The following is a 57,671-nucleotide window of genomic DNA, read 5'->3' on the forward strand; positions in this document are numbered from 1 at the left end:
TTTACCGGTACGTGCTGCCCATGGTAATGTAGAAGCATTGCTGCTGAAGTATCCTCCAAAAGGACAACCTCGCTGACAAAGTACACGATGCTGACATTGCGTACGACCCTGCTCAAGATGTATTGGTTGCGGATCAGTAATGTGCGCACAACGCGCAATGATCACGTGGCGATTGCCATAGTGTTTTGCTAATTGTTCCTTGAAATGTTTTTCAACACAGGTAAGTTCTATAGGAGGAAGGAATTCTCCATCCGGTAATTCTGCCAGGCCATCTCTGTTACCAGATATACCCGCGAACTTCTCTACGTGGCTATACCAGGATGCCAGATCTTTATAGCGTATCGGCCAGTCAACAGCAAAGCCATCGCGCTTCGGTCCTTCAAAATCAAATTCGCTCCAGCGTTGTGTTTGTCTTGCCCAGAGTAAAGATTTACCACCCACCTGGTATCCGCGGATCCAGTCGAACGGTTTATCCTGTACATACGGATGCTCTTTATCCTTCACAAAGAAATGCATGGCATCTTCACGGAACGCATAGCATTTACTTACCACCGGGTTCTCTTGTTGTATCTCAAACGGAATTTGTCCGCGGTGTTTAAACTCCCACGGCATCATGTTGGTGGTCGGGTAGTCAACGTTATGTTTTACATCACGGCCGCGTTCCAGCACGAGTGTCTTCAATCCTCGTTCGGTAAGTTCTTTTGCAGACCAGCCACCACTTATACCAGAGCCGATCACGATCGCATCGTAACTGCGTTCTTTCTTGCTGTCAATATTCAGATTCGCCATGAGTGTTATGCAGGTTTTGTTTCAGCTACCGGTATACATCCTTTAAAGTTGGGACCCGGAATTAACTGATAAGGTTTTATGTCGGTTAAGAAATGTTGTGAGGCTGTATAGCCCTGCACGGTATATTGCCGCGTACGGGAGTAGAATGTTTTGACCTCTTCAGGAAGATTGTCTTTATCTTTTTCGATTGCAGTAAGAATCTGCAGGCGTTCTTCCGGAGAAGCTTTGAGGAAAGATTTACCTCCTATTTTTTTTGCTGTGTCGTTGAAGGAGCGCAGACCCTTCATGTATTTATCCTGCTCGGCTTTATCGAGGCAGTCATCGACCATTACAAATGTAAACAGATGAGCACCGACAGCTTTGGCGCCCGGTGTATCCGTTGCAGGGATGATCGTTTCAGCAATTTCTGCGAGCAGTTCTTCATCATCTCCATTTACATCAAGATGACCTAGTGCGATGGATACTTTTTTGGGATCCACACCACACGCGGGTAAAAGTATGGCGCCCGCAGTGGCCATGGCAAGTTGTTTTAAAACCAGACGTCTGTTCATGTTTTTGAATGCGGTTAGGTGCGGTTCAAGTGATTCGAAAGATATAACTTCTTGTCGAAATTAATCGTTCCGCGTACCATTTTACTCTTAATAGGTGCCCTGGTATAGATGGTCGTTCTTGCGGCCTTTGATTCGCTTCAGTGGAATTTGCTCCCCGTTCGTTTCCTCCAGCCACGTCCACATATCGTTACGCAGTCCGGAGGCAATGGAATCATAATCGTGATTACGAATGAGATTGTTTACTTCAAGCGGATCGTTTTGAAGATCGTACAGTTCATTGATGCCCCATACACCGTGATTGAAAATGTATTTATAGCGGTCGGTGCGAACGCCAAATATAGTGGGCGTCTGCGGAAAGGCATCTTCCCAGTAATATTCGTAAAAGACTTTGTCGCGCCACGCCACCTGTTTTTGTTGCAACAAGTTTGTGAACGACATGCCCTGCATCTGTTCCGGCTTTTCAACACCGGCCAGTTCCAGAATGGTAGGCGCTATATCAATGTTCTGAACGAGCTGGGTAATTTTTGTTTCCGGCTCAATCATCTCCGGGCACCACACGAGCAGTGGCACGCGCATGGATTCTTCATACATGTGGCGTTTGTCGATCAAGCCATGTTCACCAAATGAAAAACCATTGTCGCCCATATAGATCACCATCGTAGATTTATCCAGTCCTGTTTCTTTCAGATAGGCAAGCATGCGCCCTATATTTTCATCGATGCCGAGCAGCACTTCGAGGTACTGTCTGTAAAAATCATCGAACTCAATTTGGCCGTTATACATGTGGTCGACACCGTGCCAGCTATACCGCTGCCTGCGTACCCACTCGGGTATATCGCGCAGATTTACCTGGAGTGGTTTTTCTGTCGGTAATTGTTTCTTTCCTAAAGCGTATGTTTTGCTTGTGTCGGTTGCCGTAAGAAACATAGACGGAGGATAGTCGATCTTCTGATCTTTATATTTACCCTGATGGCGTTTGGCCGGCATGAACTCAGCATGAACGGCTTTGTTGGACAGGTATAGGAAGAACGGTTTCTGCTGTTCGCGATTCTTCAACCACTCCAGCGCATGATCTGTGAGAACATCCGTTATATAGCTGCTGTCACTATAGGTTACCTGCTTTCCGTTTACATTCAATACGGGATTATAATATACACCTTGTCCTTTGAAACTTACCCAGTGATCAAATCCTTTTTGAGGTTTGTCATCCTGATCACCCATGTGCCATTTGCCGAAGAAGCTCGTCTGGTAGCCCGCCAGTTGTAAATACTGGGGGAACATCTTGAGTCCTTCCGGCATGGGAGCCTGGTTATCGACAATGGTATGCGTGTGTGCATATTGCCCGGTAAGAATAGAAGCACGACTTGGTGAGCACAGTGCAGTACTTACAAACGCATTCACACAGTGTGCTCCCTCATGTGCAAGTCTGTCGAGATTCGGAGTTTGAAGGCCCGGCACTTTACCGGTGAAGCCCATGAAATCATGCCGGTGATCGTCTGACAAAATGAAAATTACATTTCTTGGTTTTACGCCATTTACCTTTTTAACAGCAATCTCTTCCGCCTGCGGTGTTGCATATTTTTTCTCTTCGCATCCGCTGATACCAAGAAGTATACTGCCCAGAAGAATGATCAGCGTTGCTGTGTAAGCGCTGCTATTTCGTATATTCACTCGGTGTGTCATCCGAAAGTCGGTTGTAAGTTGTAAAGCAAAATACTTTTTCATGCACCCAATACCTAATGCTTTCATGCAGGTGGTATAAAGCCTGATGCTTGTGGCCGAATGCTATGCCGGCAGGATAGTTCAGGACAGTTTCCCACAATAGAAATGAATCTTTCGGTAAAATAAAATAGTAAGTATGCAGGTTATCGCAGGTATTATTTATCACTTCATTGGTGGATTCGCTTCGGGAAGTTTCTATATCCCCTATAAGAAAGTAAAAGGTTGGTCGTGGGAAAGTTACTGGATTGTAGGTGGCTTGTTCTCATGGTTATTCATTCCTACACTGGCTGCATATCTTACCGTGCCGAACTTCACACAGATCATCAGCAACACCGATGGCTCCATTATATTCTGGACGTTCTTCATGGGATTATTGTGGGGCATAGGTGGCTTAACGTTTGGTTTAGGCATGCGCTACCTGGGACTTTCATTGGGGATGTCCGTTATACTTGGATTGACTTCTGCGTTCGGTTCACTCGTGCCTCCGATCTATCGCGATCTGTTTACCAATAGTACCGAACATACATTCAGTGCGATGCTCAATAGTACTGGTGGACAAGTGGTGCTGGCCGGTGTCGTAGTTTGTCTCACGGGAATTTTCATCTGTGGTCGTGCCGGTATACTAAAGGAAAGAGAACTAACCGATGAACAAAAGAAAAACAGTATACAGGAATTTAATCTTTCAAAAGGATTAGTTGTCGCGATTATCTCCGGTATACTTAGTGCCTGTTTTAATTTTGGTATAGAAGCCGGTAAACCTATGGCAGAAGCGGCTGTAGCGGAAGGCAGTAATCCGCTGTTTCAAAATAATGTAATCTTTGTTGTGTTACTCTGGGGCGGACTAACAACCAATTTCGTATGGTGCATGTTGCTGAATATGCGCAACAAAACATTTGGTGACTATACCAATCCATCAACGCCACTACTCAACAACTATATATTTGCTGCACTTGCAGGCACCACCTGGTTCCTGCAATTCTTTTTCTATGGCATGGGCGAAAGTAAATTAGGGAACGGTGCCAGCTCGTGGATATTGCACATGGCCTTTATTATTCTTATCTCCAGCATGTGGGGCCTCGTGTTAAAAGAATGGCGAGGTGTTAGCAAAAAAACTTTTTCAACCATACTGCTGGGAATTTTTGTGATCATTCTTTCTGTTATGATCGTTGGATATGGCAACTCGATAGAATAAAAAGCTACGAGCTTCTAGCTGCCAGACGATTTCTTTTTAATGATATGATTTCTGCTGGTGGCTGCGTTTTGTCGAAGATTTGCCTTTTTCCAGAGACGGGTAGCCTGAAGCCGGCAGCTATTATTACATTTGCACGAGCCTGCCTTTTTCTAGCAGCTAGTAGCTGGAAGCCAGCAGCTCTTTTCAATCTTTATGAACGTAAACACGTGCACACGTAAACACCTAAACACGTTTCTTCTCCTCGCGTGGTTGTTGCTACTGTATGGCGGCAGTGTTCGTGCGCAGGAAATTTTCGAGGTGGACGATAGTTATATCGAACGCAACTTCATGCCGTATGAGTTGGAGTACTACCTGGATACAACCAATACGCTTTCATTTTTTCAGATTTCTTCGAACAATTTTTCGAACCGGTTTCAACAGCATCCGGATTATCATAATCAGGACTTTAAACCGAACGCTTCGTATTGGATACGCTTACCCATTCACCATAAAAAAAGTAGTAAGGTTTGGTTGCTTGAATTTTACGATCAGACTATAGATTACATCGAAGCGTATGTGCCGCAGGAGAATGGTTCGTACCGAAATATACTCATGGGCGATAATCAGCCCTTTACACAGCGTAACATACGACATAAGAATTTTGAGATTGTATTGGATATAAAGTCTGATACGGTCATGTACTATTACTTTAATGTTCGCTCGCATGAGTTTGCTGATATACGTATTGCCTTCCGCTCGGTAGACCGGTTTATATACTATGCGCTCAACGAGTATTTTCTCTTCGGTACATTCTACGGAATGATCCTCATCATCAGTCTGTATAATCTACTGGTATTCCTTGCGATCCGTGAGATCAAGAATATATACTATATTATTTATATTCTAAGTGTAGCTGCGTATGCGATGAGCTATGATGGCATCGGGTTTCAATATCTCTGGCCCCGGCATCCCGAGTGGAATAATTATGCCGTTGGTGTAACGTTGTTTTCAGTTATCGTGTGGGGATTGATCTTTACCAGACGTTTCCTGCGCACCCATGCCAATGCACCACGACTGGATATAGCGTTGAAGTGGATGATCGTGATTCGTTCTGTGTGGTTCCTGGTGGAGTTGTTTTTCCTGCCGCAGTTACTAACCTATCGCAACATTGAGATCATTCCGCTTTCGCTGATTTTTTATACCGGTATAAAAGTATGGAAGCGCGGTTACAGACCTGCGCGATTCTTTGTAATTGCCTATGGTATATTGTTTACCGGATTCTTTATCCGTACCCTGGTATATTTCAATGTGCTGCCGTTCACAACGCCTTTGCATTATAGTCTGCACTTCAGCTTTGTATTGGAGATGTTGTTCCTGACGTTTGCATTGGGCGACAGGATCAGGATTCTGAAAGACATGCGCGATCGTGCCTTGAAGAGAATCATTCACCAGCATGAAGTAAACATGCAGTTGAAAGACAAGGTAAACCGCGAGCTCGAACAAAAAGTACACGAGCGTACGCTGGAGTTGAATGAAAAGAATCAGGAGTTGGAAGAGACGAACGCCAAGCTCGAGCGGCAGTCTTTCGAGATCAATCAGATTAACTCCATGCTCGATCTTGATAACTGGAAGCTGAAGAACAGTATCAAGGAAGTATTGAACGAACGTCTCATGGAAAAGACGATGGACTATAGCCAGTTTAAGACACTATATCCGGATACCCTGGCCTGTTACCGCTTCCTGGAAAATCTGAAATGGACCAAAGGCTTCCATTGCCGTAAGTGCGATAACGAAAAGTATTTTGATGGGGCCCAGAAGTTTTCCAGGCGATGCACCCGTTGTGGGTACAATGAGTCTATCACTGCCTATACTATATTTCACAGTCTCAAGTTTCCGATCGAAAAGGCTTTTTACATCGCCTACCTTACCGTTGTCGGTCATAAAGATTACACGCTGGAGAACCTGGCCGAGCAACTCGACCTGCGGGTAAATACGCTCTGGGGTTTCCGGCATAAAGTTGCCGATCGCATCAGCGAACTCGAAAAGAAAGGTCACAAGCCAAACGCTTCACGATGGGAGGAGGTAATTCTGTTGCCGGAGTCCAACGGCAAGGCATCCGGCAAATCTAGTTCCGGCAAAGTGGCAAAGCCGGTGGCCTGACAGTGACAAAAGTTTAATGGTAATCGCTATACTAACGCAAAACAGCTCCCGGACTTCTCAGCTTCCCGACTTTTTCACCGTCCACCAAGGATCTGCTCTCTTTATTGTATAACTCCCATCTCAAATTCTGGGTAGAGACGAGGCGAACTTTCGGGTTCACTTTTTTATGAATTCGGTAGTCAACTTCTCACCCATAAAATGGGAGCATCCATTCCGTTGTTTTTATTCTGGAAAAGACGATTCATTATTCTACAAATAATCCATGGAATCGTTTGAAATCAATGTTTTTTATCTGGAAAAAACAACACGCGAAAACATTCCTGTAACGATTGCAATTGGTCTCATTTTTTAGAAAATCTTCTGGCAAGAGCTTGACATGTATAAAATTCGGCTCTGCGAAACCAACTAAAACGCAAGTCTATGATCAGAAAATTACTATTTACGGTGCTGTTGCACAGTTTGTTGCTAACAACAGTCTGGGCCCAAGACAGACAAGTAAGCGGAAAGGTGACAGCCGCTGAAGATGGCACATCGTTACCGGGAGTAAATATTGTTGTTCAGGGAACAACAAAGGGTACGACTACAGATGCTGAAGGTAATTACACCATTCAGCTTGGTCCCTCAGAGAATACATTGGTTTTTACGTTTGTAGGTTTTACAACCATCACGGAAACGGTTGGCGACAGAACGGTGATCGATGTAGTGATGGGCTCTGATATAACTTCACTTGGTGAGGTCGTTGTGATTGGTTATGGTGTTGCGAAGAAATCGGATGTTACCGGTGCTGTGGCTACAGTAAAGGCGGAAGATCTCAACAAGATCCCTTCGTCAACAGCGGCAGAAGCATTGCAAGGTAAAGTTGCCGGTGTACAGGTAACGACCAACGGTACCCCTGGAAGCGCACCGACTATACGCGTACGCGGATTGGGTTCGGTAAGCTCCCGCGTTGAACCGCTCTATGTAGTGGACGGAGTATTGGTAGATGACATCAGCTTCCTGGGAAGCAACGACATCGAGTCCATGAACATTCTTAAAGATGCATCGGCATCCGCTATATATGGTATACGTGCATCCAACGGTGTAGTAATTATTCAGACCAAGCGCGGCAAGAACGAGCAACCGCGCATAGCATATTCCGGCTATGGAGGTGTACAAACGCCAATCAACATGGTTGATATGGCCAACGGTTCACAGTATATAGAATTGTTGAATGAGAAGGATGCTATAGCAGCAAGCCGCAACGGAACAACGTTCACACCACGTGATGCTTCCGCATATCCTTACTCAACAGATTGGTATGACGAAATTTTAAGAAGCGGTGCTTCGATTCAAAGCCACGATCTGAGCGTAACTGGTGGAACTGAGAAGAGCGTATATGCCATGGGTGGTAGCTTCTTTAAACAAGAAGGTTTAGCGGGCGGTACAGATTACAGACGTCTTAACCTCAGGACAAATGTAGAATCGAACGTTACTAAATTTTTGAAAATTGGTGTAAACGCAAACCTTTCAAATTTCAAATCGAATAATGCTCCCGCATCTTTGTTTACCGGAGCTTATATAGCACCTCCGGCTATACCCGTTCGTATAGATGAAAATACATTCGCCAGTCCACAGGCGTTTGGTGATTTTGCAAACCCTGCTGCGTCACAATACTATAACAATGATAAAACGAAAGGTATACGTTTAGTAGGCGCTGTGTTTGCAGACGTTACCCTGATGAAAGGCCTGACTTTCAAAACGGCTTATGGCGTTGATGGAAGCTATAGTCAGAATACAAAATACGTTCCTCCGTACTTTGTCTCTTCAACACAACGTGATACAACCAAAACGTTGACACGCAAAATAGATAACTACTTCAGTTACTATTGGGACAATACACTTACCTACGATTTCACGGTGAATTCAGATCACCACTTTACATTGCTCGCAGGTATGAACGCACAGCAGCAACAGTACTACTATATGGAAGGTAAACGCCAGGGTGTTGATAACTTTGGAGAGAATACATGGTACTTCAAATTAAGTGAGAGCGGTAACGATGGATCTATAACCGATGATGGCTATAGAATCAGAGCTTTCTCATACTTTGGTAGATTAAGCTATGCTTTCAGAGAGAAGTATCTCTTAACGGCAACCTTGCGCAGAGATGGTACTTCTGTATTTGAAGAAGGAAACCGTTACGATTACTTTCCGTCAGTAGGTTTGGGTTGGGTAATTTCCAACGAATCATTCATGGACAACCAGGAAATATTCCAGTTCCTAAAAGTACGTGCAAGCTGGGGTAAGATGGGTAACAACCGTATACCTGCATCTACAGTTGTAAATTATACTTCAACGGGTGGAGCGTATAGTCCTGTATTCGGTGGAACAATTCAACCAGGTGAGAGTATTACCATCATAGCACCTGATAATTTACTTTGGGAGTATACCAAAGAAGTTGATTTGGCTGTTGAAGGTTACGTGTTAAAGAACCGCCTCAACTTTGAGATCGACTACTACAATCGTAAAACATCCAATGCTATTTTCCCGGTTACGGTTAACGGTGTGTTCGGAACATCGAACAGAGATTACCTCGATAATAATGCAGATGTTGTTAACCGCGGTGTAGAAGTTGCCCTGAACTGGAAAGATGAAGTGGGTGATTTCAAATATGGTATCGGTGGCGTTTTTGCTTACAACCAAAACAAGGTTGACGCACTGAAGCCCGGAACTGTAGGTATATATGGCGGTTATGTAAACGTAACACCAACAACCTATACTGTTGTAGGACACAGCGTAGGTGAATTCTATGGACGCAAAGTGATTGGCATTTTCCAGAATACATCTGAAATTGAAAGCTATACTTCTTCTAACGGAACTGTAATTCAGCCCAATGCAAAACCTGGTGATTTTAAATACCAGGATAGTAATGATGATGGACAGATCAGCGATAAAGATCGTGTTTTCCTGGGATCAGCTATTCCAAAGTATAACTTTGGTATAAATCTGTATGGTGCTTATAAAGGCTTCGACATCACGATAGACCTGTATGCACAAGGCGGAAATAAAATTTACAACGCGAAACGCTATCGCCAGATTGGTAACGAAAACTATGACCTCGATTTCTATGAGAATCGTTGGCATGGAGAAGGTACTTCCAACAGCTATCCGTCAGCAGATCTTTCTGCAGATGCTAACAAGCAAGCTAACTCATGGTACCTGGAATCTGGTAACTTCTTCAAAGTCCGCAACATTCAAATCGGCTATACAATACCGGCAGAAACAACTTCGCGCATCGGTATATCCAAGATTAGAATATATGCGAACGCAGCGAACCCATTGGTATCATTCAAATACAATGGTTTCTCTCCTGAGATACCAACCGCAGTTCCTGGTGTAAATCAACAGAATACTACAAACATCACCAGTCAGGGTATAGATAACAATGTATATCCGATGGCTGCTACGTACAACTTTGGTGTTAATATCAGTTTATAGTAAAGAGTATAAAGATGAAAAAGCATATAATTTTTTTAGTAGTAATACTGATACTCCTGACGCCATTTGGCTGCAGTGATTATCTGGATGTAGATGCAGAAGCTGTGAAGCCAAGCGATGAATTTTTCCAGACGGAAGAAGATGCAGTGTCTGCCGTGAACGCGATCTACGCACGTATGCGCACATGGCCTATGGTGGCATTTGCGTATGTAATTATGCAGGAGATCACTTCTGATAATTCAATCAAGGGAAGTGCACAAGGTGATGCATCCTTCATCAACGACTTTGATAAGTTTACTTTCACATCGACACAAGGTACGATTACGGATTATTGGAACGGTCGTTATGAAGGTATAAATCTGAGCAACCAGGTGTTGAGTAACGTTCCGGACATCGAAATGAATGAGACACTCAAAGCACGCCTGTTGGCTGAGGCTAAATTTACCCGCGCTTTGTTTTACTTCGACTTGGTACGTGCGTTTGGAGATGTACCGATGCCAACGTCAGTTGATAACGTACTCGAAGCCTCTACCGTACGCACTCCGAAGGATGAAGTATACGCACAGATCATTCAGGATCTGACAGAAGCTATTGATGTACTGCCAGAGAGTTATGACGCTGCCAATCTGGGCCGTGCAACAAAAGGTGCTGCTCGCGGTATACTGGCAAAAGTATATCTGTACAGAGGCGAATGGGACAAAGTACTTGAACAAACATCAGCGATCATCAGCTCGAATCGTTATGGATTGGAAGACAACTTCTATAATGTATTCCGTATACCGTATGAAAATGGTAAAGAATCATTGTTCGAAATTCAGGCTTCAGCGATAGCTGGTAATGCTGATATCAGCAACAGCCAGCACTCACAAGTACAAGGTGTACGCGGTACTAACGGATTTGGCTGGGGTTTCAATATACCTTCGGATGATCTGGCAGCAGCATTTGATGCAGCCGGAGATGAGGTGCGTAAAAAAGTTACCATCCTGTTTAAAGGCGATGTTACACAAGATGGTGACCTGATTGAAGGCGTTAATGCAGGTGAACTCGAAGGAGTAAATATACCTCGCTACAATGGTAAGTCTTATGTACCTCGTAACAGACAAATAAATGGTGTGAACGAAGGTTCCGAGCAAAACATCCGCGTGTTGCGTTATGCTGAAATATTGTTGATCGATGCGGAAGCGAAAGCACAAAAGGGAGATGTATCAGGTGCTGCTACATCCTTAAACCTGGTGAGAGAACGCGTAGAGCTTGATCCTATTGATGCGCCTACGGTACAGGATATATGGAACGAACGCAGACTTGAACTTGCTATGGAAGGCGATCGCTTTTATGATCTTGTGCGTACCGGTCAGGCAGCAACTGTGCTGGGGCCGCAGGGATTTGTAACAGGCAAGAATGAAGTGTTCCCGGTTCCGCAGGTAATGATTGACGTTACGAACGGAGCCATCCAACAGAATAACGGATATTAATAATACTTAGGTTTAGAGGTTAGTTTGGTTAGAGGTTTCCGGCTTGTCCGGAAGCCTCTTTGGTTATCGTGAATTGAAAATGATAAAAAATGCAATTGGTCTGTTGTTAGTAGGTCTGCTCGTAATAGCATGTAGCGGTAGTGATGACAAGGATATAGATTTTCCGGATCCGCTTACCATCGAGTCGTGGACAATTGCAACGAAGGACGTTACACTTGCCAGTACAATTGCAGATATACCCTGCGATGATGTTGTAACCGAAATCACTTTCTCAGAAGCACTGAATCCATCCACGGTAAATACACAGAACTTTAAGATTACCGATGCAGCGGGAAATGCCATACCTGCCACAATTACGTTGCAGGAAAATAGAAAGGTTCTCATCACGGCGAGTAGTAAACTCAGCGATCTTTCTAAATATATGCTTACGGTTTCTACAGGTATTGCCGGAGTAAATGGGAGTACACTGAGTGAGCGAAGCCTTACATTTTATACCGCTATCGATGAGAGCCCTGATTTTCCTGTACTCTCCGATGATGAGCTTCTTACCCTCGTGCAGAAACAAACGTTTCGTTACTTCTGGGATTTAGCGGAGCCTTCCAGCGGCATGGCACGTGAGCGTAGTACTTCCGGTAATGTTGTTACCAGTGGAGGCTCGGGCTTCGGCATCATGGCCATCATTGTAGGAGTTGAACGCGGCTTTATCACACGTAGCGAAGGTATGCAACGCATGAACAAGATTGTAACCTTCCTGGAAAATGCAGATCGTTTTCATGGTGCATGGTCACACTGGATTAATGGAAGCAACGGTACGGCTATACCTTTCAGTACGAAAGATGATGGTGGCGATCTGGTTGAAACATCATTCCTCGTACAGGGATTGCTTACGTTCCGTCAATATTTGCAGGCATCCGATACATCGGGGAACAACCTGATCAATCGTATCAACACATTATGGAAAGATGTAGAGTGGGATTGGTATCGGAAGAGCAACGAAGAAGTTTTATACTGGCACTGGTCGTCCAATTATAATTGGGACATGAATTTCCCGATGTATGGTTACTTTGAAGAACAGATTACATATTTTCTCGCGGCTGCATCCCCAACGCATAGTATACCGAAGAGTGTATATACCAACGGTTACGGTCGCAATGGTGCAATAAAGACAGGTGGAACACATTATGGATATACATTGCCATTGGGAACGCCTAGTCCGCTATTCTGGGTACATTATTCATATGTCGGCATGAATCCGAATTTCTCGGACGAGTTTGCAAATTACTGGCAACAGAATGTTAATGCTACGTTGATCAATCATGCTTACTGTGTATCGAATCCTAAAAAATATATAGGCTATAGCGATGCTTGCTGGGGATTGACATCGAGCGATAATTCAACCGGGTACGATGCCCATTCGCCTGCTAATGATGAAGGCGTAATTACACCCACCGCAGCTCTTTCTTCTTTTCCTTATACACCGGAAGAATCGATGAAGGCGTTGAAATTCTTTTACTATACGGTTGGTGACAGGCTGTGGGGGGACTATGGATTTTACGATGCGTTTAATCTTACCGAGGGCTGGACGGCAGATTCATACCTGGCGATTGATCAGGGACCGATCATCATTATGATTGAAAATTACAGAAGCGGATTGCTGTGGGATTTGTTTGAGTCAGCTCCCGAAGTACAGGCTGCACGTACAAAGCTTGGATTTACAAATAATTGAAATATAGTTGACATGATGTGTGGAAATGGAACATCATGCGGTAACAATATACTCCTGAGGAGGAGCCCCACCTTTAGCATAGTCTCTCCTTGAGAGACTTGCTGAGGTGTTACGAATGAATTTTGAAATGAAGGAATATTATAATGTTATGAAACGAATATATATACTGATTCTGGCTGCTACACTGATTTTTACCGGCTGCAAGAAGGAAGGTAATACATCGTCATCCGGCTCTGACCGATATGATGCCCGTGTTGATTCTCTTTTAAGCATCATGACGCTGGAAGAAAAAATAGGACAGCTTACCTTGTTTACCAGTGACTATGATGTAACAGGCCCTACGATACGCGAGGGGTACAAAGACGATATCAAGGCCGGAAAAGTAGGAGCAATTTTTAATGCTTTCGGTGCAGACTATACACGCAAGCTGCAGGAGATCGCTGTGAAAGAAACCAGGTTACATATACCGTTGCTTTTCGGGTATGATGTAGTGCATGGACATCGTACAATATTTCCGATACCATTAGGGGAATCTTCGAGTTGGGATCTGGGTATTATGGAGCAGTCTGCGCGCATTGCTGCGGAAGAAGCATCAGCTGAAGGATTGCATTGGACTTTCGCACCGATGTGTGATATAGCCCGTGATCCTCGCTGGGGACGCATGGCCGAAGGTGCCGGTGAAGATACATACCTCGGCTCGCGTATAGCAGAAGCGCGTGTGAAAGGTTTTCAGGGAAAAGGTATAGGCGAGTTAAACTCTGTACTAGCCTGCGTAAAACACTTTGCTGCTTATGGCGCAGCACAAGCAGGAAGAGATTATCACACGACCGATATGTCTGATCGTGTGTTGCGCGAAGTATATCTTCCTCCGTATAAAGCTGCCGTTGACGCAGGTGCTGCTACGGTAATGACTTCATTCAACGAACTGGATGGTATACCGGCAACCGGTAACAAATACCTGATGACAGACATTCTTCGAAAAGAATGGAACTTCACAGGTTTTGTAGTTACAGACTATACTTCCATTATGGAATTGATACCACATGGTATAGCAGAAGACACTGCGTCAGCAGCTGCGCTTGCATTGGAAGCAGGTGTTGATATGGATATGCAGGCTGGTTTTTACAACGATGCACTCGAAAAACTTGTGAAGGATGGCAAGTTGAAAGAGAGCCTCATTGATGATGCCGTGAGAAGAATTCTGAAAAAGAAATTTGAGTTGGGATTGTTCGAAGATCCATACCGCTATAGCAACGCAGAGCGTGAGAAGGCTACGGTGATGAAGAAAGAATTTCTGGATGCAGCACGCGATGGAGCACGTAAGTCAATTGTGTTGTTGAAGAACGAGCAGAATGTATTGCCGCTATCCAAAAATACGAAGCGTATTGCTGTGATAGGGCCGCTGGCGAATGCCCGCAAAGAGATGATCGGATCATGGTCTGCTGCCGGTGATTGGACAAAGGCCGTAACGCTACTGGAAGGTATCAAGGCGGCTGTTAGCCCTGCAACGCAGGTACTATATGCCAAGGGATGCAACATCAATGATGACACCACGCAATATATAGCACAGGCCGTGCAGGTTGCCAAACAAGCTGATGTAGTGGTACTCTCCATTGGTGAAGCTGCGTTGATGACTGGCGAGGCTGCGAGCCGTACGTCTCTGAATTTACCGGGTGTGCAGCAACAACTGGTGGAGGCTATACAGAAAACAGGTAAACCTGTAGTAGTGGTATTGTCCAACGGAAGACCGTTGACAATTAATTGGATCGATAAAAATATACCGGCTATAGTAGAGACTTGGTTCTTGGGTACACAAGCGGGCTATGCCATGGCCGATGTATTGTTTGGTGACTATAATCCTTCCGCCAAACTTACGGTAACATTCCCGCGTGCCATTGGACAAGTGCCAATATACTATAGTATGAAGAATACCGGTCGTCCGATGGATGCAAATAATAAGTATACATCCAAGTATCTGGACGAATCGAACGAAGCCCTGTATCCATTTGGTTACGGACTTAGCTATACTACATTTTCCTATGGCGATGTTATCTTGAGCAACAAACAAATTTCTCAACAAGACGAATTAACCGTTGCCTGCAAAGTGACCAATACTGGTAAACTGGCAGGTGAGGAGGTAGTGCAACTCTATATCCGGGATATGGTAGGAAGCGTAACGAGACCTGTGAAAGAACTGAAGAACTTCCAGAAGATTTTGCTACAGCCGGGCGAATCAAAAGATATATCATTCACGCTCACACAACACGATTTGTCATTCTTCCGAAAAGATATGTCGTTTGGCGTAGAGCCCGGTAAATTTGAAGTATATGTAGGCGGTAACTCGCGCGATGTGAAGACTGCGGGTTTCGTATTACAATAGATCGTAGTTCTCTTAACCTTAACACTGCCATGGCCTCCGTCATTGAAAGATGACAGGGGCGTGGCAGTTATGTTATTCCTCTCTCAAATCCCGGGAGTATCATTAAGCCAGCGACAGCTGCTCCTCATACTTCAACACAAAGTGAAGTACTTTATTCTCCAGTCCTTCTACGAGTGTAAGGTCTTGATCCCAGAATGCTTTGTTCGATAGTGTTGCCTTCACAACCTGTACAGGATTGTTAGTGGCCCAGACCTTCTTGAAGAAGTCGAGAATTTCGGGTGTATCGTTCAGTGGTATATTTTCTCCGCGTGCATCGCCTTTGTAGAAGCGGATCAATGCTGCTAGAGAATGCAATAATCGCTCAGGAAGTTTACCGGTGCGTTTATGATACTCCAATACAGAAGGAAGTACACGTACTTTATACTTGGATACCGAGTTGAGTGCAATACTGATGAGTTCGTGACGAATAAACGGATTCTGAAAACGCTCGATCACATCGTTGGCAAATTGCTGTAACTCTTCTTTAGGCAGATCAAGTGTCGGGATGATCTCATCAAATATAGCTTTGCGGATAAAGTCACCGGCATATTGATCTTCTACGGATTCACGAACCGTTTTTAATCCACGCAAGTATGCAACCGGTACGAGAGCAGTATGGGCACCGTTGAGGATTCTTACTTTGCGTGTACGATACGGTGTCAGGTCTTTCACAAACTTTACCTGCAGGTTTGTTTTCTCAGCAGGGAACGCAGCACGAACAGCATCCGTTGCTTCAATTACCCACAGGTGAAAAGGTTCTGCTGTTACCACAAGGTTGTCCTCATAACCAACCGACTGCTGTATATCTTGTATAGTATCTTTAGGGAATCCGGGAACGATACGATCTACCAGGGTATTGCAAAATGCGTTCGCAGTGTTTACCCAGTTCTTGAAATCATCTGGTAAATTCCAGAGTGAAATATACTGTAGTATAGTATGCTTCAGCGTATCACCATTCTTCTCGATGAGTTCGCAGGGTATAAGAATCAAGCCCTTGTCTGCCGCGCCTTTGTAATGTTGAAAGCGATGGTATAGTAACTGTGTAACTTTAGCAGGAAAGGTTTCTGCAAGTATTGTTATGTTGGTGTCGTTCGGATTGAATGCTATACCAGCCTCAGTCGTATTGGAGATGATAAATTTCAGTTGCGGGTTTTCGGCTGTTTTTAAGAAACGACTAAAATCTTCATACGGATTAAAAGCACCGGCTACACTCGTGATCAAACGTGTTTCTGATATAGTTTTGCCTTGCTGCAGTCCGTTTAGCACCACGTGGTACAGGCCATCCTGATCGTTCACCATCTTCGCCATGCCTTTGCTGATGGGCTGCACGATTTCAACAGCACCATTGAAGTCAGCCTTCTCATTGAGAATATCAATGATCCAGTCCACAAACGCGCGAAGAAAATTACCTTCTCCGAATTGTAATACTTTAACGGGTCTTGTTTGTGGCGTATGGGCTGTCTGGCGATTTAATTTCTGTAGCATAAGCATAATATTTTAGTCGTTTCATTTTATCAGCTGGGAGTATATATACTTACTGCTGATAAACTATAGTTCAATCAGAATTTGAAATAAGCCTTGGCATTATGATAACATATATCCGATACAATCTTGCCGAGCCACTTCTCATCAGCGGGTAATTCTCCGTTGGCAACATCTTTACCAATCAGGTTACAAAGTATTCTGCGGAAGTATTCGTGGCGCGGGTAAGAAAGGAAGCTTCGTGAATCGGTAAGCATACCAATGAAGCAACTCAGTAATCCTAAATTGGACAATGCATTGATCTGTTTCTCCATGCCATCTTTCTGATCGAGGAACCACCATGCTGAACCAAATTGTATTTTCCCTTTGGTAGAGCCATCGTTAAAGTTACCGATCATGGTACCCATCACTTCATTGTCAGCAGGGTTGAGATTATATAGTATCGTTTTTGCGAGTTGATCTGTACTATCAAGTTCATTCAGGAATTTCGAGAGTGCTACACTTTGTGTGAAGTCTCCAATCGAATCAAAACCGGTATCTGGTCCGAGTACCCGCAGCATACGTTCATTGGTATTGCGCAGTGCCCCAAGGTGATATTGTTGGGTCCAGCCTTTCTTATGATAAAGACGACCTAATTCAATCAACACAGCATACTTAAAGAAGTGTATTTCACCTCGCTCCAGAGTTTCTTTCTTCTGTAGTTTACTGAAAATTGTGTTGATGTTATAGGCTTGCTTGTTATCAGGATAATAAAGCTGCTCAAGTCCGTGGTCTGATAATTTACATCCGAGTGAATGGAAAAACTCAATACGATTTTCAAGTGCTGCAATAAGCTTATCAAAGCTATTGATAGCCATACCCGAAGCCGATGATAGCTTTTCAAGATAGGCTATATATATTTCCGGGTTCTCTACAGCAAACGCTTTATCCGGACGGAATGTAGGAAGTATCGTAATGCTGAAATTATCCTTTTTAATTTTCTGATGATGTTCGAGTGAATCAGCAGGATCATCTGTTGTACAGATCACTTCTACCTTCATACCGATAAGCAGACTGCGGGTGTTATGGGAAGAAGACTTCAGTTGTTCGTTGCTGTTTTTATATACTTTGTCTGCCGTGTTTTCGGTCAACAGATCGTCTACGTTGAAGTATCGTTTCAGTTCCAGGTGTGTCCAGTGATACAGCGGGTTACGCAACGTATAGGGTACAGCGTATGCCCATTGTTTGAACTTGTCTTCATCAGAGGCATTGCCGGTAATATATTTCTCGTTGATACCCAGCGTACGCATCGCCCGCCATTTATAGTGATCGCCCTCCAGCCATACTTTGGTAATGGTTTCGAACTGGCGGTTGTTGGCTATATCTTGCGGTGAGAGGTGACAGTGATAGTCAATGATGGGAAGATCTTTCGCATATTCATGATACAACTTCTGCGCAAAATCATTGGTGAGCAGGAAGTCTTCAGTGACAAAATGTTTCATACGATGTGTATATACTTTATAGGCAAGACGTTTTTCACACACCTTTCCCCTGAAAAGGCACGGTATTCAGACAGCGATTAATTCGGCTTTTTTCGAAGGGACGACTGGCGGATGATCAACTCCGGTTTTAAAACTATCTTTTGAGGTATAAATTTCTTGTCCTTAACAGCGATCTCTTCCAAAAAAATCTCGGCAGCAGCATTGCCCATGCGCATCGGATGCTGGTCGATGGTGGATAAAGGCGGCTCGGTAAAGGATGTGAAAGGTTCGTTACTGAATCCCACCAGGGCTACATCTTCCGGCACTTTAAATCCTTTTTCCTTCAGCACCTGCATGGCACCCAGCACACCGTACGCACTGGAAGAAAATACACCATCGGGTATATCTTTTCTCTTTAGTAATTGCTCCATGCTGTTACGACCATCTTCGAGTTGCAGGTTGCTGTCCACAACAAGCGATTCATCGAACTTCAACCCGTTGTCGAGTAACGCTTCACGATATCCGCGCAGACGTTCCTTAAAGATGCTGATCTTGCGGGCATTGGTAAAATGAGCGATTCGTTTGCATCCCTGCTGAACCAGATGTTCCGTGGCTTTATAGGCTCCCAGAAAATCATCGATCACTACATTACTTACTTCGAGCTCATCATTCGAACGGTCGAAGAGTATAATGGGGATACCACGCTCTTTTACCTTTAGAAAGTGATCAAAGTTCTGCGTCTCTTTACCGTGTGAAACGATGATACCATCTACACGTGCATTCAGCAATGCTTCAACAGTTGATACTTCTTTCTCATAGTTGTCGTACGTCTGGCAGATCATCACATTATACTTGTGAGTGTTGGCGATCTCTTCAATGCCACGCACAACCGAAGAGAAAAAAGTACGGTCTGCAGTCGGTACAATTATACCAATGATATTGCTCTTGCCATTCCGCAGCGCAGCAGCAATGTTATTGGGTTGATAGTTTAATTTCTGAGCCGCTTTCTGTACAGCCTTTTTGGTTTCAGCACTGATGCGCGGATGATCTTTCAACGCGCGCGAAACCGTTGATGCTGTAATGTTCAGCTTACGTGCTATATCATGTATGGTAGCTTTTTCTTTCTTCATGTCGGCTCCGTGTTTACGTGCTGCCTCACATACTATACTTCATTGGCCGGCTTTCCAATCGTGGCTAATATACCGCCATCTACATAAATAATTTGTCCATTGACAAAATCACTTGCAGCAGAGGAGAGAAATATAGCCGTGCCCGTTAAATCCTCCGGATCACCCCAGCGTGCAGCCGGTGTCCGGTTTATAATGAAATCATTAAAGGGATGTCCGTTTACCCGTATAGGAGCAGTCTGCTCCGTAGCAAAATATCCCGGTCCAATTCCGTTTACCTGGATATTATACTTGGCCCATTCGGTAGCCATGTTCTTGGTTAACATCTTCAGGCCACCTTTCGCAGCAGCATAAGCCGTAACGGTATTGCGACCGAGTTCGCTCATCATCGAACAGATGTTGATGATCTTGCCGGCCTTGCGCTGCACCATATACTTGCCTACATGCTTAGATACGATAAAAGGCCCTACCAGGTCTACATCAATTACCTGTCGGAAGTCGGCTACATCCATTTCAAGAATTGGTATCCGCTTAATGATACCGGCATTGTTCACCAGTATATCAATCGGTCCTGCTTCCTTTTCAATCTTGTCAATCGCTTCTCGTACCGATTGATCATTGGTAACATCGAAGAGATAACCGGTGGCATCTATACCGTCTTTCCTATAGGCATCCAACGCATCTTTCATCTTGTCGGGCGAGTGCCCGTTGATGATAAGTTTAGCACCGGCAAGTCCAATACCTTTTGCCATGGCCATACCAAGGCCATGTGTGCCGCCTGTTATAAGGGCACGTTTACCAGATAAATCAAAAAGTTTAATCATCGTAATTCCGTTGGCTTTACTCCGTCCATATCACTGTAGTCCAGATTTTCACCGGCCATTCCCCAGATGAAAGCGTAGTTGCTTGTGCCGGCACCACTGTGTATAGACCAGGGAGGTGATATAACTGCCTGGTGATTTTGCATCCAGATGTGCCGGGTTTCCTGTGGTTCACCCATGAAGTGACAGACCGTTTGATTTTCAGGAATGTTAAAATAGAAATAAGCTTCCATTCTTCTGTCATGTGTATGCGGAGGCATGGTATTCCATACGCTGCCGGTTTTCAGTTCGGTAAGTCCCATCTGTACCTGGCATGTCTCCAGTACACTATTCACAAGCAGTTTGCGTATGGTCCGCTGATTGGATGTTTCCAGAGATCCAATCTCAACAGTCTCCGCCTGATCCAACGCTACTTTGCGTGTAGGGTACGTTGTATGCGCAGGAGCAGAGTTGAAATAGTATAGCGGTCTGGTAGCCTGATCGGGATTGAAGACTACATTTTTGGCGCCACGCCCTATATATAGGGCTTCCTTGTTCTCCAGTGTATAGCTGGTGCCATCTACTGTAATGGTTCCTTTACCACCCACGTTGATGATACCGATCTCTCTGCGCTGTAAAAAGAATTCAGCTTTGAGGGAATCAATTGTCTCAAGCGTTACGGGTTTTGAAACCGGGTTGGCACCGCCTACAATCAAACGATCATAGTGTGTATATACCAAAGAGATCTCATCCTTGACAAATATAGTTTCTATCAGGAAGTTCTCGCGCAGCTGACTCGTTGTAAAAGTCTTGTACTGCGAAGGGTGAATAGCGTATCGGGAAGTGTGCAACATAATGTGTAATCGGTTGCGCAATATAAAAGAAAATTAATTTAATGTGCTATTTCCGGTAGTGAAGTATTTTTCAGGAATTTAGCAGAAATCGATGTCTAGCCATCTTTTATAATGCTACTTAGTCATTAATTCAATCAAAAATCGGCTTTTTAAAAATATTTGAAATATCATTTGGTAGGTTAAATTTTCCTTCCTAAAATGCAATCGATTGCGCATCGGAGTCGATTGCAGTCGCCTGAAAATTACCGTTTTGCATTCTCTATAGACTATATAAAACCCATTTCAACAAACCCAATATGATTCGTTTTTTACAAACCAAACTGCCGCCAGCACTTCGCGCGAAGCGATATACATGCTGGTGTGTTTGCTACCTGTTACTGGGAATGATTATATCTTTCCAGGCCTCAGCTCAAATTACTGTAACCGGAAAAGTTACATCTACAGATGACGGTGCTTCATTACCCGGAGTATCTGTTCTGGTAAAAGGAACTACTACCGGTACCACTACCGACACGGACGGTGGCTATAAATTAACGGTGCCCGACCAGAATGCTACGCTGGTGTTTTCATTTATAGGATACGCACCGCAGGAACAAGTTGTAGGTTCGCGCTCGACTATAGATGTAGGTCTTCACGCTGATCTTACGGAACTTTCAGAAGTTGTTGTAGTTGGCTATGGAACTGTTAAGAAAAATGACTTGACAGGTTCAGTTGGTGTTATTGATCCTGAGCAGATCACCAAGCGTGGTGCACTTAACCCGATGGAGGCTGTACAAGGACAAGTAGCCGGTGTAGATATATCTAATAGTACAGGTCGTGCAGGTTCAGGATTTAAAATTCAGATACGTGGTCAGCAATCATTAGCAGGTGGTGAACCGCTCTATGTAGTGGATGGTGTTATTACCGGAGGTATAGATTTCCTTAACCCGCAGGATATAGAGCGTATCGATATATTGAAGGATGCTTCGTCAACCGCTATATATGGTTCACGCGGTGCGTATGGTGTTGTGCTGGTAACAACCAAGCAAGGTGCTTCGGTAAGACAAAAAGCAGTAATATCCTATGATGGATACTATGGCGTTCGTAAATCAGTACGCATGCCTGACTTTATGCCCGGTGATAAATGGTGGAATTTCAGACAAGACTCTTTCATCACGGATGCGATCGTAAAAGGTACACCTATACCAACAAACCCGGGCGATAACTCGAAGAACAGTACAGAGCTTGCCAGAAGAATTGCTGAAAAAGATTTTACCAACTGGCCTGATCTGCTCATTCAGGATGGTATACAACAGAACCACTGGGTGTCTATCGCAGGTATGGGTGACAATAAACTCGGCTATAATTTCGGAGTAGGGTACCAGCAGGAATCCGGTAACATTGTACATGAAAATTACAAGCGCTATAATTTCAAGGCCAATATAAATCATACACTCAACGAACGCTGGAGTGCAGGTGCCAATATGAACTTTGCCGTAGTGAACAATGAACAAGGTAGTCCGAATGCTATGATCAATGCGTTCAGAATGTCGCCACTGGTTAAGCCGTATGCTACGGATGGCGGTGCATTACTTGTGCAACCCGGAAAAGATATAGTAAATGTTGGTAAACCTGATCAGATCACGCATATAGACTTTACAAGTTCAGCAAACCCGTTGCTGGACATGGAACGTGCTTCACGCGAGACAAAGAGTTTCTATGCTATTGGTAATGTATACCTGCAATACTCTCCGGTAAGCTGGATCAGTGTAAAGACAACTTTTGCGCCACGCTATAAATATGAAAAGTATGGCGAGTTCCTCGGAGTTGATTCGGAGGGACGTGTAGGTGGTAAAGCAAAAGCGACTATATCCAACACAGAATCATTCTCCTACGTATGGGACAATCAGTTGTCTGTGAATAAAACGTTCAACGATCATAGCTTCAATTTTATGGGACTATATTCCCTGAACTTGTTTGAAGATGAAAGCAGTAAACTGATCGGTGATCAACTACCTTCTAATGCGAAGAGTTACTATAACGCAGGTCTTGCTCCTGCTGCCAATCGTACAACCGAAGCTGCCTATAGCAAGTCAACTATATTATCGTATGCATTACGTTTGAACTACTCGTTTAAAGATAAATACCTGTTAACGGTGTCCAATCGCTGGGATGGTGCTTCTGTTCTTTCAAAAGGAAATAAGTGGGCGTCATTTCCATCAGCCGCTGTAGCATGGAAAATTTCCGAAGAGAGTTTTCTTACCGATGTCAGCATGCTTGACATCTTGAAAGTGAGAGCCAGCTACGGTATGACCGGTAACAACAAGAACGTTGGTCCGTATGATACACAACCTACAGCGAGTACTTCAACCTATTATGATTTTGGAAGTGTATCTGCGATGGGTGTAGCGCCCGATGGTATAGCCAACCGAAACCTCACATGGGAAAAAACAAAAGAGCTTGATCTTGGTTTAGACTTTTCATTCTTGCAGGGGAGAATTGCCGGTTCATTTGATTTCTATAATAAACTATCCGATGGCTTGATCATCGAGAGACCATTGCCACTCGAAGCAGGCTATGCGTCCATTGTTCAAAATATAGGAAGCGTGCGTAACCGCGGTATTGAAATTGGTTTAACGACTGTGAACGTTAGTACCGATAACCTGAGCTGGACAACTACTTTCAACTTTGCGAAGAACAATAATGAGATCGTTGATCTGATTGACGGTAAAGATCTTCCTCCAAAATGGTTTTATGGCGAACCGATCAACGTTAACTATAACTATGTATTTGATGGTATATGGCAAGAAAGTGAAAGAGAACTTGCAGTGTCTTACGGACAGTTGCCAGGACAAGCTCGCGTAGTAGATTTTGACGACAGCGGCTCGATAACTCCGAACGACAGAAGAATTATAGGTTCGCCAATGCCGGATTGGACAGGTGGTTTTACAACTACTGTTACCTATAAAAATTTCGATCTCACAGCTTCACTATATACGCGTCAGGGGGTACAGGTGTTGAGTCCGTTCCACCAGGAGTTCCTGAACTTTGAAGATCGCGGAAGAGCGAAGCTGAATGTAGATTGGTATATGCAGGAAAATGCGATCACCGGGACACGCGTTTCAAACGAGTATCCTCAACCTAAGAATGGCGGTCGTTTCTGGAATACAGAAAACGTGGGCTTCTATAAAGATGCAAGCTTTGTGAAGGTAAAGAACATCACGCTGGGCTATAACCTGCCAGCCGATATTTTGAGCCGCGCAAAAATCAGCAGCCTGAGAATATATGCGAACGTGCTGAACCCGTTTGTATTTACCGATTACGATGGCTTCGACCCGGAGTGGGCTGATGCATCGTATGCGAACGGAGGTATCAGTTCAGTTACCTATCAGTTAGGTGTTAACCTGAAATTTTAAGACCCAAAAATCAGATCACTTATGAAAATCAGAAATATACTCCTGGCAGCATTGGTTTTGTTTACGCTGTCCAATTGTAACGACTATCTTGAAGAAGATAACAAGACCGATGCACTATCGGATGAAGTATATAGAACAGCCGATGGTTACGAAAATCTAGTAAAGAGTGTGTACGCAACACTCCGTGATATGTATCGTGAACCCTGGCTTTTTATGGCCGGTACGGATATGTATGTAGAAGGCCGTAACGCACAACCGGAAGGTATAAGTGAGTATAATACACTCGCACCGACAGAACCTTCAGTGCTTAACTTTTATACGGCTGCCTATAAAGCAATTCAGCGATGCAATGTAGCAGTACACTATAACAGTCTTACCGAGCAAACGGCAAAGACCTCTACGCGTATGGCAGAGGTTAAATTTATACGTGCCTACTATTACTTCCTGTTGGCGCAGTCTTTTGGTGGTGTGAGTCTTGTGACGGAAATGTTAACAACACCAACGACATCTTTCGGAAGAAACTCGGCAGAAGAAGTATATGCATTCATCATTTCCGAAATGGAAGAATCCCTAAACCTGTTGTCAGCTGCTTCAGGTCAAGAGTTTGGTCGTGTTACTGCCAGAACGGTAAAACATTATCTCGCCAAAGTACATTTAACCAGAGGCTATGAAACCTTTGCCGCAGCGGATGATTTTACAAAGGCAGCAGAGTATGCAGATGACGCAATCAGCGGTTATAATTTGTCTTCCATATCGTATGAGAATCTCTTCTGGCCCGGAAAAGAAAACAATACCGAAGTGCTGTGGTCAGTTCAGTATGATAAGACATCTTTATCTGATGCAAGTAACGGAGGTAGTTTACAGAGCCTGTATTTTGGTCCATACCTCGGTGGTGAGGGTGCCAAATTCGGATATCCCTATCGCTCCTATACATTGCTGGCAACGACTTATGTATACAGGTTATTCAATGCCAATGATACACGTTGGGAAGGTTCTTTCATGAACGTATTCTATGAGCGTTACTATGATTTCTATGACAAGGCAAAGTCAGAGCGTGCCAATATGAATATTCGTTTTTATTTTCCTCAGGCTTGGGAAGTAGGAGACACCGCTGCATGGCGCGCTGCTGATGTTACACATCGCGGTAAGACTAAAATTATACCTTACCAGGAAGCTACATCAGAGATTCTGACATGGGAACGTAACGTGAACGTGGACAACAACACGCCAGCGCTACGCAAGTTCGATGATCCTACATCTGTGTTCTCCGGCAACGGCAGCAGTACACGTGATATATACCTGGCACGCCTGGCTGAGACTTATTTGATAGCAGCAGAAGCGTATGTAAAGCTTGGTAACACAGCTTCTGCGATGGAGCGTGTGAACGAAGTGAGAAAACGTGCTGAACGAACTCCAGGCAGTCTTGTGCTGACCGATGCCAGCCAGGTTACCATTGACTATATACTGGACGAACGCGCACGCGAATTGTTCGGAGAGTATGAGCGCTGGTTCGATCTGAAACGCACCGGTAAGTTGAAAGAGCGTACCGAACTATATAACAAAGAGATCCGCGATCAATATTTCAGAAAAGGAATCGATCCGTTTAAAGGTGCAGGTGGTGCTGATAAAATTTTGCGTCCTATACCACAGTCGGCTATCGATTTGAACCAGAATGACGATTTCACGCAAAATCCTGGTTATTGATGTTAAATTAGAATTGCATTTGTATTTGGGTTAAAATAGAATTCCCGCAAGAGTAGTCGCTGACTCTGCGGGATTTTCTTATTCTTCGCCAACACAACGAAATATAGCGATAGATATACTTGATGCACACGAAAGCCATAGACAACAGAATCATGAACAGGATATTTTTGAAATTTTCTTTAGCACTTTCAGCATGTATACTTTTCTCGTTTGTACTGATCGAGAAAAAGCCTCGGATATTTCTGATCGGAGATTCCACGATGGCAAACAAGCCTGCTGAAGTAGCTCCGGAAACGGGATGGGGAATGATTTTTCCGCAGTATATAAACCTCGAAGTGCAAAACCATGCAGTGAATGGAAGAAGTACAAAAAGCTTTCGCACGCTGGGCCATTGGAATAAGGTATACGAGCAACTGCAACCAGGCGATTGGGTATTTATCCAGTTCGGCCACAACGACTCCAAAGAATCCGATACAACACGCTATGCTCCCGCGAAGACTGATTATCGTAAAAATCTTGTCCGCTATATCAACGAGATCAAATCAAAGGGAGCAAAGCCTCTGTTGATCACACCGGTGATGCGTAGAAAATTTGATGATAAAGGTAATTTTATTGATCAGCACGGTGATTACCCCGGTGTAGTAAAAGAAGTTGGTAAAGAATTAAAAGTACCTGTACTCGACCTGCATGCACGCAGTAAAGATGCGATTATTCAACATGGTGTAGAAGAGTCGAAGAAACTTTTCCTGAACGTTGACAAAGGTGTATGGAAACATTACCAGGATGGCAAGGAAGACAATACACACTTTACTGTATATGGTGCTTCAATCATGGCATCGCTTGTAGCCGAAGAAATTAAGACCTTGAATCTGGATATAGCGAAGGAATTGAAAGCATGGCCTGTAGGAGGTAAATATGTATATGAATTGCCCAAGGTTATGGAAGTGTCTTTTAAGAAAGATACATTCGACATTCGTAAGTATGGTGCAAAAGCAGATGGTATTACGCTGAACTCAAAAGCTATCCAGCAAGCCATTGATGTGTGTAGTCAGTCCGGTGGAGGAACGGTGTTGATACCAAATGGATTCTGGCTTACCGGACCACTCGATCTCAAAAGCAATGTAAACCTGCACATAACGAAAGCTGCTGTTGTGCAGTTCAGCAACAACACGAATGATTACCCATTGGTAAAAACAAACTGGGAAGGGCTTGACGCCATTCGCGCACACTCACCGATCTACGCGGCAGATGCAGAAAATATAGCGATAACTGGTGAAGGTATATTGGACGGTGCAGGCGAAGCATGGCGCCCGGTAAAGAAAAGTAAACTGACACCCCCCGAGTGGGAATATCTTACAAAGTCAGGCGGATTTCTGAATGAAAAGAAAGACACCTGGTATCCAACGGAAAGGGCACTGGCCGGATCAAAAGAAAAACGTCCCGGTGTAGTGGCCGAAGGTTGGGACTTGCAGAAAGCTGAAGGTATAAAAGAGTTTCTGCGTCCGAACATGCTGAATATAGTACGCTGCAAGCGCGTATTGTTGCAAGGTGTAACGTTCCAGAATTCACCGGCATGGTGTCTTCATCCGTTGTTGACGCAACATCTGGTGTTACGCGATCTTACCGTGCGTAATCCCTGGAATGCACAGAATGGCGATGGTGTAGATGTAGAATCTTGTCGCTATGTCCTTATCGAGAACAGTACATTTGACGTTGGCGATGATGGTATATGCATCAAGTCAGGTCGTGATGAAGAAGGGAGAAAGCGTGGCGTTGCAACCGAAGATGTGATCGTTCGCAACAGCACAGTATTTCATGGCCATGGAGGTTTTGTTATTGGCAGTGAAATGAGTGGAGGTGCCCGCAATATATATGTATACGATTGTAACTTTTTAGGAACGGATGTTGGTCTTCGTTTTAAAACAACACGAGGTCGCGGTGGTGTTGTAGAAAAGATCTATGCCAACAACATCAGCATGGGTAATATTGGCGGAGCTGCTATATTATTCGATATGTACTATATGGCGAAAGATCCGCTGGCAATGTTTGCCGGTGAAGAGAAACCGTCTATTGAGTTTCAGCCGGTAACAGAAGCAACACCGCAGTTCCGTGATTTCTACATTAAAGATATAGTTTGTAAAGGTGCTGAAACCGGCATATTCGTTCGTGGTCTTCCGGAAATGAATATCCGGAATATATCCATGGAGAATATATCCATTCAAAGTAAAAAAGGTTTCGAATGTACAGAGGGCGATAACATCACACTTAAAAACGCAACGCTCTACTGTGATGATAAAAACGTAGTGGAGATACACGACAGTAAAAACCTGCTACTCGAAAATATACAGTATAAACCAAACGATGTGTTGTTAAGTGTAAGCGGAAGTCGCTCGAAAGACATCCGATTGTTGAATACCGATCCTTCGCATGCGAAGAAAGAAGTTGCTTTCGGTGCAGGCGTTTCGGAGAAGGTGGTTAAGAAGAAATAAGAAGTAGATACTCCAAATATTATTATACATGAGGAAAGTAAAAATTTTGTTTGTCGGGGTGCTTTGTGGTTTTATGTTCTCGTGCGTGGCGCAGCAGAAGCCGTGGAGTGTTCGCATGGCAGAAACCATGATGAAGACATATCCTGATTCGATAGTTGTGAAACGCGCTGGAGAAACGGTTCCCAAACGTCCTACGCGTTGGGATTACGAACAAGGCGTATTGTTGAAAAGCTTTGATGCATTGTTTCAGCATACAGGCGATAAAACCTATTTCAATTATTCCAAAAAGATCATCGATCATTTTGTACAACCGGATGGTTCTATTCGAACGTACGATCTCCTGGAGTATAACATCGATCACATTACACCCGGACGTGTAGTGATGGCGTTGTATCGTGAAACCAAAGAGGAAAAATATAAAAAAGCTGCCGACTTGCTGCGCGAGCAACTCAACTGGCAACCGCGTACCAAAGAAGGTGGCTATTGGCACAAGCATCGCTATCCATACCAGATGTGGCTCGATGGACTATACATGGGCGAACCCTTCTCGGCAGAGTATGCACAGGTATTCAATCATCCGAAAGAGTTTGATGATGTGATCAACCAGTTTGTGTGGATGGAAAAACATTCCCGCGACAGCAACACCGGCTTGTTATACCATGCGTGGGATGAAAGCAGGAAGCAACGCTGGGCAGATCCGGAAACCGGTCGTGCGCCAGGTTTCTGGGGGCGCGGCATGGGCTGGTATGCTATAGCATTGGTAGATGTACTCGATTATATACCGAAAGATCATCCACGTAGAAAGGAGATGATCGCTATATTACAACGTCTGGCTGCAGCACTTAAAAATTACCAGGACCCTGCATCCGGTGCATGGTGGCAGGTAGTGGATAAGGCTACCAAACAAGGTAATTATCTGGAAGCATCCGCTTCGTGTATGTTTGTTTATGCATTGGCAAAAGGATCAAGACTGGGGTATATTGATAAAAGTTTCAGTGCATTGGCCCGCAAAGGGTATGATGGTATACTGAAGAATTTTATTGAGACCGATGCGGATGGAACGATACACCTCACCAAAACGGTAAGCGTTGGCGGCCTGGGTGGTACACCGTATCGTGATGGAAGTTTTGAATACTATATCAGTGAACCGCTCCGCACCGATGACTTAAAAGGTGTTGGCCCTTTTATACAGGCAAGTATTGAAATGGAATTGCTGGCTAAAAAATAATACAAGATGAAATATAGCATCATTTTACTCAGTATACTTTTAACAGGCAGTTTGTATGCACAGACGCTTGAAAAAGATTTTCCCGAATCATTCAAAGTAATGATCACAAATACAATCAAAGCTCCACGCGAGAATGTGTTGGTTGTGTTATCTCCGGATGCCATTGGTGAACAAACGAAGAAGTTCAACAGCAAAGCGTTTGTGGTTGTAAGTGGTGGCAAGGAAATTCCGAGCCAGTATAACGAGCACGACCAGGATAATGCCGGTGTTGTATTTGTATTGGACAGACTCAATGCTTCCGCATCAAGTGAAGTAACGGTGCGGTTTCATCCTACAGCCACTATACCAAGAAGCTATACCAAGAAGACACAGGCAGAGCTGTCGCACAAGGTAGGAGGGGAGTGGAAGAACCGTGAATATATAGGTGGCAATTTCAAGAATGTGGATTTTCTGCAGGTGCCACCGGAGCATAAAGACCACTCCTGGTTTATTCGTTACGAAGGGCCGGGATGGGAATCAGATAAAGTGGGCTATCGCTTTTATCTTGATCAGCGTAACGCTACGGATGTCTTTGGAAAAACAACTCCAGACATGTCGTTACAACTGGCTGGCCAGGATGGATTCGATTCCTATCATAACATGCAGCCGTGGGGTATGGATGTAATGAAGGTCGGTAAATCATTGGGTGTAGGTTCGATCGGCTCTGTAGTTAACGGTGCGGCTATACGCGTAGAGAAGACTGATGCTGTGAACTGTCGCATTACAGAAAACGGAAATGTATACTCATCGATCCTGACCAATTATATGGGCTGGCAGATTGGTGATAAGAAGCACGACCTGCATTCACGGTTGTCTATTCATGCAGGCACACGTCTTACGGAAACCATCCTTGATGTAACTAACAATCCTGATAACATCGCGACCGGCATTGTAAAAGACAACGCCGCGAAACTATATACCAGTAAAGGTGATGCAAAGCAGTGGGCTTACCTGGCCACCTATGGCAAGCAAAGTCTCAACAGCGATGATCTTGGGCTGGCAGTGTTATTCAAACCTTCTGCCGTAATAGAGTTTACACAGGATGAGTTCAGTAACATTGTGAAACTGAAACCCGAGCAAGGCAAAGTTATATACTATTTTCTGGCCACCTGGTCTGGTGAGCCGGGTGGTATAAAAGATGAGAAGCAATTTCTGGAGTATATAAATAAAGTTGCCGTTGAATTAGCCAACCCGGTAAAAATTGAAATAATGAAGAAATAGCAACCTGTAAATTGTTTAAAAGTGAAGGCTGTCTGAGAAATCGGGCAGCTTTTTTTATGGCCGGAACCTTATAAATAAGGTATTTTTGTGCATTCGATTGTACATTCATTAAAACGTTATAAAAAACAATGAAATCGATTTCGTGATTTCGAAATAGTTGCTATTTTTACTTAATAAGTGCAATCGATTGCTCATCGTAATGTTTTCCCGTTTCTCCCCGATGGTTTCTGAAATAGCATGCGCGCGCAATCGATTAACATAAAGAGACTCAATCACTTTAACCGCCTATGAGTAAACCTATACAATCAAAAAAATGGACGATCATGCTGCTGTTGGCTATTGTAGCCCTGATGGCTGGCACCGTCCCGCTGTACGCTCAAACCAGAACAGTTACGGGCGTTGTAAAATCCGATGATGGCGCTGCGCTTCCCGGAGTATCAATCGTGGAAAAAGGAACAACTAACGGATCCGTAACAGATGCCGAAGGAAGATTCTCACTCGCTGTCTCCAATGAAGCTGTCATTATTGTCTCGTTCATCGGGATGAAACCACAAGAGATACCTGTAGGAAATCAAACCTCGCTCGACATCTCTCTTCAGCCCGACCTGACAACGCTTGATGAAGTTGTTGTTGTTGACTTCGGTTATGGTACGGTAAAGAAGTCTGACCTTACCGGATCGGTAGCGACACTCTCCGGTAAAGAACTGTCCAAGATACCGGTGTCCAGTGCGGCACAGGCGCTAACGGGACGGCTACCGGGCGTAAACGTATTGACTACAGATGGTTCGCCCGATGCAGAAGTTGTGATACGCGTTCGTGGAGGAGGATCGATTACACAAGATAATTCACCGCTTTATGTTGTAGATGGTTTTATAGTATCCAGTATACGCGATATACCGCCAACCGATATTGAAAGTATAAATGTATTGAAAGATGCTGCCGCCACTGCTATATATGGTGCACGCGGTGCGAACGGTGTTGTAGTAATCACCACAAAACGACCTGTAGCTGGAAAGACTTCTATATCCTATAGCGGCTTTTTCCAATTCAAACAACTTCCAAAAGACCGCAAGTATCAAGTGCTGTCACCATACGAGTATGTGATGGCAAACTACGAATATGCCAAGCTTCGTTCGGATGCTGACGTGCGCGGTTTCGAAAAGTACTTTGGCAAGTATGACGACCTTGAACTCTATAAAGATAAAAAGCCAACAGACTGGCAGGAAGAATTATTCGGTGATCCTAAACTATCGCAATACCATAACATCAGCATTAGCGGTGGTACGGAGAAAACAAAGTTGGGATTAAGCGTTACCAACAACAACGATGAAGGGTTGCTGCTTAACTCCGCGTATAACCGTACCGTTGTAAATTTCAAAGTAGATCATGCTTTATCGAAACGCTTGCGATTCGAAACATCAGCGCGTATTACAACTACGGAAGTTGATGGTGTTGGTACCTCTGGCAATGCGCAGATCAATATAAAAGATGCTGTGCAAACACGACCTGTAAATGGTATAGCAGATGAACTTGATATTGATTTGGGCGAAGTAAATTCAGATGATGACTTTCAGTCGTTCCTGTTAAGTCTGGTAAGTCCAAGGGAACTTGCCAAACAAGACTGGCGCCAACGCACTACCAACGCATACGTGCTTAACGCAGCCATTAACTGGGCTGCCCGCGATAACATAGATGTGAAGAGTACATTTACAACATCGCGTACGTTCGATGAGAACCTGCGCTTTTACGGACCACTCACAAGCGAATCTTTCAACAACGGCAGCAGTTTACCACTCGGAGAAAAAACAGAGAATAATGATTTCTCATACCGTTGGTTTAATACAATCGCCTATCGTTTTAAAAATTTGGGCGAGCATGATCTTGATGTACTCGTAGGACAGGAGGTTTCTTCCGATGGAGGTAAACGAAACTTCGTTCGTTCAGAAGACTTCAGAGCCTCCATTACACCGGAAGAACTTTTTGCCAACATGGCTTTTGGAAGAACCGATCGTCATGAGACAGCAGAGAAAATCAGCAGCAATCGCTTTTCGCTGTTGGGCAGACTCAACTATCAATGGAAAAATAAATACCTCGCTACAGTAACATTTCGCTCCGATGCTTCAAGCCGATTTGCAAAAGGTAATCGTGTGGGATATTTCCCGGCTGTAGCGTTGGGTTGGAAATTGTCGCAGGAGAGTTTCATGACCAGTCTCAATTTCGTAAACGAATTGAAACTCCGCGTAAGCTACGGTAAAACCGGTAATGATCGCATCGATGCGGGAGCAACACAGTTCCTCTTTTCAGGAACGACTACACGCGGACCGGGCTGGGGCAATGTCGACAATGTATACTATACGCCCAGCAGCACAGTGCTCTATAATCCGAATATCAAGTGGGAGACAACAATCAACCGGAACGCAGGTCTTGATTTCGCATTGTTCAACTCACGCATAGAAGGTAGTCTTGATGTATACTATAACACAACCAAAGATCTGCTATTGCCATCGGCTATACCACCCAACACCGGCTTTGCCACGCAATGGAACAATATAGGAAGCACATCGAACCGTGGTGTTGAACTGGGATTGAATACCTATATCATTGAAGGAAATAATTTCACATTGTCTGCAAACTTTAACATCGGTGTAAACCGCGCGCGCATTGAAGAACTGGATGGTACAAATGAACGCTTCTTCCAGTCTAACTGGGCCAGCACTGATCTGAACAACATCAATGACTTCTACTTCCGTGTGGGCGGACGTGTAGGCGATATATTCGGTTATGAAACGGCCGGTATGTATACTACCGATGACTTTGAGAGCTACGATGCTGCCACTGGCAAGTATATATTGAAAGGAGATGTTCCTAACTCCGGTTCTGTTGTCGGATTTTCCAACATACGCCCGGGCTATCTCAAGCTTGTCGACCAGGTAACAGTAGATACAAACGGTGATGGTGTAGCAGATGCAACAGACGGCATCATCAACGCTGACGATCGTAAAATAATCGGTAACACGCTTCCTAAATTTCAAGGTGGTTTTGGTCTCAACGCAACCTATAAAGGATTCGATCTCTCTGCATTCTTCAACTTCCAGTATGGTAACGATGTATATAATACCGGTAAGATCCAGTATAACCAGTACAGACGTGTTACCTATGGTAATATGCTGAATACCATGAACTCTGATAATCGCTTTACTTATATCGATGTGGATGGAACCTATACCGGTACACCTGGCGAAGTGGTAACGGATTTAGGACAACTCTCGGAAATGAATGCCGGCAAAACCATGTGGTCGCACAACAGCTTCGGTATAGCTGGTGCTGTAATTCACTCGTGGGCGGTAGAAGATGGTTCGTTCATACGGCTTAACAATTTGTCTATTGGATATTCATTGCCACGTTCACTCATATCCAAAGCTGGTATGTCCCGCTTCCGGGTATATTTCACCGGTAACAACCTGCACATCTGGACCAAATATTCGGGTTACGATCCGGAAGTAAGTACTTCGCGGAGTTCGGAATATGCAGCTCTTACACCGGGCGTAGACTACTCGTCTTTCCCGAGAAGCCGCTCTTATACTATAGGTGTTGATATTACTTTCTAAGTATCTGATCATTATCACAGGAATATGAAAATCAAAAATATTTTAATGGCTACAACGGTACTGATATTGTCCGCTTGTAGCGATTTTCTGGAACCGGATTCACTGTCTACTTTCGATACCGAGTATGTATACTCGAATGTGGATGACGCCCGCAAAGGCGTGAACGCTATATATTCATATTTTGGACAGGATGCATTCCGTTCGCGCTTATCTAACAATATGGCCGGCAATACCGATATAGAACATCAAAGCGGTTGGAGCAACGGTGGTGATCGATACCAGATATGGGACCTTAATGCACTCGCGAGCAACAAAGACCTCGATATTGTATGGACGTATGCTTACCGTGCCATACGTGATGCCAATATTTCCATAGAAGGTATTCTAAAAAGCAGCGCACTCAATTCTGCTGATCCGGCTACGTCCAAAAGTATGCACCATCTGTTGGGGGAAGCCTATACGCTGCGTGCGTACTGGTATAGCATGCTGATCTTTTACTTTGGCGATGTTCCCTTTATAACCGAAGCTCCGAAGGCAGGAAATGATTTTTACCTTCCAAAGGAAGACCGCAATGTAATTCTCGCGCAGGTAATACAAGACATGATCGATGCTGAAGACGGGATGCTTTGGGCTGATCAGACACCGTATGGTATAGAACAGGTTAATCGTGAATATACGCTCGGCATGATTGCACGCCTGGCGTTGCAACGTGGTGGCTGGTATCTGAAGCCGGACTTGACCATGGCACGCGAAAGTGATTATCTCCAGTACTACCAGATTGCGAAAGACTATAGCAAGAAGCTGATCGATTTGAAAGATCGTCCGTTGCCAACAGACTATCGCCAGGTATTTATGAACGAATGCAAGTTTATATCTCCCGTGAACAGCGATATACTCTTTGAAGTCCCCTTTGCTATTGGAAACGGTGATGTAGGTTGGAATATCGGGATAACCGTACAGGGTGGAACAACTGCGCAGCACGATTATGGGTCCGGTAACAACTACATGGCTATACCGCCAACGTATTATTTCTCTTTTGATACAACGGACGTTCGCAGGGATGTAACCTGTGCATTGTATAAAGTAAACACGAGCTTCGAGGAAGAATTTATCGGTGTAGGTACATCAGCCAATGCCACGAATATAGCACAAGGAAAATGGAGCCGTCACTTCCTGCCATCACCTCCCGGTAAGTCAACAGCAAAAGGTACAGGTATAAACTGGCCGATGCTTCGCTATGCCGATGTATTGCTCATGTATGCAGAGTCCGAGAACGAACTGAACGGCCCGACAAGTGAAGCACAGGGAGCACTTCGCAGAGTACGTCAACGTGCGTTCCCCGAAGTGTACTGGTCAACGAAAGTAGAGGAGTATATCAACACGGTATCGGCCGGTAAAGAGTCATTCTTTAATGCCATTGTCAATGAACGTGCGTGGGAATTTGGTGGGGAGATGATCCGTAAATACGAACTTATCCGCTGGGGTAATTATTCGCAGAAGATGACTGAGACGGTGGAAGGATTGAAGAAGCTTGCCGATGATGCATACAACGGTACGGGTACACTACCAGACTATTTATACTGGAAGCGCGACAACAACGGTAAATTTACAGTGCTGAATCCGAACCGTAAGCTGATTGCTGCTCCGGATGAAACGTGGACACGCAGCGCATTCCTGTTAGACCTGCACGACAATACACTTACGTATGATGAGTGGATCTCACGCGACTGGGCTAATTATACCAATGGTACGGTGCGCTATATATTCCCGATTCCTACCGTGGGTATCGACAACAGTAAAGGTGTTCTGAAAAATGACGGTTATGGTTTTGGAGGTGGCTGATCGTTCGTGATACCATCCTAAATATTTCAGTCTCAAAAAGTTTTAGATATGACAACCAAGAAACTTAATATACTCTCGATATTCTTTTCGGTAGCAGCCTGTGCAGGATTTTTCTGGGCATGTGATGATGAAGACGTCTACCCGGAAACACGACTATTCCGTCCGGTGCTTACCGAAGATCTGCGCGCTGAAGGTAACTCCATCATCGTGAACATGGGCAGCATGAAACGTGCGGTGTCCTATACGTTGGAAGTGAGCCGCGATACGTTCAAAACAATCGACTATACCATTCAATCCGATACAAGCTATATAGTGCTCAACGATGAATCGTTGAAGGGTGATCCGTTGTTCTGGAATACACTGTACCAGATACGTGCTACTGCGCATGCCGAGAAAGCTGAGTATGACAGCAAGCTGTCCGATCTCGGCAGTGTACGTACCGATCGCTTCCCTACTATTTTGAATTTACCGGAGAGTTATGATGTTACCGATGTGGCAGCACGCGTTACGTGGACTGTGGCCGGTGCTAAAGTAACAGCCATCAAACTCTTTGCTGCTACCGACCTGAAGCTCACAACACCGCTGGGAGAGATATCTGTATCCGAAGAAGATCAGAATGACGGTGAAGCCATTGTTACTAGTCTCACACCGTCAACCGGATACCAGATTGCCATCTATAGTGATGAGACACTTCGCGGCTGGGCCGACTATAAAACACTGGTACAGGATATAGATCCTGCATCGGCTGGTGTAATTGATCTTCGTGATGCCACCGATCCACAGGCCGTAGCAACTGCAGTTGCGGGTGCAGCTGATGGCGCCATTATACTGGTGAAACGCGGTGTCTCATTTGATCTCCCCACAACAGCGCTGAACAAATCCATTACCATTCGTGCAGCCTATGGCTTTGGTGCGCAGAAGGCTCGCCTGTATACTACTACCAACTGGAATATAGCAGGCGGATCAACGATTGATCACATTCATTTCATCGGTCTCGAATTGCGGGGAGACGATTATGGCGGTGACTATATTTTCAATCCTTCATCTAATGATATATCTGTCAATGAAGTTGTCTTTAACGATTGCGAGATCGGTACGCTGCGTGCCATCATGCGTATTCGGGGTACCAATGTAGTGGTAAACAATTTCGTGATCACAAATTCTGTTGTTGACAGTCTGGGCAGCTACGGTATATTTACTACCGATACTGATCCGAATGCTTCCAACCCGACAGCGCGTGTTAACAATATCGTGTTGCAAAACAGTACCTTCAATAAACTGCAGGCTGGTATTACTTCACGGAACAACTCGCAATCTATCCTCATCGAGGGATGTACCTTTGCAAACCTGGTGCAAGCCGGAAGCAGTAACTATATATTCCGGTACCGCGGAGGAAGCGGCAACAATGATGTTGCCAATGGTATATCGATTCGCAATTCAATCTTTGGACATGGATGGGATGAGGCTGGTACCAAAGTATATTCCATTCGTGGAAAAGAAGGATTGCCGAACACATCGGTTGAACTCGTAAACAATTATAGTACATCGGATTTCTCATTCATCGCTACGTATGAGATCGCAGGATTCCCGGTAGGTAATTATGCAAATGGACAGGATGCACTGTGGACAAATGTGGCGAATAACAATTTTAACTTCAAGGATGGTGGTTTTGCCGGACGATTCGATACCGGTGATCCACGCTGGAGAGTGAAACTATAGCAAGCCCTGCGCTAACGTGCAATAAACATGTACCCGGTGTGGCCGGAAGGTCACACCACTTTTAAAAAACAGCAGATGTATATATATACTTTTTTTCGTACGGTTCGCTCGGGTATACTGGTGGCCGCGTGTGCTATAGGCATGTGTTGTTCAGGAGCGGATGCAGACCCCAACGGCAACACGGATACCGAACCTGAAAAGCCAATACAAGTTGTAGAAGATGCTTACGCTTTTCCCGGAGCGGAAGGCTTCGGGCGCAACGCTACGGGTGGGCGCGGAGGCAAAGTTCTATTTGTTACCAACCTGAACGATGCCGGTGAAGGAAGTTTGCGTGCTGCTGTACAAGCCAGTGGTGCGCGCTATATTTTATTTAAAGTATCGGGAACAATCGCGTTGAAATCCAGCATCAACATTTCCAATGGAGATGTTACCATTGCCGGGCAAACCGCTCCGGGCGATGGTATATGTTTAAAAAATTACCCGGTAAACATCAGTGCCGATAATGTTATTATCCGCTATATGCGTTTTCGCATGGGCGATGAAGCCAAACAGGAAGCCGATGCAATTGGCAGTCGCTTTCATAAGAACATAATCATTGATCATTGTTCCATGAGCTGGTCAACGGATGAATGTGTTTCGCTTTACGCCAATGAAAATACAACGGTGCAATGGTGTATCATTTCAGAGAGTCTTCGTAACTCGGTGCATGACAAAGGAGCTCATGGCTATGGAGGTATATGGGGTGGTAAATATGCATCGTTCCATCACAACCTGGTAGCGCATCATGATAGTCGCAATCCGCGACTCGGTGAAGAAGCCGGTAAAGCATTTGCACTTACCGATCTGGTTGATCTTCGTAACAACGTCATTTACAACTGGGGCAATAACAGTTGCTATGGTGGTGAAGCGATGAACGTGAACATTGTGAACTGCTACTATAAACCTGGTCCTGCTACAGTAAAAAAGGAGCGCATTATCTCCATTGATAAGAATAAAAATGAAGGCACTGAAGTATATAATATCTGGGGCAAGTTTTACATTGACGGAAACTACATAGAAGGAAGCACGCGCGCCACTGCTGATAATTGGACATACGGAGTATATAACCAGTTTCACAACAGCTATGGCACAGTATCGGATACTGATAAGGGAGCCATGAAAAAGAGCGAGCCGCATCCCATCGGTAACAATGTAACTACGCATACCGCTACCGTAGCGTACGATCGCGTGCTTGATTATAGCGGAGCATCCTTAAAACGTGATACTATCGATTTGCGCGTAATCGACAACGTACGCAAGCGTGAATTTTCATTTCCCGGTTCGAATGGAAGTACGAATGGTATCATCGATACACAAAGCGATGTAGGCGGATGGCCGCTGTTAAATTCATCAACGGCTCCGGTAAATACATCCGGTGATGGTATACCGGATGAATGGAAAATTGGGCACAAACTCGATCTCGCCAGGGCACAGGCAAACGGCCGCGATCTGAGCACGGCTTATGATAATATAGAAGTATATATAAATGATCTCGTTCGGACGATCACCGAATCGCAGAACAAATAGACAACGTGAGAATGATAAAGTATTGGACAAGTATAGTTTTATTGGGAATCACCCTGACGGGATTTGGACAAGAGCATAAGCCACTGGCATTTCCCGGTGCCGAAGGATTTGGTAAATATACTACAGGCGGCCGCGGAGGAAAAGTATATATTGTTACCAACCTCAACGATAGTGGTCCGGGAAGTTTACGTGAAGCCATCAGTGGCAAAGAAGCGCGTACGATAGTATTTGCTATATCTGGCACGATTGCACTGGAGTCACCACTGTTTATTAATAATGGCGATGTTACCATTGCCGGCCAATCTGCCCCGGGCGAAGGTATATGTCTGAAAAATTATCCTGTAACCATTCAGGCCGATAATGTTATTGTGCGATACCTGCGTTTCAGACTGGGTGATGAAAAAGGACAAGAGGCCGATGCCTTTGGAGGTACCAAAGGAAAAAGTAATATCATCATCGATCATTGCTCGATGAGTTGGGCTACCGATGAGTGCGCATCATTTTATCGCAACAGGAATTTTACGCTGCAATGGTGCATCATATCAGAGAGTCTCAATCATTCTATACATCAGAAAGGTGATCATGGATACGGTGGTATATGGGGAGGAGAGAAGGCAACGTTTCATCACAACCTCATTGCCAATCACACCAGTCGCATGCCTCGCTTTAGCGGCTCATCAACTACACCAAACGCTGCAGACGAACTTGTTGACTTTCGGAACAACGTGATTTATAACTGGAGAACAAACAACACGTATGGCGGTGAAAAGGGACGCTATAACGTAGTGAATAATTATTATAAACCTGGTCCCGCTACTTCGCCCAAAAAGATATGGATGGTGGATCCCACGCCACCATACGGGCAGTTCTATATACATGGAAATTGTCTCGAAGGAAATACACAAGTCTCAAAAGATAACTGGAATGGCGGCATGCGATATAAACAGGCAGACTCTGCGCGCATGCAGCAGCCTTTTGCTATTGAGACAATCGAAGTACAGTCCGCCGAAGACGCATTTATACAGGTATTGAAAAATGCCGGGGCGAGTTATCGCAGAGATATAGTAGACAAACGGATTGTGGAGGAAGTAAAGACCGGTAAATCCGTCAGCGGAAAAGAACAAAATGGAATTATCGATTCACCCAAAGATGTAGGTGGATGGCCGGTATTAAAATCAGAACCTGCACCAGCAGATAAAGATACCGATGGTATACCGGACGATTGGGAGGCAAAACATAAACTTGATCCTGCCAACGAAGCGGATGGAGTAAGCTATACATTGTCGAAGTCCTATACCAATCTCGAAGTATATTTAAATGAACTGGTAAAGCAGTGAGAACTGCTTTTTTTAAAGACGGTCTGTGCAATCGATTGCTTAATAAAAGGAAATGAAACCTAAAGCTATATATACCCTTAAAGACTAACACATGGAAAAATGAAAGCAGTGAGAAACGAATGAGACGATGAAGATATGAGGGAAGGGAACGTGTGAACATCCATGTACTGAAGACGCATGAGAACCCACATAAAAATAATCGTTATGAAAAACAAACTAGTTATCCTCATCCTGATGTTGATGGCAATTCAAGGATTTGCACAGTCAACGCTATATGTAGCACCTGGTGGTTCTGCCAGTAATGCCGGTACGATAAGTTCTCCTACAACCCTGGAGAAAGCGATCACCACCATAGCCGCAGGTGGAACGATCTATATGCGCGGTGGCACCTATAATTACTCGGCTTCCATTGTTATACAACGCGGTAACGATGGCAGCTCCGGTTCAACCAAAAAGATATTTGCCTATAACAGCGAAGTGCCAGTGTTGAATTTCTCCGGACAAAGCGTAGGCACTTCCAACCGAGGTATTGTACTCGATGCGCTATACTGGCATATAAAGGGTCTCATCATTGAGAAGGCTGGTGATAACGGCATGCTGCTGTCGGGTAATAACAACACCATTGAGAGCTGCATCTTTCGTGGCAACAGCGACAGCGGATTACAACTCAGTCGCTATAATACTTCCTATACTAGCATCAGTCAGTGGCCTGCGAACAATTTAATTCTGAATTGTGAAGCGTATGATAACAAAGACCCTGACAACGAAGATGCCGATGGCTTTGCTGCCAAGCTTACGAGTGGTACAGGCAATGTTTTCAGAAACTGTGTGTCACACCACAACATTGATGACGGCTGGGATTTATATACCAAAACCGATACAGGTCCCATTGGTGCTATACTGCTTGAGAATTGTATAGCGCACAGCAACGGTACACTTACCACCGGTGGTACATCGGGCAATGGCGATAAGAACGGGTTCAAACTGGGCGGTGAAGATATATCTGTCAACCACATGGTGCGCAGATGCATAGCGTTTAACAACGGTCAGCACGGATTTACCTATAATCGTAACCTGGGCACAATTGAAATGACCAACAACACTGCGTATAATAACACAGAACGTAATTTTAATTTTGATGGCGGTACTTCTACTTTTAAAAACAACCTCTCGTATTTCTCAAGTTCACATACCAATGATCGTATTGTTGGTACACAATCCGGTACAACCAATGCCTTCTGGACAAACAATGCGTCTGCAAACTTCTCGGTAAACAGTGCAGACTTTGTAAGCCTCACACCGGGAGCCAACGCAAGTCCTACGGCAAATGGTTTTCTGAACCTTGCCTCCGGCAGCGACCTGATCAACGCAGGTGCTACATCTACCGGTATAACGTACAATGGTTCCGCTCCGGATATAGGCGCGATCGAATCAGGCAGCACCACTACACCAACATCGTATAGCCTTACCGTTAACATCAGTCCGTCAGCAGGAGGAAGTGTCTCACGCAGTCCGAACAATACAACCTATACGGCAGGTACCGTAGTAACGCTCACGGCTACACCTGCGAGCGGCTATACCTTTAGCGGCTGGAGCGGTGCTGCAAGTGGTACATCTGCATCTACTACCGTTACTATGAATGCAAACCAGACTGTAACAGCAACTTTCACAGCATCTACCGGTACACCGGAGATCGTGTTAAGTTCAACAGCCGGTAACGCACAGGTAGCTTTGAATTGGACAGTAAGTAATATTACATTGACCGGACAGGAAGTATACCGCGATACAGATTCTGATCCGGCAGGTCGTACACGCATCGCGACAGTATCTGCCAGCACAAGAAGCTATACCGATACTACACCCGTCAATGGAACAACGTATTATTATTGGATCAAAGGTATCACCAGCACGACATCCTATAATTCAAATGCAGCGCAGGCAACGCCACAAGGCAGCAGCGGTACAGCAACCATTCGCCTGGAAGAAGCGGAGACACCGACATCCGGTTATTGCAGCGCAGACGGATCTCGCCAAAGCAGTTATAGTGGTGCCAGTAATGGATACTATATTAACCTTTCAAACTCTTCGGCAAAGGGTATAAACTGGAACGTTAGTGCGCCATCATCGGGATCGTACACACTTACGTGGCGTTATGCCAATGCCGGGTCAAGCAGTGCCACAACGGCACGGCTACTGGTAAATGGTTCGGTTGTATCGTCTAGTGTGCCGTTCCCGAAAACCAGTGCATGGACAACATGGACAACCACTACGGCAACGGTAAGTCTACCGACAGGAGCCAGTACGATTCGTTTGGAGACAAGTGTAGCGGCAGAATTCGCGAATATAGATTGGATGGAAGTAACCGGAAACAGTCCGGCAGCAGCAGCGTGTAGCGGAAGCGCGAGACTGGCTGTTGAAGATGATGAGGTATTTAATGGCGCTGATTTCAAAGCGTATCCTAATCCATCCAACGGTAGGGTTACTGTACGTTTTGAACTTGAACGGCCGGCTCCTGTCAGCGTAGTAGTGTATAATACACTCGGACAGGCAGAGGTTACATCGCCCGCAAAAGTATATGAAGCAGGAACGCACGAGATGAATGTATCGGTAGGCACCGGAAAGGGAACCTATATTATGGCATTAAAGCGTGGACACCAGACAACCCGGAAGCGGATTGTAGTAGAATAGTATAAATTGAAAGTAAAAAATGAAGGTACAGGATGCAAGAGTGGGTAGAATCCTATACCTTCATTTTTCTTTGAAACAGAAACAGTAAATGGAAATGAAGCAGGTTTTTCAGGTAACTTTTTTAGGAGCTTGTATTTTATTTTTTAACAACGCACAGGCACAGCAGCCCGAAGCAAAGAACTATATATCCAAAGTGTGGGTGTCTGATCTGGGGAATGGATCATACAAGAACCCCGTGCTCAATGCAGATTACTCTGATCCGGATGCATGCCGCGTAGGAGATGATTTTTACCTGGTGGCCTCAAGCTTCGATGCTATACCGGGATTGCCGATCCTGCATTCAAAAGACCTGGTTAACTGGGCCATCACCGGTCATGCACTGAAGCGCCAGCCTCCTTTTGAACATTTTGAAAAGACACAACACGGTAATGGTGTATGGGCACCAGCCATTCGTTATCATAACCATGAATTTTATATATACTATCCCGATCCGGACTTCGGTATATATATGACCAAAGCTAAACAGGCGGCTGGTCCGTGGAGTGAGCCAATACTGGTGGAAGCCGGTAAAGGTCTGATCGATCCATGTCCGCTGTGGGATGAAGATGGAAAGGTATACCTGGCGTATGCCTACGCGGGGAGCCGTGCCGGTATAAAAAGTATTATCGCGATAAAGCAATTGAACGCAGAAGGATCTGCAACCCTCGATGAAGGTAAACTGGTATACGATGGGCATACAACGGATCCAACCATTGAAGGACCGAAACTCTATAAGCGAAACGGATACTACTATATATTTGCTCCGGCCGGTGGCGTTTCTACCGGGTGGCAGCTTGTGCTGCGATCGAAGAGTATATATGGACCGTATGAACGCAAGGTTGTGATGGATCAGGGAACCACTTCGATAAACGGTCCGCATCAGGGCGCATGGGTTGATACACCGAATGGCGAACATTGGTTTTTACATTTTCAGGACAAAGGTGCGTACGGTCGCGTAGTACATCTGCAACCAATGAAGTGGGTAAACGATTGGCCTGTGATTGGTATCGATAAAGATGGCAATGGTAACGGTGAACCCGTGCTTACCTATAAGAAACCCAATGTCGGAAAGGTATACCCGGTAGCAACACCTGTGGACAGCGATGAATTTAACGATGTTGTACTGGGACGTCAATGGCAGTGGCAGGCTAATCCTAAAGCAACATGGTCGTTCATGAATGTAACCCAGGGAGCGTTGCGTTTATACTCGGACAAGATTCCCGGAGAAGCAAAGAATAACTGGGATGTTCCGAACATACTTCTTCAGAAATTTCCGGCTGATGAATTTATAGTGACAACGAAATTTACCTTCGCACCAAATGAAAAACTGCAAAGTGAAAAGACGGGGCTGATTGTGATGGGACAAAGCTATGCATCGCTTGCTTTGAAGCATTCAAAGGAAGGTATATACCTGGTATATACAACGTGTAAAGATGCAGCGAAGGGAAGTGCCGAAACGGAAAAGATATTGACGAAGGTGAGCGATGCAACCATTTATGCCCGCGTTACGGTTCGTAAGGGTGCTGTATGTAAATTCAGCTATAGCACCGATGGTAAACAGTTTGAGACAGTGAACGAAGATTTTCAGGCTGAAGCCGGTCGGTGGATCGGGGCAAAGGTTGGACTTTTCTGTACGCGTACCTCGCAGATCAACGATTCGGGGTTTGCAGATTTTGATTGGTTCCGTTTCGAGCCTGTACAATAAATTAAAATGTATGCAGCAGATGAAGTATCTTATAGCGTTTAGTGTTGTTGTAACGCTGCTGTTGGCGAATACCCGTATAGCCTCGGGACAGACGGTTTACAAAGACAAATATACCGTAGCGCAAGATGGAAGCGGAGATTATAAAACACTGCAGGAGGCAATCAATGCCTGCAAGGTATTTCCGGATGGCAGGATCACAATTTACCTCAAACCCGGTATATATCGAGAAAAGGTAGAAGTATACTCCTGGACTAATAAAATTTCATTGTTAGGAGAAGATGCTGCTACTACCATTATCTCATTCGATGATTATTCAGGTAAGGGATCGCACAATACATTTACTTCTTATACTGTAAAAGTTATAGGCGATGATTTTTATGCCGAGAATATAACGTTTGAGAATGCTGCCGGTCCTGTAGGACAAGCTGTAGCGCTGCATGTAGAAGGCGACCGTTGTGTCTTTAAAAATTGCAGGTTTCTGGGTAACCAGGATACGATCTATACCGGAGGTGATAGCAGTCGTCAGTACTTCAGTCATTGCTATATAGAAGGAACAACCGATTTTATCTTCGGAGCAGCAACAGCTGTATTTGAAGATTGCACGATACACAGCAAGAAAAACTCATACGTAACAGCAGCGTCTACGCCAGAAGGTAAGCTATACGGATATGTATTCCTCAACTGTAAACTCACAGCAGCACCAGAAGCAACCAAAGTATATTTAGGGCGTCCGTGGCGGAACTATGCCAAGACAGTTTTTGTGAACTGCGAACTGGGCGAACATATACTGCCGGAAGGCTGGCACAACTGGAGCAAACCGGATGCAGAGAAGACGACACTCTATGCTGAGTATAATTCTTCAGGTAAAGGTGCCAACGCAGCAGCACGCGTGCCGTGGTCGCACCAGCTCAATAAAAAAGAAGCACAGCTCTATACAGTTAATAAAATATTGGCAGGTACGGACGGATGGAACGGGGCGATAAAATCAAGATAATCATGCGTAGATGTATATTTATATTGATACTGGTATTCCCGATGTTTTTACAGGCGCAGGTAAAATATGATTTTACGGTAGCTGCCGATGGCACCGGTACATTTCGCACGGTACAGGAGGCGATTAATGCCGTTCCTGATTTCAGGAAGAATCAAACGACCATTTATATCCGGAATGGTATATATAAAGAGAAGCTGGTGTTGCCCACGTGCAAGACGAATGTGAAGTTTGTCGGTGAAGATGTGATGAAGACAATATTGACATTCGATGATTTTGCACAGAAGAAAAATCGCTTTGGCGAGGAGATGGGTACAACGGGTTCATCGAGTTTTTTTGTTTTCGGAGATGATTTCACTGCGGAGAATATCACGTTCGAGAATTCCGCTGGTGCTGTAGGACAAGCCGTTGCTGTACGCATTGATGGCGATCGCGTAACATTTCGGAACTGCAGGTTCCTCGGGAATCAGGATACATTATATCCGCACGGAGAAAAAAGCAGGCAATACTATAAAGATTGTTATATCGAAGGAACCGTAGATTTTATATTTGGTTGGTCTACTGCCGTGTTTGATGGTTGCACAATTTTCTGCAAGTCGAATGGTTATGTAACGGCGGCCTCTACATTGCAGGAGACTCCCTATGGATTTGTATTCATCAACAGTAAAATTACCGGGAGTGCTGCGGAAGGTTCATTTTATTTGGGACGACCATGGAGACCTTTTGCTAAGACAGTTTTTGTAAATTGCTACCTCGATAAACAGATCAAACCGGAAGGCTGGCATAATTGGGACAAGAAAGATGCAGAGAAGACAGCTTACTATGCCGAGTATAAATCGAAAGGACCAGGTGCCGATGATAAAGCACGCGTAAGCTGGTCGCACCAGTTAACGGATGAAGAGGTGAAGGCATTTACGGTCGAGAAGATTTTTGGAGATTGGGGAGTCGTTGTCCGTTAATCGTTATCCGTGCATGCACTTTTAACGTTGTGTCTCCTTCGTGTTCTGTGCAATTGGATTTTGAAATAGTAACTATAAATATATACACATGCCGGTTTTACGAGCGAAGGATGCAGTGATTACAAAAGTTAAGGATGGTGTCGAAAGAAGACTGATTTACACCAACGACCTGATGACAGCAGTTATTGATTTTAGCAATGGCCCCTGGAGCGAGCCGGAGCCTCCGCATTATCATGTGCATGAACAAACTACTTATGTAGCAGAAGGGGAGATTATCTTCTTTTGTGAAGGTGAACCCGATCAACGTTTACGTGCCGGTGATATGTTCAGCGTCCCATCGAATAAAAAACATACCATCCAGTTACTTACCAAACACGTTCGCCTTATCGACAGTTTTAATCCGATACGACAGGAATTCATTTCTTGATATGCGTGCCGCGGTTGTCATTTTTCTTCTGGGTATAAGTTGCCTTACAGCAAAAGGTCAGAAGCTATATAGTGTTTTTGACTGGAAAGCCGAATATACACTAAACACATACCTGCTTCAGCAGGTACACGGGCAGTATGATGCCAGAAGGAAAACTTTGCAGCAGGCGCTTCAATCACGCGAAGGCATGCTGGCCTATCGTGAAGAATGCAAGGCTCGGTATAAAAAAATACTGGGCGAATTACCAGCGAAGACAAGTCTCAGTACAAAAGTAGTTGGTGTCATAAAACAGAACAGGTATCGTATTGAGAAGATTGTCTACGAAAGTATACCGGGACATCATGTTACGTCCAATCTATATATACCAGAAGGTAAAGGCCCCTTTCCTGCAGTGCTGTTGTTTTGCGGGCACGAACAGGAATCAAAAGCAACCGAGTCGTACCAGAAAACGGCAATCCTGTTTGCACAGCATGGCTTTGTTGTATTTGTCATTGACCCGATATCACAGGGCGAACGTCATCAGGTTACAGATAAAGATGCAAAACCTGTTACACGCGGAGGTACCACCGAGCACACACTGGTGAACGCAGCTGCCAATCTTGTCGGCAGTGGAGCAGTAGCCTATGAGTTGTGGGACAATGTTCGTGGATTGGACTATCTCGTTACGCGACCCGAAGTGGATAAAGAACGAATTGGTTGTCTTGGTAATTCCGGAGGCGGTACACAAACCACATACTATATCGCATTTGACGAACGTATAAAGGTGGCAGCTCCGTGCAGCTTCATCGCGCGTAGAGAACGAAACCTGGAGTTGATGGGCGCAAGCGATGGTTGTCAGCATATACCGTATGAAGGCAGCGAACAACTGGAGATCAGCGACTTCCTCATTGCCTTTGCGCCCAAGCCTCTGTTAATACTCGCAGGACGTTATGACTTTGTTGACTATACCGGTGCAGAAGAAGTATATAACGAGTTGAAGCAAGTATATTCTGTTTTGAACAAGCCGGACCAGGTAAGTCTTTTTACAGTCGAAGATGGTCATGGAATATCCAGGCCAAAACGTGAAGCTGCTGTACAATGGTTTTGCAAGTGGCTATATGCAAAAGATGAACCAGTAACAGAAGGATCGTTAATCACGCTTTCACAAAAGGAATTGAACTGCACCGTGAGCGCACAGGTAAACGGTGATTTTAAAAATGAAGTAAATGATATCGCCCGTGCATCCGCAGTCGCGCGGATGTTGCAGCAAAAGCGCTTGTCTCTGTCGCTTGCTGAAAAAGTAAGAACAGCTTTGCGGATTGCACCACTAGAAAGTGCTGTTGTTGTAGAGGACAAGAGCATCGTTCAACGGGAGGGCTATACGGTTCATAAATCCATTGTTAGGAAGGAGGGTGAGGTTCCGCTTCCCGTATTAACGGTTTACCCTGAAGGGGAAGTTCGCGAAACGATTCTGTGGCTACACGAACAGGGCAAGCAAAAGATAGCCGATAGCACTGTACTGATAAAAGAGTACCTGGCGCGTAGCTATGCCGTTGTAATGGCCGACCTGCGCGGGCTGGGAGAGATGAAAGACCCCGCTTCATTCAATGACGCCAAATACTATAACCAGGAGTATCGCAATGCTATGATTGCCCTGCATGTTGGAAAGCCATTAGTGAGTCAGCGAACGATAGATGTTATTACCCTGGCAGACTATATCTATCAACAGGAACGATTGTCTAAAAGTAATATACATATTATGGCGAACGGTATTGCTGCATTGTCGGTTTTGCATGCTGCCGTTCTCGACAGCCGGTTGAAGAAGCTTACGATATCGCAGTTGTTGCCATCGTTCACAGCTATCTATACCGATCCTACACGGTTGAATTGGTATTCATCGGTTGTTCCAAATGTGCTTGCTTATTATGATATACCCGATCTTGTTGCCTATTTAAAAGATCGCGGTGCAATGGCTAATCCCTAAAATGAAAAAGCCCTGCCGGATAAGCAGAGCTTTTCATGCTTTAAATTATAGTCTCGATTTTAGCTAACAGTAATTTCTTTTTTGCCGATCAGGGGTACATCAATCGAGGATTGCTTCTTTGCAGCTTTTTTATTCTTCTTTTTCTTTTCTTTGCTCAGGCGGTTTATCCAGAGTATAGTTCCTGTAATTGGGAATGTTACACCAGCTATACAGGCGAGAAATGCTATAATTCTTCCTGCCGTGCCACCGATGGAACCTACGTGTATCGGGTAAAATATACCGCGTACACGTTGCCCGAGATTTCGATCTTTATAGAGGGCAGTTCCCAGCAGTTTGCCGGTATATTGATCGAAGAAATATTGATCCGATGCTTTCTCATGAACCGGATCGATCGGCATCACCGTAACGGCATACGCAGCCGTTGAATCTTTAGGTTTATTAACGGTATAAAAAACAGCATTCGGAACCTGGTGCTGTGCAATCTCCAGTATCTGATCTATACCCATAGGAGCTGTGCTGGCAGCAACTGATATAGGAGGCTCGGGGCGTTTGTTCTCCGTTCCGGTTATCCAATATATACCATTGTTGAACCACTCGAACGACCAGGCAAGGCCGGTAAATGCAAAGGCAAACAGAAATATAGCGGTATAGAAACCAATCACTACGTGCAGGTCGTGGTTGATGCGTTTCCATCCCGCCCATTTTAAGGTAAGATGCTGTTTCAGTTTTGCCTTCGTCTTCGGCCACCAGAGAATGATGCCGGTAATCAGGATGAAGAGGAATATAGATGTACTGATGCCTACAATGAGTTTACCAACGTCACCCGCCAATAACCAGCGATGCAGTGAGAACATGGTAAAGAAGAATGAGTTTCGATGGGTATATAAACTGATGACTTCACCGGTATATGGATTTACGAACGCCTGGCTTCCGCCTCCTCCGCCTTTACCAGCTTCCGGTTTTTTGCCTTCGCCTTTTTTGCCACCCTCTTTTTCAGAGGATTTTTTGTCTTCGCGTTTCTTCTGTCCGTCACGATTACCTTTTTCTTTTTTCTCTTCACTGTACGATAGCTCCAGAGACCGGGTGGGGTCGCTATATACTTTGGCACTGGTAACCGATATACCTTTTACATTCTTTTGGAGCGCAGTAGCTGCGTCATCAATCGATACACGTTTCTCACCGGGTGCTACTGTATATCGCTCCGGGTATATATACATCTGCAACTCTTTTTCAAACACAAGCGTGGCGCCTGTAAAGCACACAATCATAATCACAATGCCGGCCGCCAGACTCAGGTACAGGTGAATGTTTCTCCAGAAATTTTTCATCAGCAATTTTTTAAGTTACGAGCTGTGTGTTAAAATTTTTAGTGTGTGCGGGAGTGAGGTATTCCTTCAAGGTTCGATCATATTAAAAACACAGAACCACCTGGTGTCAGGTGGCTTGTGAATTTATACTATCGTGATTGTAATTACCATTTATAACTTACCGTTGCGGAGAACATGCGTGGTGCGATCGGGTTCACGCTGTTGTCATCGTGTACGTTATAGCTGAGTTCGTTCAACAGGTTTGATACTTTTACGCGAAGTGAAACCTGTTGTAAGGTATAACCTGCTGAAAGATCGAACAGGAAGTAATTCGGTATCTCCATCAGTTTATACGTATCGTTTGCTACGGTTGTACGTGTTGATCTTCCGGCTACGCGATCACCAACGTAAAATGTAGTGAAGCCGAGATTGAAGTTTTTCAGAACATTGTCTGCGAAAGTATAGTATACGCTGGCGTTAGCGGTGTGTTGCGGGTTGTAACGCAGACGGCTGTTATTAATATACTGTGAGCTTTCTGTATAGCGTGTGTCGTTGTAACTGTAACCAGCGATTACCGATATACCATTGATCGGTTTGCTCATAATATCTAACTCAAGACCTTTGCTGGTAACTTCACCGGCAAGCTCCTGCGGGTTAGACTGATTAACCGCATCTGCAGGTATAGGCAGTACAGATTGCGCCAGATTGCTGTTCACAATGCGGTAAGCTGTTATGTTAGCAGAAAGAAGTCCTTTCAGGAATTCGTTCTTGATACCAACTTCGTATTGATCAATAACAGAAGGAGCGAGGCGTTGATTGTTCACATCAAGACCGGTGTTAAGCGTAAAGGAGTTTGCATAGCTGGCAAATACAGACATCTCTTTCAACGGCTGATATACCAGTCCTACTCGTGGACTAAAGGCATCGTCATACGTTTCATTATTGCCCGTGCCTGATTCCATATAGCTATAGCGGAGTCCTGCGAGCAATTTTACTTTTTCAACAACCGTGATAAGATCCTGTACATATACACCTACACGGGTAAGCGGGTTTTCGGTAATCGTATTCAAGCGTATAGCCGGTATATCGGTGCGTTGCTGATAGCGCGACAGATCATATATATTGATGGTATCATATACGTTCTTGTTCCCCAATGCTGCATTCTCGTAAACATAGGCAAGTGCTTTGTTTGTATACTTATCGTTATCAGCACCTACCAATACCTGGTGTTTGATGGAACCGGTTGAAAATTTACCCGTAAGATTTACCTGTGCTATATAGTAGTCCTGATCAGTACCCGAACGTTGCAAACCTCTTACCCAGCGTCCGTCAGTAGCTACAAATTGTCCTGATGCATTCGGACGAGTTGTTCCATACTGATCGTTGTAATATCCCTGGTAAGATCCCAATACGTTGATAGACCAGTTGCTGTTCAGTGCATGGTTAATGGTTACCGTAGCACTTTTCTGTTCAGCTTCATAGTACGACCAGCTGGCTCCGAGAAAACGGCTGCGTGGTATATTTGCAATTTCGTAGTTGATCGCTCCTGTACCATAATCGAGTGTGCGGTTGTCTTTCAGGTAATCTCCTTCAATAACGATCTCTGTATTTTTACCAGCTTTTACCAGGAACGAAGGATTGAAATATATACGGTCGGATTTTACTTCATCGCGGAAGCTTCTTGCATTTTCATAACTGGTGTTGATGCGATAAGCAACTTTGCTGCTGTTGTTTACAGATCCATATATATCCAGTGAAGGTTTATAGTAATCATAGCTGCCTGTACGGAATGATATCTCGCCACCGTCTTGGAATTTAGGTTTCTTGGTAACAAGGTTCAGCACACCACCAGCTGTTACGTTTCCAAACAGAATCGCGGCACTTCCTTTTAGTACTTCTACGCGTTCCAGTCCGCTTATCTCCGGCATCACACCGTTGTTATAGCGAACACCGTTTTTAAATGTATTGCTGCTTCCGTAGCTAAAGCCACGTCCTGCTATTTCTTCCTGTACACCCCCGGTGGTTCCCATCAGGTATATACCGCTGGTGTTAGCCAGTACATCGCTGAGGCGACCTACCTGCTGGTTTTCCAAAACGGTTTTATCAATCACAATTATACTTTGCGGAAGATCCATTGGTTTGATACCGGCCTTGCCGATCTCCACCGTTTTTTCATTCAGGCTTCGCGTATCGCTTACCACAATCTCTGCGAGTTGTTCAGAGCTTTCGGATAAGGAGAAATCAACTACCGTGGTTTCGTTGGCCGTAACTTCGACTTGTTTTTCCTGCGGTTGGAATCCTACAAAAGAGGTGATGAGGGTGTAGCTTCCTGCCTTCACATTTTTGAGCGTAAAAGAGCCATCTTCTGCAGTGATGGTTCCCTTGTTATTCTCTTTCAAGGCCACATTAACAAAGGCAGCGGGTTGCCCATCGCTCGTTTTAACAAAACCTTTTACAGTACCTTGCTGGGCCAGGGCAGCAATGCTAACGATACTGAAAATCAATACAATAAAGACCTTGCCGGTAGAGGTAGCAATCATAATTTATTTAGACTTATTTTAAACAGTACAAATGTATATCTCTGTTTAGAATAAGTACAAATAAGAAAGGGGATTAATTTATAATCCCCTTTCTATAGCACTTTTGGTGTGTTTTGACTACAAAGATACTCCCCTCTTCCATGGTATGAAGTCGTCCTGGTTCAGCTCGACAGCTTTTGCGGTTACGCGTCCGCTGGCCACTTCGATGATAAAATCAAGAATATCTTCACCTTCCTGCTCAATGGTTTTTTCACCGGATATGATACCGCCGGTGTTATAGTCGATGATGTCCGGCATGCGCTGGGCAAGCTTGGTGTTGGTTGCAATCTTGATTACCTGTGATACCGGGTTGCCCGTAGGTGTACCAAGGCCTGTTGTAAAGAGAATGATCTGTGCACCGGAGCCTGTAGTACCTGTAGTACTTTCAACATCGTTACCAGGAGTGCAAAGTAAATTTAGTCCTGGCTTTTTGATATACTCTGCATATTGCAACACATCGGCTACCGGGGCGTTTCCTCCTTTTTTAGCTGCACCTGCTGATTTGATAGCATCCGTGATCAGGCCATCTTTAATGTTACCGGGTGATGGGTTCATATCAAAACCTGAACCTACTGCCTCGGCAGCATTTGAATAGGTGCGCATTAATTTGATAAAGAGTTCTGCAGCGCTGTCTTCTTCACAACGGTTGATCAGTTCCTGTTCAACACCACACAATTCAGGAAACTCTGAAAGTATAGTGCTACCTCCCAGGGTAACGAGTACATCTGATGTATGTCCTATAGCAGGGTTTGCAGATATACCGGAGAAACCATCCGAGCCACCACACTTCAAACCTACTACAAGTTTACTGAGTGGCGCGGGTTTACGCTCGATCTTGTTTGCTTCGATAAGCTCGAAGAAAGTTTTCTGTATAGCTTGTGTGAGTAACTCTTGCTCTGTACCGGATTGTTGTTGATCAAGAATGATCACCGGCTTGGTGCCTTTCGGATCAAGTGTCTGAAGTTTCTCACGCAGTGTTTTGATCTCTGCATTCTGGCATCCAAGACTTAATATAGTAGCACCCGCTACGTTCGGGTTGTGAATATACCCTGCAAGCAACGCACACAGTGTTTGTGAATCCTGGCGTGTACCACCACAACCTCCCTGGTGCGTCAGGAATTTTATACCATCTATATTTTTGAAGATGCGTGAGTGACCGTTTTCAGCAGCAGGTTGAAAAGATATAGAAGAGATTTTATCCGTCTTTCCTTCTTTATACAGACTTACCAGTTCGTGAACGTAGTTCTTGTAAGCATCCGGTTTGCTGAAGCCGAGTTCTTCGATAAAGGCTTTGCTGATTACTTCAACGTTTCTGTTTTCACAGAACACCAGCGGTATAACCAGCCAGTAGTTTGCTGTACCTACCTGTCCATCGGCACGGTGATAGCCCATGAATGTTTTGTTCTTGAACTTCGAAACATCCGGCGGAGTCCATTGATAGGTTTTTGTTCTGCCAGAGTATGGAGCAGCTTTGTGCTTGATGTTGTGCGTACCAATAACACCACCTTCCTTAATAGGAGAGAGTGCCTTGCCCACCACGGTTCCGTACATAATTACTTCTTCTTCGGGCTGAAGCGGTTTCTCCAGGAATTTGTGTTTGGCCGGTACATCGTCTACCAGGGTGAGTGATCCACCATTGAGCGTTAGCTTTTCTCCGGCTTTGAGGTCTGTTAATGCTACATAAACATTATCAGACGGATGAATTTTTAGAAATCTGTTTGACATATTGATAAATCGCGTATCTTGCGCAATCGATTGCGCAATTTACACAGTTTTAATATTAAAGCAAGGGACGAAATTAATATAATTAATCATGCACCGCAGCGAAACAATAACGCTTCAGAAACTAAAATCTACTATCAGCAGAAACGGCATGCTTCCTTTTTTTAATCATCAGAATATAGACTGTGTGCTGGAGGTTATGAAGATTTTAAAACGTTGCGAGTGCGATGTGTTTGAATTCACACACCAGCGCGATGCGCGCGGTATACGCATGTTTGCCTGGCTGGCCGATCGTGCTAAAGAACTTGGTATTACCATGGGAGCCGGTACGATACTCGATGCATCGCAGGCAAACCGCTATATACGGGTCGGTGCTCAATTTATAGCATCTCCGTTTCTGCACGAAGATGTGGCGCAGGCCTGTCATGATAACGATGTCTTGTGGATACCCGGATGCACAACCTTAGCCGATGTACAACAGGCAACGGCATGGGGTGCGACTGCGGTAATGATTATACCCGGTAATATTCTCGGACCGGACTTTGTAAAACAAGTTGTTACCATTCATCCGGAACTCATGTGTATACCTTCCGGTGGTGTTACCGTGGCGAAAAATAATATCGGGAGCTGGTTTGATGCAGGTGCTTTATGTGTTAGGTTGGGTGACGCATTGTTTACACGCGAAGATGTGGCGGTGAAAGATTGGGGAAAAATAGAGAGCAATGTTTTCCATGCGTTTCAGGGAGTCAAGCAATTAAAATCGTCTATCCTAAGAACCAAATCGATCAGCATCTAGCATGGCTACAGTTCCTATTGTTACAGCATTACTCTCTTATGGAATGTCGGGCGAAGTATTTCACGCCCCACTCATTGCCGCACATCCACAGTTTCAACTCCATACAATCGTACAACGCAACAGTACACATGCCACCCAACGGTATCCGCAAGTGCGTGTGGTTGATCGTGTTGAAAAAGTATTTCAGGATGATGCGATAGAACTCATTGTAGTAAACACGCCCAACGACACGCATACCGATTTTGTAACGCGGGCACTCGAAGCCGGTAAACATGTTATTGTTGAGAAACCGTTTACCGTTACGGCCGCAGAAGCCGATCAACTTATCGCACTCGCTAAAAAGAAAAATAAAATACTCACGGTATTTCAGAACAGACGGTGGGATGGCGGCTTTCTCACGGTAAAAAAAATACTCGATAATAATTTAATAGGTAAGATGGTAGAGCTGGAAGTACACTACGATCGCTTCCGAAACTATATACAACCTGCTACCTGGAAAGAAGAAACCGGCAGAGGTACCGGTATACTATATAACCTCGGGTCGCACATGCTCGATCAGATCATTTTGCTGTTTGGATTTCCACGCGAAATAGATGCACGCATCGGTATACAACGCCCCGGAGGAAAAGTGGATGATTACTATGATATACGTTTACAGTACAACGGCTTTCATATTATAGTCAAGTCAAGTTACCTCGTGCGCGAACAAGGCCCGCAATATATACTGCATGGCACAGAAGGTTCGTTTGTGAAGTATGGTATAGATCCGCAGGAGCAGGCATTGAAAGAAGGAAAGACACCTGGCACGAGTGGCTGGGGCACCGAAGATAAACAATACTGGGGCAAGCTCAATACATCAATACAAGGTATACATGTAGAGGGCGTGATCGAAACACTGCCGGGCGATTACCTGGCTTTTTATCAAAACATATACGAGGTGATCCGGCAGAATAAACCACTGGCGGTTAAACCGGAAGAATCGCGCGAAGTGATCCGGTTGATCGAACTATGTTATGAAAGTAATCGCACACGTCAAACTGTTAAACTCTAAATCGAATCCCATGTATATTCAAGATATATTCAATCTTCAAGGTAAAGTAGCCGTTGTAACCGGGGGAACCGGTGTATTGGGAAGTG

Annotated in this window: 36 protein-coding genes (2 of these 36 only partly in view); 25 read left to right on the top strand and 11 right to left on the bottom strand. The window is 44.6% G+C overall.

Features of this window, described 5'->3' with window-relative positions:
- The 3 genes from ACFQ21_RS30155 to ACFQ21_RS30165 form a co-directional block, all read right to left on the bottom strand.
- Positions 1-789, bottom strand: the start of a protein-coding gene (locus ACFQ21_RS30155) for a GMC oxidoreductase (protein ID WP_377586516.1). The gene continues 918 nt to the left of window position 1, outside the view; 789 of the gene's 1,707 nt are visible here — the first part of the coding sequence; the start codon lies at positions 787-789; the stop codon falls past the left edge of the window.
- A 5-nt stretch (positions 790-794) separates the two neighbouring features.
- Entirely contained in the window at positions 795-1,340 is a 546-nt protein-coding gene (locus ACFQ21_RS30160; protein ID WP_377586518.1) for a gluconate 2-dehydrogenase subunit 3 family protein, read from the bottom strand.
- An 87-nt stretch (positions 1,341-1,427) separates the two neighbouring features.
- Complete coding sequence (locus tag ACFQ21_RS30165; protein ID WP_377586520.1) at positions 1,428-3,065, bottom strand: sulfatase family protein; 1,638 nt, start codon at positions 3,063-3,065, stop codon at positions 1,428-1,430.
- A gap of 133 nt (positions 3,066-3,198) precedes the next feature.
- Here ACFQ21_RS30165 and rhaT point away from each other — a divergent pair, with 133 nt between their 5' ends.
- The 6 genes from rhaT (at position 3,199) to bglX (ending at position 15,448) form a co-directional block, all read left to right on the top strand.
- Positions 3,199-4,254, top strand: coding sequence for an L-rhamnose/proton symporter RhaT (gene rhaT, locus ACFQ21_RS30170; protein WP_377586522.1), 1,056 nt, complete (start codon positions 3,199-3,201; stop codon positions 4,252-4,254).
- 192 nt (positions 4,255-4,446) lie between these two features.
- Positions 4,447-6,393: a 7TM diverse intracellular signaling domain-containing protein gene (locus tag ACFQ21_RS30175; protein WP_377586524.1), complete on the top strand. Its 1,947-nt coding sequence runs from the start codon at positions 4,447-4,449 to the stop codon at positions 6,391-6,393.
- Between the two features lie 420 nt (positions 6,394-6,813).
- Positions 6,814-9,870 carry a SusC/RagA family TonB-linked outer membrane protein gene (locus ACFQ21_RS30180; protein WP_377586526.1) on the top strand — a complete coding sequence of 1,019 codons (3,057 nt, stop codon included), beginning with the start codon at positions 6,814-6,816 and terminating at the stop codon, positions 9,868-9,870.
- Positions 9,871-9,884: 14 nt separating this feature from the next.
- Complete coding sequence (locus ACFQ21_RS30185; RefSeq protein ID WP_377586528.1) at positions 9,885-11,342, top strand: RagB/SusD family nutrient uptake outer membrane protein; 1,458 nt, start codon at positions 9,885-9,887, stop codon at positions 11,340-11,342.
- A gap of 79 nt (positions 11,343-11,421) precedes the next feature.
- Complete coding sequence (locus ACFQ21_RS30190) at positions 11,422-13,068, top strand: glucoamylase family protein (RefSeq protein ID WP_377586530.1); 1,647 nt, start codon at positions 11,422-11,424, stop codon at positions 13,066-13,068.
- Between the two features lie 148 nt (positions 13,069-13,216).
- Positions 13,217-15,448 carry a beta-glucosidase BglX gene (gene bglX, locus ACFQ21_RS30195; RefSeq protein WP_377586532.1) on the top strand — a complete coding sequence of 744 codons (2,232 nt, stop codon included), beginning with the start codon at positions 13,217-13,219 and terminating at the stop codon, positions 15,446-15,448.
- Positions 15,449-15,550: 102 nt separating this feature from the next.
- Here bglX and ACFQ21_RS30200 read toward each other — a convergent pair whose 3' ends face one another.
- The 5 genes from ACFQ21_RS30200 to kduI form a co-directional block, all read right to left on the bottom strand.
- Positions 15,551-16,972, bottom strand: coding sequence for a tagaturonate reductase (locus ACFQ21_RS30200; RefSeq protein WP_377586534.1), 1,422 nt, complete (start codon positions 16,970-16,972; stop codon positions 15,551-15,553).
- A gap of 74 nt (positions 16,973-17,046) precedes the next feature.
- Positions 17,047-18,450, bottom strand: coding sequence for a glucuronate isomerase (uxaC, locus tag ACFQ21_RS30205; protein ID WP_377586536.1), 1,404 nt, complete (start codon positions 18,448-18,450; stop codon positions 17,047-17,049).
- A gap of 77 nt (positions 18,451-18,527) precedes the next feature.
- On the bottom strand, positions 18,528-19,559 hold the full coding sequence (locus ACFQ21_RS30210) for a LacI family DNA-binding transcriptional regulator (RefSeq protein WP_377586538.1): 1,032 nt from the start codon (positions 19,557-19,559) through the stop codon (positions 18,528-18,530).
- Between the two features lie 32 nt (positions 19,560-19,591).
- Positions 19,592-20,380: a gluconate 5-dehydrogenase gene (locus tag ACFQ21_RS30215; protein WP_377586540.1), complete on the bottom strand. Its 789-nt coding sequence runs from the start codon at positions 20,378-20,380 to the stop codon at positions 19,592-19,594.
- Positions 20,377-21,210: a 5-dehydro-4-deoxy-D-glucuronate isomerase gene (gene kduI / locus ACFQ21_RS30220; RefSeq protein WP_377586542.1), complete on the bottom strand. Its 834-nt coding sequence runs from the start codon at positions 21,208-21,210 to the stop codon at positions 20,377-20,379. Before kduI ends, ACFQ21_RS30215 begins: the two co-directional genes overlap by 4 nt.
- A gap of 296 nt (positions 21,211-21,506) precedes the next feature.
- Between kduI and ACFQ21_RS30225 the strand changes: the two genes are divergently transcribed.
- The 16 genes from ACFQ21_RS30225 (at position 21,507) to ACFQ21_RS30300 (ending at position 50,130) form a co-directional block, all read left to right on the top strand.
- Positions 21,507-24,605, top strand: coding sequence for a SusC/RagA family TonB-linked outer membrane protein (locus ACFQ21_RS30225; protein WP_377586544.1), 3,099 nt, complete (start codon positions 21,507-21,509; stop codon positions 24,603-24,605).
- Between the two features lie 21 nt (positions 24,606-24,626).
- A complete protein-coding gene (locus ACFQ21_RS30230) occupies positions 24,627-26,309 on the top strand; it encodes a RagB/SusD family nutrient uptake outer membrane protein (protein WP_377586546.1) in 1,683 nt (560 codons plus the stop codon).
- Between the two features lie 152 nt (positions 26,310-26,461).
- Positions 26,462-28,798, top strand: coding sequence for a glycosyl hydrolase family 28 protein (locus ACFQ21_RS30235; RefSeq protein WP_377586548.1), 2,337 nt, complete (start codon positions 26,462-26,464; stop codon positions 28,796-28,798).
- Between the two features lie 28 nt (positions 28,799-28,826).
- Positions 28,827-30,026, top strand: coding sequence for a glycoside hydrolase family 88/105 protein (locus ACFQ21_RS30240; RefSeq protein WP_377586550.1), 1,200 nt, complete (start codon positions 28,827-28,829; stop codon positions 30,024-30,026).
- Between the two features lie 6 nt (positions 30,027-30,032).
- Positions 30,033-31,286, top strand: coding sequence for a DUF4861 domain-containing protein (locus ACFQ21_RS30245; protein ID WP_377586552.1), 1,254 nt, complete (start codon positions 30,033-30,035; stop codon positions 31,284-31,286).
- A gap of 287 nt (positions 31,287-31,573) precedes the next feature.
- Entirely contained in the window at positions 31,574-34,894 is a 3,321-nt protein-coding gene (locus ACFQ21_RS30250; RefSeq protein WP_377586554.1) for a SusC/RagA family TonB-linked outer membrane protein, read from the top strand.
- A 24-nt stretch (positions 34,895-34,918) separates the two neighbouring features.
- A complete protein-coding gene (locus tag ACFQ21_RS30255) occupies positions 34,919-36,736 on the top strand; it encodes a RagB/SusD family nutrient uptake outer membrane protein (protein ID WP_377586556.1) in 1,818 nt (605 codons plus the stop codon).
- 48 nt (positions 36,737-36,784) lie between these two features.
- Complete coding sequence (locus tag ACFQ21_RS30260) at positions 36,785-38,455, top strand: DUF5123 domain-containing protein (RefSeq protein WP_377586558.1); 1,671 nt, start codon at positions 36,785-36,787, stop codon at positions 38,453-38,455.
- 27 nt (positions 38,456-38,482) lie between these two features.
- Positions 38,483-40,021 (top strand): pectate lyase family protein, encoded by a 1,539-nt coding sequence (locus tag ACFQ21_RS30265; RefSeq protein ID WP_377586560.1) that lies wholly within the window; start codon positions 38,483-38,485, stop codon positions 40,019-40,021.
- Between the two features lie 11 nt (positions 40,022-40,032).
- Positions 40,033-41,358: a pectate lyase family protein gene (locus tag ACFQ21_RS30270; protein ID WP_377586562.1), complete on the top strand. Its 1,326-nt coding sequence runs from the start codon at positions 40,033-40,035 to the stop codon at positions 41,356-41,358.
- Positions 41,359-41,562: 204 nt separating this feature from the next.
- Positions 41,563-44,046 (top strand): InlB B-repeat-containing protein, encoded by a 2,484-nt coding sequence (locus ACFQ21_RS30275; RefSeq protein ID WP_377586564.1) that lies wholly within the window; start codon positions 41,563-41,565, stop codon positions 44,044-44,046.
- 94 nt (positions 44,047-44,140) lie between these two features.
- Positions 44,141-45,790 (top strand): glycoside hydrolase family 43 protein, encoded by a 1,650-nt coding sequence (locus tag ACFQ21_RS30280; RefSeq protein WP_377586566.1) that lies wholly within the window; start codon positions 44,141-44,143, stop codon positions 45,788-45,790.
- A 19-nt stretch (positions 45,791-45,809) separates the two neighbouring features.
- Positions 45,810-46,784 (top strand): pectinesterase family protein, encoded by a 975-nt coding sequence (locus tag ACFQ21_RS30285; protein WP_377586568.1) that lies wholly within the window; start codon positions 45,810-45,812, stop codon positions 46,782-46,784.
- A 2-nt stretch (positions 46,785-46,786) separates the two neighbouring features.
- A complete protein-coding gene (locus tag ACFQ21_RS30290) occupies positions 46,787-47,740 on the top strand; it encodes a pectinesterase family protein (protein WP_377586570.1) in 954 nt (317 codons plus the stop codon).
- A gap of 88 nt (positions 47,741-47,828) precedes the next feature.
- Positions 47,829-48,167 carry a cupin domain-containing protein gene (locus tag ACFQ21_RS30295; protein WP_377586572.1) on the top strand — a complete coding sequence of 113 codons (339 nt, stop codon included), beginning with the start codon at positions 47,829-47,831 and terminating at the stop codon, positions 48,165-48,167.
- A 1-nt stretch (position 48,168) separates the two neighbouring features.
- A complete protein-coding gene (locus ACFQ21_RS30300) occupies positions 48,169-50,130 on the top strand; it encodes an alpha/beta hydrolase family protein (protein WP_377586574.1) in 1,962 nt (653 codons plus the stop codon).
- Between the two features lie 59 nt (positions 50,131-50,189).
- On the opposite strand, the gene ACFQ21_RS30305 is transcribed toward ACFQ21_RS30300, so the two are convergent.
- The 3 genes from ACFQ21_RS30305 to ACFQ21_RS30315 all read right to left on the bottom strand — a co-directional run bounded on the left by ACFQ21_RS30305 (position 50,190) and on the right by ACFQ21_RS30315 (position 55,741).
- Complete coding sequence (locus ACFQ21_RS30305) at positions 50,190-51,458, bottom strand: PepSY-associated TM helix domain-containing protein (RefSeq protein ID WP_377586576.1); 1,269 nt, start codon at positions 51,456-51,458, stop codon at positions 50,190-50,192.
- A 143-nt stretch (positions 51,459-51,601) separates the two neighbouring features.
- Positions 51,602-53,977: a TonB-dependent siderophore receptor gene (locus ACFQ21_RS30310; protein ID WP_377586578.1), complete on the bottom strand. Its 2,376-nt coding sequence runs from the start codon at positions 53,975-53,977 to the stop codon at positions 51,602-51,604.
- Between the two features lie 117 nt (positions 53,978-54,094).
- On the bottom strand, positions 54,095-55,741 hold the full coding sequence (locus tag ACFQ21_RS30315) for a UxaA family hydrolase (RefSeq protein WP_377586580.1): 1,647 nt from the start codon (positions 55,739-55,741) through the stop codon (positions 54,095-54,097).
- A 148-nt stretch (positions 55,742-55,889) separates the two neighbouring features.
- Here ACFQ21_RS30315 and ACFQ21_RS30320 point away from each other — a divergent pair, with 148 nt between their 5' ends.
- The 3 genes in view from ACFQ21_RS30320 to ACFQ21_RS30330 are tightly spaced (at most 10 nt apart) and all read left to right on the top strand, a layout consistent with a single transcriptional unit that may run on beyond the window.
- Entirely contained in the window at positions 55,890-56,534 is a 645-nt protein-coding gene (locus ACFQ21_RS30320; protein WP_377586668.1) for a hypothetical protein, read from the top strand.
- 1 nt (position 56,535) lies between these two features.
- Positions 56,536-57,585 (top strand): oxidoreductase, encoded by a 1,050-nt coding sequence (locus ACFQ21_RS30325; protein ID WP_377586582.1) that lies wholly within the window; start codon positions 56,536-56,538, stop codon positions 57,583-57,585.
- A 10-nt stretch (positions 57,586-57,595) separates the two neighbouring features.
- Positions 57,596-57,671, top strand: partial view of an SDR family oxidoreductase gene (locus ACFQ21_RS30330; protein WP_377586584.1) — the start only. It continues 746 nt past the right edge of the window; 76 of the gene's 822 nt are visible here — the first part of the coding sequence; its start codon is at positions 57,596-57,598; its stop codon lies off the right edge, out of view.

This window comes from Ohtaekwangia kribbensis, assembly GCF_042676245.1.
In the GTDB taxonomy this organism is placed as follows: Bacteria; Bacteroidota; Bacteroidia; order Cytophagales; family Cyclobacteriaceae; genus Ohtaekwangia; species Ohtaekwangia kribbensis.

Bases quoted from the DNA above. Each gene is read 5' to 3' on its own strand.
- ACFQ21_RS30275 (WP_377586564.1), top strand. From the start codon at position 41,563: ATGAAAAACAAACTAGTTATCCTCATCCTGATGTTGATGGCAATTCAA.
- uxaC (WP_377586536.1), bottom strand. From the start codon at position 18,450: ATGAAACATTTTGTCACTGAAGACTTCCTGCTCACCAATGATTTTGCG.
- ACFQ21_RS30300 (WP_377586574.1), top strand. From the start codon at position 48,169: ATGCGTGCCGCGGTTGTCATTTTTCTTCTGGGTATAAGTTGCCTTACA.
- ACFQ21_RS30160 (WP_377586518.1), bottom strand. From the start codon at position 1,340: ATGAACAGACGTCTGGTTTTAAAACAACTTGCCATGGCCACTGCGGGC.
- ACFQ21_RS30210 (WP_377586538.1), bottom strand. From the start codon at position 19,559: ATGAAGAAAGAAAAAGCTACCATACATGATATAGCACGTAAGCTGAAC.
- ACFQ21_RS30240 (WP_377586550.1), top strand. From the start codon at position 28,827: ATGAGGAAAGTAAAAATTTTGTTTGTCGGGGTGCTTTGTGGTTTTATG.
- ACFQ21_RS30185 (WP_377586528.1), top strand. From the start codon at position 9,885: ATGAAAAAGCATATAATTTTTTTAGTAGTAATACTGATACTCCTGACG.
- ACFQ21_RS30165 (WP_377586520.1), bottom strand. From the start codon at position 3,065: ATGAAAAAGTATTTTGCTTTACAACTTACAACCGACTTTCGGATGACA.
- ACFQ21_RS30315 (WP_377586580.1), bottom strand. From the start codon at position 55,741: ATGTCAAACAGATTTCTAAAAATTCATCCGTCTGATAATGTTTATGTA.
- ACFQ21_RS30190 (WP_377586530.1), top strand. From the start codon at position 11,422: ATGATAAAAAATGCAATTGGTCTGTTGTTAGTAGGTCTGCTCGTAATA.
- ACFQ21_RS30320 (WP_377586668.1), top strand. From the start codon at position 55,890: ATGCTTCCTTTTTTTAATCATCAGAATATAGACTGTGTGCTGGAGGTT.
- kduI (WP_377586542.1), bottom strand. From the start codon at position 21,210: ATGTTGCACACTTCCCGATACGCTATTCACCCTTCGCAGTACAAGACT.
- ACFQ21_RS30215 (WP_377586540.1), bottom strand. From the start codon at position 20,380: ATGATTAAACTTTTTGATTTATCTGGTAAACGTGCCCTTATAACAGGC.
- ACFQ21_RS30180 (WP_377586526.1), top strand. From the start codon at position 6,814: ATGATCAGAAAATTACTATTTACGGTGCTGTTGCACAGTTTGTTGCTA.
- ACFQ21_RS30245 (WP_377586552.1), top strand. From the start codon at position 30,033: ATGAAATATAGCATCATTTTACTCAGTATACTTTTAACAGGCAGTTTG.
- ACFQ21_RS30310 (WP_377586578.1), bottom strand. From the start codon at position 53,977: ATGATTGCTACCTCTACCGGCAAGGTCTTTATTGTATTGATTTTCAGT.
- ACFQ21_RS30175 (WP_377586524.1), top strand. From the start codon at position 4,447: ATGAACGTAAACACGTGCACACGTAAACACCTAAACACGTTTCTTCTC.
- ACFQ21_RS30280 (WP_377586566.1), top strand. From the start codon at position 44,141: ATGAAGCAGGTTTTTCAGGTAACTTTTTTAGGAGCTTGTATTTTATTT.
- ACFQ21_RS30200 (WP_377586534.1), bottom strand. From the start codon at position 16,972: ATGCTACAGAAATTAAATCGCCAGACAGCCCATACGCCACAAACAAGA.
- bglX (WP_377586532.1), top strand. From the start codon at position 13,217: ATGAAACGAATATATATACTGATTCTGGCTGCTACACTGATTTTTACC.
- ACFQ21_RS30305 (WP_377586576.1), bottom strand. From the start codon at position 51,458: ATGAAAAATTTCTGGAGAAACATTCACCTGTACCTGAGTCTGGCGGCC.
- ACFQ21_RS30265 (WP_377586560.1), top strand. From the start codon at position 38,483: ATGTACCCGGTGTGGCCGGAAGGTCACACCACTTTTAAAAAACAGCAG.
- ACFQ21_RS30270 (WP_377586562.1), top strand. From the start codon at position 40,033: ATGATAAAGTATTGGACAAGTATAGTTTTATTGGGAATCACCCTGACG.
- ACFQ21_RS30260 (WP_377586558.1), top strand. From the start codon at position 36,785: ATGACAACCAAGAAACTTAATATACTCTCGATATTCTTTTCGGTAGCA.
- ACFQ21_RS30230 (WP_377586546.1), top strand. From the start codon at position 24,627: ATGAAAATCAGAAATATACTCCTGGCAGCATTGGTTTTGTTTACGCTG.
- ACFQ21_RS30290 (WP_377586570.1), top strand. From the start codon at position 46,787: ATGCGTAGATGTATATTTATATTGATACTGGTATTCCCGATGTTTTTA.
- ACFQ21_RS30255 (WP_377586556.1), top strand. From the start codon at position 34,919: ATGAAAATCAAAAATATTTTAATGGCTACAACGGTACTGATATTGTCC.
- ACFQ21_RS30285 (WP_377586568.1), top strand. From the start codon at position 45,810: ATGAAGTATCTTATAGCGTTTAGTGTTGTTGTAACGCTGCTGTTGGCG.
- ACFQ21_RS30295 (WP_377586572.1), top strand. From the start codon at position 47,829: ATGCCGGTTTTACGAGCGAAGGATGCAGTGATTACAAAAGTTAAGGAT.
- rhaT (WP_377586522.1), top strand. From the start codon at position 3,199: ATGCAGGTTATCGCAGGTATTATTTATCACTTCATTGGTGGATTCGCT.
- ACFQ21_RS30235 (WP_377586548.1), top strand. From the start codon at position 26,462: ATGAACAGGATATTTTTGAAATTTTCTTTAGCACTTTCAGCATGTATA.
- ACFQ21_RS30225 (WP_377586544.1), top strand. From the start codon at position 21,507: ATGATTCGTTTTTTACAAACCAAACTGCCGCCAGCACTTCGCGCGAAG.
- ACFQ21_RS30250 (WP_377586554.1), top strand. From the start codon at position 31,574: ATGAGTAAACCTATACAATCAAAAAAATGGACGATCATGCTGCTGTTG.
- ACFQ21_RS30325 (WP_377586582.1), top strand. From the start codon at position 56,536: ATGGCTACAGTTCCTATTGTTACAGCATTACTCTCTTATGGAATGTCG.